This is a genomic window from Pseudaeromonas pectinilytica (assembly GCF_054780855.1).
This window is the reverse complement of sequence record NZ_BAAGVN010000351.1, coordinates 1-46,779: the sequence shown is the minus strand read 5'-3', so window position 1 is coordinate 46,779 and position 46,779 is coordinate 1. Positions and strand designations below refer to the sequence as shown.

Genomic DNA, 46,779 nt, shown 5'->3' with positions numbered 1-46,779 from the left:
GCATATCAATTTTTTTGACATCCAATTCCTGTGAGTGCCCACACAGATTGCTTGATTTGATTGTTAAAGAGCGTGACAGCCTCGCTGTCGTGGGATGCGTAGTCTACGCAACCCGCGTTGTCAGTCAAGCATTTTTTGCTTTGCTTTCAACGCTGCCGGACATCTCGTCCGTCGATGAGGGCGCATTATAGGGAGCTCGTTTCGCCTGACAAGGGCTTTTTGCAAAAATGGCACTGTTCGCGCAAATATCCGCCACAACGCGGTGAATATAAACAAAACTACTCGGTAACTGGCGCTGAAGCACTGAGGAAGTGCTTGGCAAAGCCATCGACGCGTTGCCAATCGGTGAATTCGATGTCCTGAGTTTTGTCCGTACTGCCGCCGGTGAGCAGCATAATGAACTGGATAATCAGGCTTTGCCACCAACGGTAACGTGAATAGCGCAAGGCACCCGCAAAAACAGCACAGTACTTCGGTTGCCATGGCGATCTGGCCAGCCACTTACGGACATACAGATTAGTATGCGGTTCACTCTTCTCCGGTTTCCGTGCAGTAAGACAGACACCGATAAATGCCGCATGGCATGCCGCCAACTCTGCGGCATGCCGTTTCACCTGCTGATCCAGCACCTTGGGAAAATGACCATAACGAATGGATGCGCCCACCAGCACCTTGTCATACATCGACAAGGCCACGCTAGGCTCTGCGTCCAGACGGCACCATTCGACGTCATAACCCGGGTACGAAGAGACCATCCTCTCCAGTATCTTTCGCGTCTGCCCTTCGTGAGTCGCATACCACACCAATAACTTAGCCATTCGCCCCTCTATATATAAGTAGTTTTCAACGCCACTGCATGATCACGCGGCCATGACTGCGGTTGGTTAGTGCGGTATCCATCTCTCGACAGTGAGCGAGCGGGCAATTCCCAGTGATCTGGATTACGGTACCATATTCGCATTGCACATTTTCACAGGAGAATTGTGCTATGAGCCGTTGACTCACCGCCAAGTCGTCATAGCCACATTCTAGTAAAAATGCGGCACTAGAGACCACGAGCCGGGTCGGAACCCTCTTCAATAGCTCAGTTACGCCACTGCTGTACGCCCGAACTAGACCGCCAGTACCTAATTTGATACCACCATAGTAACGAACAACGATGACTCCCACCTCGCCCAAGCCACTACCCAACAAGAGGTTGAGCAAGGGCTTTCCCGCGGTTCCTGACGGCTCACCGTCATCACTGAAGCCATACTGTTGCCCATCCCATGGCGCTCCTGCAACACAAGCCCAGCAGTGGTGCCGCGCTGAACTATGTTGTTGCCGAAGAGTAAGTAACCACTCCCGCATTTGTTCCTTACCAGTAATCGGAGCGAGAAATGTCAGAAAGCGGCTCTTTTTGATCTCTTCACTGACATCGAGGATCTCAGTTGGCGTCCGATAATTATCCATCCCCATCATGGCGCGTCTCAGCAGCGAGCAGGAACCCTGTCCTGCAGGCGATAAATGTTAAACAAATGTTTAAAATGAGCGTTGAAAAAATCAGCAGCTGTTTCCATAGTTTCTATCACAAGGTGGTCCATTCGCTAGTCGAGATCTGGGAGACAGACATGCTGTATGAAGCGAGTTCTCTGGCGGTAAAAAAAATTAGCAATGGTTTTGCTGAACTCCACTTCTGTTCTCCTGGCGCGGTCAACAAACTCGATCGAGTGACATTGCTCGCGTTGGAGGAGGCGATCACCCAGCTCGAACAACAGCATGAGCTGCGTGGTTTACTCATCACCTCCGCCAAACCGCACTTCATCGTGGGAGCCGATATTACGGAGTTTTTAACCCTATTTTCACTCCCTGAAGCGCAATTGACTGCGTGGCTGACCCAGATCAACCACCTATTTTGCCGTATCGAACGGCTCCCCTATCCTACTTTAGTGGCGTTACAGGGACATGCTCTGGGTGGCGGCTGTGAACTGGCTTTAGCGGTTGACTACCGGATTGCTGACCAGACCTTACGCATCGGGTTACCGGAAACCAAGCTCGGCATTATGCCCGGTTGGGGTGGAACAGTGCGCTTACCTCGGCTGATTGGCAGTGCCCCGGCGGCGACACTGATTGCCACCGGCAAAGAGCAAACCGGCGCCGAAGCGCTGCAGCTGGGGCTAATTGACGCAATCACAAGCACCGAAAAGTTACGCGACATTGGCTTGCGCATGCTAGAAATGGCGGCCAACAAGGAACTAGATTGGCAAGCCAGACGCCGGCAAAAGCAAGAACCCTTAGCGCTTGGCAGTATTGAAGCCCGCCTCGGTGAGCAAACAATTCTAGCCAGAGTTTTTCAGCAGGTCGGGCCTCACTATCCGGCACCGATCCAGGCTGTTCGCACCCTATTTTCCTCCCGCCAGATGTCACAAGACGCCGCCTTGGTGCAAGAGCGGCAAGATTTCATTCGTCTCACCCGGACTCCAGAGGCTAACGCCCTGGTCGGTAACTTCCTGAATGAACAGTTCATCAAGAACAAAGCCAAGTCTCTGGCGGGCCAGCATAAAACCAGTGCCGTAGCGGTACTCGGCGCGGGCATCATGGGTGCAGGCATCGCCTATCAATCCGCCAGCCGGGGTATTCCAGTGTGGCTCAAAGATATTCGCCGTAGTGCGCTGCAACTTGGGATGGCAGAAGTCACCGCGATACTGACCAAGGCACTGGCTCGAGAAGCAATCACCGTTCATGAGCTGACCCAGACCTTACAGATAATCACCCCGACACAGAGCAATGAGCATATTGCACAGCCTGATCTGGTTGTAGAAGCCGTCGTGGAAAATAAGGCCATCAAGCAACAGGTACTGACTGAAACTGAACAAAAGCTAGCTGCCCACGGCATCCTGACCAGTAATACCTCCACCATTCCCATCTCTGAATTGGCGTCGGTGCTGCGATGCCCGGAATCATTCTGCGGCCTGCATTTCTTTAATCCAGTCCCCAAGATGCCACTGGTCGAGGTCATTCGCGGCGCACAGACTAGCAGCGACACCATAGAACGGGTTGTTGCCTATGCCCTCGCGCTGGGGAAATTACCGATTGTCGTCAACGATGGTCCTGGATTTTTCGTCAATCGCGTACTGTTTGCCTATCTCAGTGGTTTCCGTCTGCTGCTGGCAGAGGGACAGGATCCCTATCGCATCGATCAGATTATGGAACAGCGCTTCGGTTGGCCGATGGGACCGGCCCGACTGTTGGATACCATAGGGCTAGATACGGCTCATCATGCCGCTCAGGTCATGGCGCAAGGATTCCCCGAGCGCATGGCCCTTCACGGCGTAGACCCTGTCGCCCTGCTATATGCAGCCGGGCGTCTGGGGCAGAAAAGCCAACAAGGTTTCTACCGCTATCGTCTCGACTCCCGCGGCAAACCGAGGGAAGAGCCAGACACGGAGCTAGCGCACCTGTGGTATCCGCCCACACAGCCGGTACCATGTTGCAGCGATGACGCCATAGAGGCGCGGATGATGATCCCCTTGTTGACCGAGGTGGTTCGCTGCCTGGAGGAGGAGATTATTGCCACCCCGGCAGAAGCGGATATGGCCCTGCTCGCGGGTCTGGGTTTTCCTGCCTTCCGCGGTGGGCCCTGCCGTTATCTGGATCAATTTGGCCTCTCCCGCTTTATCGATCTGCTCGACGACTACGCCGCGTTAGGTCCCTTGTACTCGGCAACCCCCAGGCTCAGCGCCATGGCGAACCAGGGAGAGCATTTTTATTCCGGAGGTTCTCATGCATGAGGTGGTGATTATCGACGCCGTCCGTACGGCCATGGGTAAATCCAAAGCCGGAGGATTTCGCCATGTCCGAGCGGAAACCCTCTCGGCTGAATTGATGAAGGCACTATTACGCCGCAATCCGGCACTCGCCGCTACCGACATTGATGACGTTTATTGGGGCTGCGTCCAGCAAACGCTGGAGCAAGGCTTCAATATCGCGCGTAATGCCCTGCTATTGGCCGGATTACCCGTCACTACGGCTGGCGTTACCGTCAACCGCCTGTGTGGATCCTCCATGCAGGCGCTGCACGATGCCGCCCGAGCGATCATGGTTGGCGATGCCACCGTCTGTCTGGTTGGCGGTGTCGAGCATATGGGACATATCCCCATGACTCAGGGTGTTGATTTCCATCCTGGCCTCAGCCATCAGATTGCCCAAGCGTCGACCATGATGGGGCTGACCGGCGAGTTACTCGGCCGACGATACGCCATTAGTCGTGAACAGCAGGATGTGTTTGCTCTACGCTCCCATCAACGAGCCGCCGCCGCAGCGCAGCGCGGTGCTTTCGCCCAGCAACTGGTGCCCGTGCTCGGGCACGATGCCGATGGGGCTCTGCTCCCCATCAGCCAGGATGAGGTCATCCGCGTCGATGCCACCCTAGCAGGGCTGTCCCAGCTCAAGCCGGCATTTGATCCAGTGCATGGCACCCTCACAGCGGGCAACTCTTCCGCGCTGTCCGATGGTGCCGCTGCCTTGCTCATCATGTCGGCTGAACATGCACACCATTTGGGATTGCAACCCATGGCGCGGATCCGCGCCATGGCGGTAGCGGGCTGCGAAGCCGCGCTCATGGGCTACGGGCCGGTACCGGCTAGTCGCAAAGCCTTGCAGCGAGCCGGGTTACAGATGACGGATATTGACCTGGTTGAACTCAATGAGGCATTTGCCGCCCAAAGCCTGCCCTGCCTGCGCGACTTGCAACTGGAAGATGTTATCGAACAGAAAGTAAATCTGAATGGTGGCGCCATAGCGCTAGGGCATCCCCTGGGGTGCTCAGGTGCCCGTATCCTGACCAGCTTGGTCTATTTGATGGCAGAACGTCAGGCCAGCCTCGGCCTGGCAACCATGTGTATCGGCCTGGGACAAGGTATCACCACCATTTTGGAGAAATACTGAGACAGGACTCGTTCTGGCTTGCCAGGAACAGCAACTCCAGAGCGGTTACCTCCACGGCAATGGCTTTTTGATGGTTTAGTGGCGAATATGGAGCTCGCACGGCCTATCCCTGTCCCTGTAGGCTCACATCTTGTCGGCCATTTTCTTGCATTTTCATCAACAAATGTGTTCAATCTGCGCACTTGTTGCGGGAGCTCGGGAAAGATGGCGAAAGGTAAGCAAATCCTCATCGTGGATGACGACCAGGAGATCCGTGAGCTGCTCAAGGAGTACCTCACTCGCTCGGGCTTCGATGTGCTGGCCGCTGCAGAGGGCGGCGAGATGTATCAGCACCTGAGCAATAACACGCCCGACCTGATTATTCTCGACATCATGATGCCGGGAGATGATGGTTTCAGCCTGTGTCAGCAGATCCGCCGCACATCCCAAGTCCCCATTATCATGCTGACGGCGGCCTCTGACGAGGCGGATCGTGTCATTGGTCTCGAACTGGGAGCCGATGACTATATCGCCAAGCCCTTCAGTCCACGGGAATTGATGGCCCGCATCAAGGCCCTGCTGCGTCGCGCCGAATTCCGGCAACCGGAAAAAGAGAGTGGTCGCCGTATTCGCTTTGCCGATTGGGTGCTCGACACCCTGAGTCAGCATCTGATCAACGATGATGGTAACGAAATGGATCTGACCGGCAGTGACTTCCTGCTACTGTCGCTATTTCTGCAACATCCCGGCCAGGTGATGGATCGTGACAGCATCAGCGATGCCACCCGCGGACGGGAAACCCTGCCGATGGAACGCGGGATCGATGTACAAATCAGCCGCCTGCGTCAGAAGCTGGGCGATAACGGCAAAAGCCCTCGCATCATCAAGACTATCCGCGGCAGTGGCTACATGCTGATTGCCGAAGTCAGCCATGAAGATTAGAAGACTATTTCTCAAACTGGTTCCGCGTTCCCTGCTCTCCCGCATGCTCTGGTTACTGCTGTTGGCTATCGTCCTGGCGCAGAGTCTGATCTCCGGCCTGTGGATGCAGCAACTACAAAAACATGAGTTGGACGGCATGATGAGTGCCACCCGCAATCTGGCCAACTCCGCCGCCTCGACCATTACCTTCTTTCAGTCTTTGCCACTGCAATATCGTCAGATTGCACTCGACCAGCTACGCAACATGGGCGGCAGCCGCTTTTTCGTGTCGCTGAACAAGGCAGAGATCCAGCTCGATGCCCTGCCGGACTCCAATCGCAAGAATCTGGTCATCAATGAGGTGCGAAATGTGCTGCACCACAAGCTGGGTTATGGTCTGACCCTGCATGTGGATTTTTCCTATCCGGGCGAGCTGCATGTCTTCGACAACCAGACCCTGTTAGCGGATATCCCCCCCTCCTGGGCCCGTCACTCCCTGCTGATGGAGCCGCTGAATCCGCCGATCTTGGTGACCCAAATCGAGCTAGCCAAAGGGGAATGGCTCTATCTGGCCGCGCTGCTGCCCGCCCCCTACATGACGTTGGAAGAGGCCACCTTACCTCCCCATCAGTTCCGCTTCATCGTGCTGCTCAGTGCCATTTTGTTCCTGTTCACCTTCCTGCTGGTCCGCTGGCAGACCCGGCCATTACGCCGCCTGGCCTCAGCCGCCGTCACCCTAGGTAAGGACATCGATCAAGCGGCTCTACCCGAGGAAGGAGCCAGCGAAATTGTCGCTGTGACCCGCGCCATCAATGTGATGCAGCACCGTATCCGTCGCTATATTGATGATCGGGAGCGGTTGTTCAGCTCCATTTCCCACGACTTAAAAACCCCGATCACCCGTTTGCGGCTGCGGGTCGAACTACTGGATGATGAAGAGCAAATCGTCAAGTTCAGCAAGGATCTCAATGATTTGGAGATGATGGTCAAGGGCGCACTGCAGACGGTGAAAGATACCGACATTCACGAGAATGTTGAGCTCATCGATATCAATCTGCTGTTGGAACACACGGCGGAAGACTACAACCTTGGCGGCAAAGCGCTGATGAGGATTGAAGGTCGCTGCAAGAAACCCTATCGCGGTAAGCCGCTGGCCCTGAAACGCTGCATCGGCAACCTGGCGGATAATGCCATCAAATATGGTCAACGGGTGCGGATCATCGTCATGGACGATATCGAGGAGCAAGACGAAGCCGAAGTAGTGATTCTCTACTTCATCGATGAAGGCCCAGGTCTGCCACCGGATCAGTTGGAGAAAATCTTCGAGCCCTACTACCGACTCAGTCACGACACACCGGGCACCGGCCTGGGACTGGGGATTGCGCGCAGCATAGCCCATGCCCATGGTGGCGATCTGGTGCTGGAAAATCGCCCCCAGGGCGGACTCCAGGCCGTACTGTCGTTACCGAGACACTAGCCATGCGCCTGGCCGTGGCTCTGCTCATCGCGCTGCTTGGCACACCGGCAACCGCCAGTGATATCGAGGTTTTGCACTGGTGGACCGCCGGTGGCGAGGCTCGCGCCGCCGATGTGTTGCGTCAGCGCTGGCAAGCGCTGGGTCACCACTGGGTGGATGCCGCCATTGTCGGTGGCGGTGGTAACTCGGCCATGCTGGTACTCCGCAGCCGCGCCCTGAATCACAACCCTCCCCAAGCCGCGCATCTGAAAGGGGTCGAGTTACATGAATGGGCCAAGCGTGGTTTTTTGCGCAATCTGGATGATGTCGCCCGCCGCGGACAATGGCAGCTGAGACTCTACCCCTTTGTCAGCTCGACCCTGAATCATCAGGGCCACTTTGTGGCGGTGCCCGTCGGCCTGCATCGCGTCAACTGGTTGTGGATCAATCAATCCCTGTTCCAGCGCCTTGAATTGAACCCGCCCAGGAATTGGGAAGAGATGATCCAAGTCGCTCGCCGCTTCAAACAGGCCGGTATTACTCCGCTGGCAATGGGGGATGACCCTTGGCAGCTGGCGATCCTGTTCGAGGCCATCGCCCTCGGTGAAGGTGGCAGTGATTTTTTCCGCCGCGCCTTCGTCAATCTGGAGCCCGAGGTGTTGTCAGGAACCCAGATGCAACAGGTGCTACGGCGCTTTCATAGCCTACGCTCCTTCCTGCCCGCAAATCATATCGGCTTAAAATGGAATCAGGCTAGCCAGATGCTGGTCAATGGACAGGCCGCCATGCAACTGATGGGTGATTGGGTCAAAGGGGAGCTCACAGAGCCGGGAAACCAAGCCATTCGATGTCTGCCAGCTCCAGGGACGGCGGGTAAGTTTAGCTATAACCTGGACTCTTTGGCGCTATTCCAGCAGCAGGATGCGGAGCACGACCAAGCTCAGCAGCAGTTTGCTGAACTGTTGATGAGTGCCGACTTTCAGCAACAGTTCAACCGGGTGAAGGGCTCGATCCCTCCCCTGGCCGATGCGGACTTGAGCCAGTTTGACCCCTGTGGCCAGGCGTCAGCCAAAGCATTGCAACATGCCACCCAGCATGGCGATCTGGTGCCCAGCATGGCAGAAGGCATGGCCATTCCATCCAACGTGCAACAAGCCATTTTTGATCTGCTAGCCAGCTATTTCAGTGATCCCCAGGGCGATGCGGTGGCCACAGCGCGGCAACTGGCGCGCGCTGTCAGCGCGGTGAGTGCCGAACAATAAACAGTGGCGACTACTCGGCATCCGGGTAGTCACTCAACTCCCACCACAATGCTATGCCACAGAGCACTATTGCCGTCAGCCAGATGCCACTGCTGCCAATCGGGCTCTCCAGCACCAACAACGCGAATGCCAAAGCTGCCATGGCCGCATACACCTTGATTCGTCCCCAATACCCCAACATACGACCTCCCTGGCCTGCGTAATACCGCCCCGGCATCCTGTCGGAGCGCTTATTTCTTTGTAACGCGAGCCACCTCCTCATTGCAATGTGATTCACATTGCAGGTAAAACGACATGGTAGACTCGGAGACTCGCGAATCAACGAACATGAGAGGTGGAAATGACAGGACAAGGCTCTGCAGGCAACGTGATTGCCGCACTGTGCAGTTTTTTTATTCCAGGGCTGGGACAACTGGTTCAAGGACGCCTGCTGATGGCAGCCATACACATTGTGTTCGCGGCCGTGCTGTGGATCATCCTGCTCGGCTGGATCATTCATCTGTGGTCCATTATTGATGCCGCGCTGTGGAAGCCCAAAACCACGGGCTAACCAGAGGTCAAATCCTTGCTTCATGACCATCAGCGGGTATTATCCGCAGCTCGCCCGCGGAGGATTGCCCATGAATGAATTGTTCACCCAAGCACAACACCAGCTTGATGCGTTAGGCCTACGTTGCCCGGAGCCCGTGATGATGATCCGCAAGACGGTGCGCGGCATGGAGATGGGCGAAACCTTGCTGATCCTGGCCGATGATCCCGCCACCACCCGCGACATCCCCAGCTTCTGCCTGCATATGGACCATACCCTGCTGGCCAGTGACACCGAGCAGAAGCCCTATCGCTATCTGATCCGCAAAGGGCTCTGATTCATCAGGGTGCTTACAACCAACGGTGCAAGCGTAACCAGATTGCCAATCCGGTAATCAAGCTGGCCAGGATCGACACAAACACCAAGAAGCCAATCGCCGAATTTCCGCCCGGAATACCGCCCAGATTGACGCCGAACAAACCGGTCAAGAAGGTAGCGGGTAAGAACACCATGGCCATGATCGACATGATGTAGGTGCGCCGCGTCATCGCCTCGGTCAGACGGGCGTTGATCTCATCGGCCAGCAGCGAGGTGCGAGCGATACTGGAGTCCAGATCTTCCAGCCAGCGTCCCAACCGGTCGGCAATCTCCTGCAAGCGCCGCAGATCATCGGCCTCCAGCCAGCCTATTTTTTCATTCGCCAGACGACTGAACAGATCCCGCTGCGGAGCCAGATAACGGCGGGAGACGATCAGCTGGCGCCGGATATCCGCCAGATCCACCCGATCGATGGTGCGTTCGTTGAGCAGATGCTCCTCCAGCAGGGCAATTTTCTCCTGTAACTCGTCGATGAAATCCCCCGCCTGCTCGGTGATGTGCTCGCACAGATCGACCAACCAGTCGGCGGTATTCAAGGGCCCCATACGCTTGGCCAGATCTTGGACGATTTCTTCCACCGCATGCACCCGGCGCCGCCGGGTCGAGACGATGATGCGATCATTGATGTAAAAGCGCACCGCAACCATATGGTCCGGCCGCTGCCCCTCGTTGGCATTGATGCAGCGCAGGGTCAGTAACATGCCACCATTGGCTTTGACCAGCTTGGGACGACTACTGTCCCCTTGCAACGACTCCCGCACTCCATCCGGTAACAGGGTGGAGGTTTTTATCCATTCGTAGGCATGGGGTGAAGAGTAGTCCAGATGCATCCAGACATCCTGCTCCGGTAATTCGGCACCCGGCAGCAGGGGATCGGCCCCGCCCTCACCATCGAGCCGCAGAGCCAGGACCGCAGCCAAAGGAACATGATGGCTCATGCGCGACCTCGCTCACGGGCCAGATGCACACATTCGGCATGGCAAGGACATCCGATCTCATGGTCATTCACCATGCCGACCGCTTGCATGAAGGCATAACAGATGGTGGAGCCAACAAAGTTAAACCCGCGCTTCTTCAACGCCTTGGACATGGCATCCGACTCAGGGGTACTGGTAGGCGCATCGCGCATGCTTTGCCAGTGATTGATCTGACTCTTGCCGCCAACAAATGCCCACAAAAATTCGGCAAAATCGACGCCTTCAGCCTGCAGAGCCAGATAAGCACGGGCATTTTTGATGATCGACTGCACCTTGAGACGATTGCGGATGATGCCGGTATCCTGTAGCAGGCGCTCGACATCGGCGTCGCTGAACGCCGCAATCCGCACCGGATCAAAGTCCGCAAACGCTCGCCGGTAACTGGCGGTCCGCTTGAGAATAGTGATCCAGGAAAGCCCGGCCTGCTGGCCATCGAGACACAACTTCTCAAACAACTCCAAGCTGTCATTAACCGGACGCCCCCACTGCTGATCATGGTAGGCGATATACTCTGCATCCTGTGTCACCCAGGGACAACGACCTTGCATCTTGCTCTCCTTTTGGATTACCACTGCCCGGGAAACCACTAAACCCTACGAAAACTCACGCTTTTCCCTAGCGATATAGTCACAAAGCCAATTCAGCCTATATTCCCGACAGTGCAGACGGTATACTCTTGCGGTTTATTTCCGCTCAGTATGCACTGAACTAATCGCGCGAACAAAATCATGCAAAAATTCGATATCAAGACCTTTCAGGGACTGATCCTGACCCTCCAAGATTATTGGGCCAGGCAAGGTTGCGTTATCGTGCAGCCCCTCGATATGGAGGTGGGTGCCGGTACTTCTCATCCAATGACATTCTTGCGCGCCATCGGCCCCGAGCCGATGAACTGCGCCTATGTTCAACCCTCTCGTCGCCCGACCGATGGTCGTTATGGCGAGAACCCGAATCGCCTGCAGCATTACTACCAGTTCCAGGTCATTCTCAAACCATCACCGTCCAATATTCAGGAGCTGTATCTCGGCTCGCTGCGTGAGCTGGGCTTCGACACCCAAGTGCACGATATTCGCTTCGTCGAAGACAACTGGGAAAACCCGACGCTGGGCGCCTGGGGTCTGGGCTGGGAAGTCTGGTTGAATGGTATGGAAGTCACCCAGTTCACCTACTTCCAGCAAGTGGGTGGTCTGGAGTGCTCACCGGTCACGGGTGAAATCACCTACGGGCTCGAGCGTCTGGCCATGTACATCCAGGGCGTCAATAGCCTGTATGATCTGGTCTGGGCCGATGGTCCGCTGGGCAAGATCACCTATCGCGACGTGTTCCATCAGAACGAAGTGGAGCAATCCACTTACAACTTCGAACACGCCGATGTTCCCTTTCTGTTCCAGATGTTCGATCAGTGCGAGAAAGAGTGCCAGCACCTGCTGACACTGGAAACTCCGCTGCCACTACCGGCCTACGAACGCATCCTGAAGGCCGCACACGCCTTCAATATGCTCGATGCCCGACACGCCATCTCCGTCACCGAACGCCAGCGCTACATTTTGCGCATTCGTACCCTCTCCAAGGCGGTGGCCGAAGCCTACTACGCAGCCCGCGAAGCGCTGGGCTTCCCGATGTGTAAGGAAAAGGTGTGAGCATGGTAACTGAGAACCTGTTGATTGAACTCGGCACCGAAGAGCTGCCACCGAAGGCACTTCGCAAGCTGGCGGAAGCCTTTGCCGAGAACTTTACCCAAGAATTGACCAAGGCCGAACTGGCCTTCGAGCGCGTCGAATGGTTTGCAGCGCCACGCCGTCTGGCACTCAAGGTGCATAAGCTAGCTGCAACCCAGCAAGACAAGCAGGTCGAAAAACGTGGTCCGGCCGTCAGTGCTGCCTTTGTTGATGGCAAGCCAACCCAGGCGGCTGTCGGCTGGGCCCGCTCCAATGGTATCGAAGTCGAGCAAGCCGATCGCCTGGTCACCGACAAGGGCGAGTGGCTGGTATTCCGTGCTACCGTGACCGGTCAACCGACGACCAGTCTGATCGCCACCATGACTGCCACCGCTTTGGCTGGTCTGCCAATTCCGAAACTGATGCGCTGGGGAGCCTCGCGCACCCAATTTGTCCGTCCGGTTCACACCCTGTGTCTGCTCTTCGGTGGCGATTTGGTGCCCGGTGAAGTCCTCGGCTTGCAATCGGCACGCATCATCCGGGGCCATCGTTTCATGGGCGAAGCCGAGTTCGAGATCGAGCATGCGGCTCAATATCCGGGCCTGCTAGAGACTCGCGGCAAGGTGATTGCCGATTTCGAGCGCCGCAAGGCGCTGATCAAGGCGGGAGCCGAGCAGGCGGCCGCCTCTCTGGGTGGTGTCGCTGATCTGGAAGAATCCTTGCTGGAGGAAGTGACCTCCCTAGTCGAATGGCCCGTGGTGCTGACCGCAGCCTTCGAAGAGAAATTCTTGGAAGTCCCTGCCGAAGCTCTGGTCTACACCATGAAGGGCGATCAGAAGTACTTCCCGGTCTATGACGCGGCCGGCAAACTGATGCCGAACTTCATTTTCGTCACCAATATCGAGTCCAAGGATCCGAGCCAAATCATCGGCGGTAACGAACGCGTGGTTCGCCCTCGTCTGTCTGATGCGGAATTCTTCTTCAAGACCGACAAGAAGCAACCACTAGCCGCTCGTCTGGAAAGTCTGGCTACTGTGCTGTTCCAGCAACAGCTCGGTACCCTGAAAGACAAGTCAGTACGCATCGCGGAACTGGCGGCTTTCATCGCCCCCCGGATTGGTGCGGATGTAGAACACGCAACCCGTGCGGGTCTGCTTTCCAAGTGCGATCTGATGACCAACATGGTGATGGAGTTTACCGACACCCAGGGCGTCATGGGCATGCACTATGCTCGCCACGATGGAGAAGCCGAAGACGTAGCCGTGGCACTGAATGAGCAATACATGCCGCGCTTCGCCGGTGATGCTCTGCCGGGTGGTCTGGTGGCCTGTGCCGTAGCCATTGCCGATAAGCTCGATTCTCTGGTCGGGATTTTTGGGATCGGTCAGGCACCCAAGGGCGATAAGGATCCGTTTGCCTTGCGTCGCGCGGCGATTGGTACCCTGCGTATTGCCGTTGAAAAGCAGCTGGATCTGGATCTGGCTGACTTGGTCGCCAAGGCCGCCGCGCTGTATGGCGACAAGCTGTCTAACGCCAAGGTCACCGACGAAGTCATCGACTTCATGCTGGCTCGCTTCCGCGCCGCCTATCAGGAAGAAGGGATTGACGTGGATGTGGTGCAAGCCGTCCTGGCTCGCCGTCCAACCCGTCCTGCCGATTTTGATCAACGGGTGAAGGCCGTGAGCCACTTCCGGACTCTGGATGCCGCCGATGCGCTGGCTGCCGCCAACAAGCGGGTTTCCAACATTCTGGCCAAGTTCGATGGCACGCTCAATCCAGCCGTCAATGAGGCCTTGTTGCAAGACGCGGCCGAGCAAGCGTTGGCTCGCCAGGTTGCCGAACTGGAACAGCAACTTGCGCCCGTCTTTGCCGCCGGTAATTACCAGCAGGCTCTGACTCGCCTGGCTAGCTTGCGTGAAGTGGTGGATACCTTCTTCAATGATGTGATGGTCATGGCTGACGATGAGGCGTTGAAGCTCAATCGTCTGACCCTGCTCTCTCGTCTGCGCAACCTGTTTCTCGAAGTGGCGGATATCTCTGTACTACAGAAGTAATCACCACCACAGCCACGCCAAAAGCCCGGATATTCCGGGCTTTTTTCTTGGTACTGATTCAACATTCCAGTCAACGCGCATTCACCAGACAAATCGACTATTCACACTCAATCGCTACGTTTCACGTGAAACAGCTTATTTGCCAAGGCAGGCTTGACTAATCACCCCAGCGCGTTAAAACAGATCCCCTCTTCTGGAATGATTAGGCAACTGCCCCTTTTTGCTGTTTGGATACCACCATGGACTTCTCGTTGTTTGGCCGTAAATTTACTCGTCACGCCGGTATCACCCAATTAATGGATGATTTGAATCAGGGCTTACTGGATCCGCAGGCCATCATGCTCGGTGGTGGCAATCCAGCCGCTATTCCAGCGATGCTGCAAGCCTTTCATGACGAAGCCAGCCAACAGCTAAACTCCGGCGAGCTGCTGAAATCGATGATCAATTACGATGGGCCGCAGGGCAAAGATAAATTCACCGCCGCATTGGCTGCATTGCTGCGCCAGGAATATGGCTGGGACATCAGCGCCAAAAATATTGCACTGACCAACGGTAGCCAGAATGCATTTTTTTATTTGTTCAACCTGCTGGCGGGTGAGTTCAGTGACGGCCGCAAGAAAAAAGTGCTATTCCCGCTGGCGCCCGAATATATCGGCTACGCCGACTCTGCATTAAGCGAGGAGATGTTCGTCGCCTGCAAACCGGCCATTACATTACTGGATAATGGTCTGTTCAAGTACAACGTCAATTTTGAAGCCCTAGAGATTGGCGATGACATCGGTCTAATCTGTGTGTCACGGCCGACCAACCCGACGGGAAATGTGCTGACCGATGAAGAGATCCGCCATCTGGATGAGCTGGCTCGCGCCAACGGGATACCGCTGCTCATCGACAACGCCTATGGCACGCCCTTTCCGAACATCATCTTCACCGAGGTCAAACCCTTCTGGAACAGCAACACCATACTCTGTATGAGCCTGTCCAAGTTGGGGTTGCCAGGAACTCGCTGTGGCATCGTCATCGGTCCCGAGACCTTAATCCAGGCCATCGGAAATTTGTCCGGCATTATCAATCTGGCACCCGGTGGTGTCGGCCCGACCATGGTGCAACGCTGGGTTGAGAACGGCGATATCATTCGCTTGAGTGAACAACACATCCGTCCCTTCTACGAGGCGAAAGCCCAGCAGGCGGTACAGTGGCTTCAGGAAGCGATTCCCCATCCCAAGCTGCGTATCCACAAGCCAGAGGGCGCACTCTTTCTCTGGCTGTGGTTTGAGGGGCTTCCTATTCATAGTCAGGAGCTGTATCAACGCCTGAAACAGCGTGGCTTGATCGTCGTTCCGGGTCACTACTTCTTTCCTGGCATTACCGATGCTACTTGGCAGCATCAATATGAATGTCTGCGACTGAACTATGCCCAGGATGCCGACAAGGTACAGAGCGGGATCGCTATTCTGGCCGAGGTATTAGCTGAAATTTGCTGAAATTAATGCTGAAGACCGCCTGACGCGAGCTGAACCAGTATGGTTTAGCGACTTGGTACGCAATTTGAATTGTCGCTCGAGCCGTTGCGTTGTAAAACTGAACAGGCGTGACACAATGGACTTTGTCATAACCGGATTGCCAAAACCTCATGTCGTATTCAGTCATTGTCTGTGATGATTCCCGCTTCGCCCGCCAGCAGCTGATCCGCGGTCTTCCCGCAGGGCTGGCGCGGGAAGTATTAAGCGCCTGCCAAGGCGAGGAAGCGTTGCAACTACTGCGTGCCGGTAAGGGCGAATTACTATTTCTAGATCTGAATATGCCAGGGCTGGATGGTTATCAGGTTCTGGAGGCCATCCGTGACGAAGGGTTGAACGTGCTGGTCATTGTGGTTTCCGGGGACATTCAGGCTCAGGCCCATCAGCGCATTCTCGAACTTGGGGCGCTGGCGTTCCTGCAGAAACCGCTAAATAACAGCCAACTGCTGCATTTGTTAGAACAGTTTGGACTGATGCCGGCCATCACGGATGCTCTCATCGCCCCACCACTGACGTCACCCCATGACTTTGCACCGGTCAGCTATCAGGAAAGCCTGCAAGAGATCGTCAATATCGCCATGGGACAGGCCGCACGCCAACTGGCTGACCTGCTGAACTTATTTATCCACTTACCCATCCCCAAGGTACAACTCTGCACCAGTCACCGCCTACACCGTCAAGTCGAAGAGTGGTTGGAGATGCCGGGGAACATGGTGGTGAGTCAGGGCTTTGTCGGCTCCAGCATCGCGGGTGAGTGTCTGATCCACTTCGCAGAGCAGGACATCAGCCGAATTGCCCCACTCCTCGGCTTCAATGAGCAAGATGAACTGGATCGCAAATCGCTGCTGATCGAACTCTCCAGTATGTTGGCGGGTACGCTGTTGTTGGGCTTGTCGGACTTGCTTGGCTTACGTTTCAGTCGCAGCCACCCGGCACTCATCAGCTTGGGCAGCGATAGCATACTGGCCCAGCAGGAACAGGCGCAGAAAATTCTCAGCGTGAGCCTGACCTATACCATACCGGCGCAACAAATCAGTTGTACCCTGTTGCTGCTGTTAACCGATACCTCCTTGTCGGCGCTTGAGCGTCGACTCAGCCTGATTGCCGAGTAATGTATGGATCTAATCGAACTAGATGACTTTCATTGGTTGATGGATATTCTACAGACCATAGATGTCGGCCTGGTGGTGATCGATCGCCAATATCAGGTGCAACTGTGGAACGGCTTTATGGAGAACCACAGTGGTCAACTCGCCAGCCATATCCGTGGCAATAATCTGCTGACCCAATTTCCAGACCTGCCCATCGCTTGGTTGCAACGCAAAGTCGAAGAGGTCTTTGCCCTGCATAGCCCTGTGTTCAGCTCTTGGGAACAACGGCCACGACTGTTTGATTTTGCCAGCACACGCCCCTTCACCAGTAACAGTGCGCTGATGTATCAGAATATCACCCTGATGCCGCTGGTTTCGCGTCATGGCCTCTGCAACCATATCTGTATCATCATTTATGACGTCACCGATGCAGCCATGGGGAAACAAGGGCTACAAGACGCCAATCAACAACTCAAGGCGCTCTCCATCACCGATCGATTAACCGGGCTCTACAACCGCGGTCATTGGGAAGAGTGCATGCGGCAGGAGTATCAGCGCCACTTCCGCAGTGGTTCGCCTGTGACCTTGTTGATGTTTGATATCGATTTTTTTAAGAAGATTAACGATGGCTATGGCCACCCGGCTGGCGATACGGTACTGCGGGATGTCGCTTCTATTCTGCGCCAACAACTGCGCGCTACCGATGTAGCAGGACGTTATGGTGGCGAGGAATTTGGGATCCTGCTATTGGACGCAGACAGTCAAACCGCTTGGCTGATCGCCGAACGTCTGCGGCAAGCAATTGCTCAGCATATTGTTCACCATGATAATCGGATGATCGAATTCACCATCAGTATTGGACTCGCCGTTCTCGATGCAACGACCACGACTCCAGCACAGTGGTTGGTACGGGCCGATGAGGCGCTCTATCACTCCAAGCGCACAGGCCGCAACCGTGTCACGATAGCAAATGGCCAGCAACATCCTATATTGCCCTCGGCTTTGGTGGATAGCCAAGCCGCCACTGCGGTTATAGCAGAATGATGCAACGATAACGTTTCATGTGAAACAAAAAAGCCAGTCATCGCTGACTGGCTTTTTTATTACTGATGACAAACCGCTATTAGTAATCCAGGTTAGCCACTCGCAGCGCGTTGGTTTCAATAAACTCACGCCGCGGCTCTACCACATCGCCCATCAGAGTGGCAAAGAGTTGATCGGCAGAGATAGCATCATCAATGGTGACACGCAACATGCGACGCGTAGATGGATCCATGGTGGTTTCCCACAACTGATCCGGGTTCATCTCGCCCAACCCTTTGTAGCGCTGGATATAGACGCCACGCTTACCCTCATCAACGAGCCAGCTGATGGCTTCATCAAAGCTAGCGACAGGTTTCACCTTCTCGCCACGCTTCACATAACCGCCCTCTTCCATCAGGTTAGCGATCTGGGAGCCCAGAGTGATGATCTGCTTGTACTCATTGGAATTGAGGAAATCGTAGCTCAGCAGGTATTTATGATCGATCCCGTGCTGACGCAGACTAACAACCGGTAAATACAACTGGCGCTCGACATTGTGCTCAACCGCGATGTTGAACTGGGAACCGTTGGTGCCCTGATCCAGCAACACCTGATGCAATTTGGTAACCCAAGCCTGGACCTGAGCTTCATCCTGTAGCAACTCAGGAGTGAGTGTCGGCTGATAGATCAGCTGGGTCAGAACGGCTTCTGGCAGGCGGCGAGATAAACGACCGATCAGGCTTTGTACCGCACGATACTGCAGCACCAAGCGCTCCAGCTGCTCACCGCCAATACCAGGAGCAGACTCATTGACGTGGATGGCGGCACCGTCCAACGCCAGCGTAGTCTGATACTGCACCAGTACATCTTCATCCTTGATGTACTGTTCCTGTTTACCCTTCTTAACCTTAAAGAGCGGAGGTTGGGCAATATAGATATAGCCACGCTCGATCAGTTCCGGCATCTGACGGTAAAAGAAGGTGAGCAGCAGGGTGCGAATGTGGGCACCATCCACGTCAGCATCCGTCATGATGATGATATTGTGGTAACGCGTTTTATCTGGATTGTACTCATCGCGTCCGATACCACAACCCAGGGCCGTGATCAGCGTAGCCACTTCCTGGGAGGAGAGCATCTTGTCAAACCGTGCTTTTTCCACGTTCAGGATCTTACCCTTCAGCGGCAGTATGGCCTGATTCTTACGGTTGCGCCCCTGTTTGGCGGAGCCACCCGCCGAGTCACCTTCCACGATATAGAGTTCAGAGAGTGCCGGGTCCCGCTCCTGGCAGTCAGCCAGTTTGCCAGGCAGGCCCGCCAGATCCAGGGCACCCTTACGGCGAGTCATTTCCCGCGCCTTACGCGCAGCTTCCCGTGCTCGTGCCGCATCGATGATCTTGCTGACCACCACCTTGGCATCACCCGGGTTTTCCAGCAGGTACTCGTCCAGCTTTTCGCCCATGCACTGCTCAACCGCGGTCTTCACTTCGGAGGAGACCAGCTTGTCCTTAGTCTGGGAGGAGAACTTGGGATCCGGAACTTTCACCGAGACGATAGCCGTCAGACCTTCACGAGCATCATCCCCGGAGGTCGCCGTCTTGGCCTTCTTGCTATACCCTTCCTTGTCCATGTAGTTGTTCAGGGTTCGGGTCAGCGCCGCACGGAAACCCGCCAGGTGGGTACCACCATCCCGCTGCGGGATGTTATTGGTAAAGCAGTAGACGTTCTCCTGATAGGCATCATTCCACTGCATCGCGACTTCAACGGAGATACCATCGTCACGCTCTTGGGTGAAGTAGAACACCTTAGGGTGGATCGGCGTCTTGTTCTGGTTCAAGTATTCCACGAACGCGCGGATACCGCCTTCATAGTGAAAGTGCTGCTCACGGTTATCCCGCTCATCCTCGAGGCGAATCGAAACACCCGAGTTGAGGAACGAGAGCTCACGCAGGCGCTTCGCCAGGATCTCGTAGTGGTATTCGATGTTGGTGAAGATGGTCGGGCTCGGCCAAAAGCGAATCTCAGTCCCGGTCTGATCCGAATCACCAATCTGCTTCAAAGGCGCTTCAGGGTCACCCAGATGGTAAGTCTGCTCATAGACATGGCCACCCCGTCGAATCGTCAGCAGCAGCTTATCCGAGAGCGCATTGACCACGGAGACACCTACACCATGCAGGCCACCGGAGACCTTATAGGAGTTATCATCAAACTTACCGCCGGCATGCAATACCGTCATGATAACTTCAGCCGCAGATATCCCCTCTTCTTCATGGATATCGACCGGTATGCCCCGCCCGTTATCGCGGACCGATACTGAGTTATCGGCATGGATTTTAACCAGGATATCACTGCAATAGCCGGCCAAGGCTTCATCGATGGAGTTATCGACCACCTCGAACACCATGTGGTGCAGGCCTGAGCCGTCATCGGTATCGCCGATGTACATGCCGGGACGCTTACGAACCGCATCCAACCCCTTCAATACCTTGATATTCGAAGAGTCGTAAGTGTTGTGTTCACTCATGTCTTACTCTCGCTCTCGTGCTTGATATTCGGTGATAGCGCCCTGTTCCACATGAAACAGATGGCACTCGAGTTCCGACATCATGTCGGCCAATGGCGCCTCATCAATCGCGGTGATGAAGACCTGGCTGGCGCACTGCTTTAACCGCTGTGCCAGCCGACGCCGTTTCTCCGAGTCGAGCTCGGAGGCAAAATCGTCGATCAAAAAGATACATTGCCGCTCACCCTGGCGATTCAGAAACAGTCCCTGAGCGAGCCGCATGGCGCAGACCAGCAACTTGAGCTGACCGCGTGACAACATATCTTGAACCGGCACACCATTAGCCTTCAGCCGCAGGTCTGCCTTATGGGGTCCGATGGCGGTATGACCCATCAGCCGGTCGCGCTCAAACCCCTCCTGTAACAATTCATCCAGTGGTCGCTGTCGATCCCAACCGGGATAAAACACAATCTTGAACTCGAATTCGGGTAAAAAATCTGCCGTAATTTCCTGCAGCAACGGCAGAATGGCCGCACAATAGCTGGCTCGATATTCCGCTAATTCCAACCCCAGACGCGCCAGTTCCTGATCCCAAAATGCCAGCGGTGCATAGCTCTGACTCTGGCGCAGCAGAGCGTTGCGTTGTTTCAACAAGCGCCGCACCCGAGCCCAGAGCGGGAAAAATCCCTGCTCCACGTGAAACACACCCCAGTCAATAAAAGACCGCCGCTGCTGCGGACCGCCCGTCAACAGACTAAAGCCTTCCGGGTGAATCAACTGTAATGGCACTATCTCGGCCAGTTGCGCCAGACGCTCGGCTGGCCGCCCAGCTAAGCGCAATTGGGTTTCCCCTGTCCGGCTTTTGGATAAGCCAATCGGAACCGCGGCATAGGGCTCTGACTCGACCTGAGCAAACAGGGTGAATGCTTTCTCGCCATGACCAATCACGCGACCGGCCAGATGGGTACGAAAAGAACGGCCAAGACCAAGATAGTGGATCGCTTCCAGCACGCTGGTTTTGCCGCTACCGTTACACCCCAACAAGACGTTGAGCCCCTTACCGGGGCTCAACTCTGCCTGTTGGATGTTCCGAAAATCCCGGATCTGTAACTTGAGCAATGCCATGGTTACAGCCGCATCGGCATCACCACATATAAGGCCGCATCGCTGCTGGCATCTTCCAGCAGAGCACTGCTGTTGGCATCGGTGAGACTGATTTTGATCTGTTCACATTTTAACGTATTCAGCACGTCCAGCACATAGGAGACATTGAATCCAATCTCCAATTCGGGACCTGGATAGGAGACATCCAGCAGCTCTTCCGCTTCTTCCTGCTCCGGATTGTTCGCCGTGATGCGTAACAGATTCGGTTGCAGGTTTAGACGAACGCCGCGCAACTTGTCGTTGGAGAGGATTGCCGCCCGAGCAAATGCCTGACGTAACCCTTCCCGATCCGCCAGCACGTACTTATCACTGTTGCGTGGCATCACACGGCGATAATCGGGGAAGCGCCCATCCACTAGTTTGGAGGTAAAAACAAAACCCTCCGACACGGCGCGCAGATTATTCCGCCCCATCTGCAAGCGGATTGGCTTATCTTCGTTCTCCAGCAAACGCACCAATTCCAGCACGCCTTTACGCGGCAGTATCAGTTGCTGCTCGGGTAATTCCTGAGTCACCACATCACGGCGACAAGTGGCCAAGCGGTGGCCATCAGTTGCCACGGTACGCAAGCTGCGGCCCGTGGCCTCAAACAACATGCCGTTCAGGTAGTAACGCACATCCTGACTGGCCATGGAAAACAGCGTCGATTCAATCAGACGCTTCAATTCCAGCTGGCTGATATCGAATTCCAGCAGGGACTCCCAATCTTCAATATTGGGAAACTCTTCGGCAGGTAGCGTCGACAAGGAGAAACGACTGCGACCGGAACGCAGGATCAGGCGATCGCCTTCCAGCACAAAATTGATAGGTGCCGATTCAGGCAAGCCGCGGCAGATATCGAGCAACTTGCGAGCCGGGACCGTGGTTTTACCCGGCTGGACTGTGCCTTCCAAGGCAACCCGTCCGATCATTTCAACCTCCAGATCGGTACCCGTCATCGATAACCGATCATCTTCAACAATCAATAACACGTTGGAGAGGATCGGCAGCGTTGGACGCCCGCCCAGGGAGCCAGACACTAGTTGAAGTGGACGCAATAGAGTCTCGCGACTGATAGCAAACTGCATCGAAGCTCTCCGTTATCTCAGGATGATAGGGTGCGGATCAGGTTGGAATAATCTTCTTTGATATCGTGACTCTCTTCCCGCAGCTCGGCGATTTTGCGACAGGCATGCAATACAGTCGTGTGGTCTCGACCGCCAAAGGCATCGCCAATCTCCGGCAAGCTATGGTTGGTCAACTCTTTGGCCAACGCCATGGCCAATTGCCGTGGCCGTGCCACCGAACGGGAGCGGCGCTTGGAGAGCAGATCAGCCACCTTGATTTTGTAATACTCGGCCACTGTCTTCTGGATATTGTCGATGGTTACCAGCTTCTCTTGCAACGCCAACAAATCACGCAGTGCTTCGCGCACGAAATCGATGTTAATGGCTCGTCCGGTAAAGTTGGCATTGGCGATGACCCGATTCAGGGCCCCTTCCAGCTCACGAACGTTTGAACGTAGACGTTTGGCAATAAAGAAGGCCACTTCATCCGGCAGATGGATCTTGCTCTCTTCCGCCTTGCGCATCAGGATCGCCACCCGGGTTTCCAGCTCCGGCGGCTCGATTGCCACCGTCAGGCCCCAGCCAAAGCGCGACTTCAGTCGATCCTCGACGCCATCGATCTCTTTGGGATAACGATCCGAGGTCAGAATGATCTGCTGATTGCCTTCCAGCAGCGCGTTGAAGGTATGAAAGAACTCCTCCTGCGAGCGCTCTTTATTGGCAAAGAACTGAATATCATCGATCAGCAGCGCATCGACACTGCGGTAATAGCGTTTGAATTCTTCGATGGCATTGGTCTGCAGCGCCTTGACCATGTCCTGCACAAAACGTTCGGAATGCATATAGACCACTTTGGCATCCGGATTGCGCTCCTTGATGGCATTGCCAACCGCATGCAGCAAGTGGGTCTTACCCAGACCAGTGCCGCCATACAAAAACAGCGGGTTGTAGGCGGTTCCCGGATTGTCGGCCACCTGACTGGCGGCAGCACGCGCCAACTGGTTGGACTTACCCTCGACAAAGTTCTCGAAGGTATAGGTCACGTTGACGTTGCTCTTGTGATTGATCTCGGGCTTGTTCTCGGAGGACTGCCCCCAGCTCGGACCACTCACAGCCGCGACGCGACCCTGTACCGGTTTATTCACAAGGGGAGCAGCCGCATGATTCCGACTGCCAATATCAAAACGCAAGACAGGTGCGTCGGATCCGCAAAATTCGGAGATCAAGCTGTTGATCCGGATCAGATACTTGTCGCGCACCCAATCCAGAATAAAGCGATTCGGGGCATAGAGAGTGAGCATCCTGTCGCTCAACTCCGCTTGTAACGGCCGGATCCACATGCTGAATTCTCCCGAAGGCAACTCATCTTGCAGCCGGTTCAGGCATTGCTGCCATAGCGAAGCTGTCACAGTACACTCCAAATAAAATAGGACGAACGAAGATCCGATATTCTACGTTTTTGGCCTCCGGATCGCTAGATCGAGCAACAGGATCTTGCCAAATTTGCGGCTTGACTTTTAGATCTCGTGTGAATAAAGAGGCGGGGTTCATGAACATTACCCACAACTTATCAACAGATTTAATCCACAAAAGCAAGAAATAGCACCACTTCCTGAACTAAAGAGTCTCTTTGGAATCCTAATGCCGTACAAATCATTGATTCGACGCTTTAGGGTGAAGAATCAAGCACCATCAACCGGATCCTGCACCTCGGTGCAGGCTGCAGATCTTGGTGTGACTGGCGGTTACCACGCCAACTTGCTATGCCACGCAGACACTCGGCACGCTGGCATGGATCCTATCGCTAGCAGCAACGGAAAAGAGAGCCGGATCCTGCGATCCTTGGCTTGTCTCTGCACCGCGACTGGGTATAATGCGTCACCCCGATCCGGGAGGATCCTTGGGGATGGGGTTCTTGCCTGCTCTGTTCGGGCAGATAAGGATGAACTCCCCGCCCCCGCAGATTGACGCAACCCTCGAATCTGTTTAGAATTCGGCCTCTTTTTATGGGGTCGCCCTACTCAGCATCGACTACGTCCATGTGTGGGACTATCCAAACTGTATAGTTAAATCAACGGATAATGCTATGAAACGTACTTTCAATCCTTCAGTACTGAAGCGCGCTCGTAACCACGGTTTCCGCAGCCGTATGGCCACCAAGAATGGCCGTCTGGTTCTGGCTCGCCGTCGCGCCAAGGGTCGTGCACGCCTGACCACTGTGAATGGCTAATCACACCTTCCCTCGGGAGTTACGTCTGTTAACTCCCGAACATTTCAAAAATGTCTTCAATGAGCCTGTACGGGCTGCCTCTCCTCATCTGACACTTCTTGCTAAAGCTAACACTCTCGGCCATCCGCGCCTGGGCCTTACTGTGCCCAAAAAAGCGTTGAAACGAGCGGTCTGGCGAAATCGCATCAAGCGTTTGACTCGGGAAAGTTTCCGTCACAAGCAGCATGAACTGCCTGCCATCGATATTGTCGTGATTGCCAAAGCCGGTATCGGCCAATTGAGCAATGCCGAAATTAGCCACCTGCTGGATAAGTTATGGCGCACCCTGTCACGCCGTTGCAATGGCTAGCCATTAAACTCATACGACTCTATCAGTGGTTCATCAGCCCGCTGTTGGGACCGCGTTGTCGCTTCCATCCCAGCTGTTCGCACTACACCATTGAAGCAATCTGCCTGCACGGTCTCATAAAAGGCATTTGGTTAGGCATCAAACGTCTATTAAAATGTCACCCCTTACACGCAGGGGGCTATGACCCGGTCCCGCAACCCAAGCCGAAGAAGCGAAGAAACTAACTATGGAATCTCAACGTAACCTACTTGTCATTGGATTGCTGGTTGTCAGCTTCCTGCTGTGGCAACAGTGGAATGCCGATAAGGCGCCCAAGCCGCAGACCGTGGCCGTGACTCAAACCGATTCGTCCGTGCCTGCAGCCTCGAACGCAACCGATGTCCCTGGCGAAAAAGCCCAGACCAGCACCCGTCAACTGATCAAGTTGAGCTCCGATCAACTGGAACTGCTGGTGGATACCCAGGGCGGTGATATCGTGGACGCCAAGTTGCTGCAACATACCGTGGCGCAAGACTCCAACGACCCATTCCCGCTGCTGATGGATAAGCCGGGTCGTCTGTATGTCGCTCAAAGTGGCCTGATTGGCCGTGATGGTCCGGACAGCCGTCCTGAAGGTCGCCCCAGCTACACCAGCGCACAAACCGAATACAAACTGGTTGAAGGCCAGGACAAACTGGTTGTTCCTCTGACTTGGACTAGTCCGGAAGGCGTGACCTTCACCAAGGAATTCGTGCTGACCCGTGGCAAATACACCATTGGTGTGGACTACCAGGTAACCAACAGCAGCACCAAGCCGCTGGAGTTGCAATTCTATGGTCAACTGAAACAGACCATTGCCGCCCCTGAAGATCAGCAGAGCCATGCTCTGATGGCCAGCGCCTACCGGGGTGCCGCCTACTCGACCACTGATATCCGCTATCAGAAAGAAACCTTCGACAACATGAAGGAAACCAGCCTGAACACCAGCACCACAGGTGGCTGGGTTGGTATGCTGCAGCACTATTTTGTGACGGCCTGGACTGGCGATACCGCCGGTCAAAATCAGCTCTATAGTCGTGTAGTGGCCAATGGCCAGGAAGCGATCATTGGTCTGAAAGAACCAGTCACCAATGTTGCACCGGGCGCAGCTGTCACCTTGGGCTCCACCCTGTGGATCGGCCCGAAACTGCAAGATGAAATGGCAACCGTCGCCAAGCACCTCGATCTGACGGTTGACTACGGCTATCTCTGGTTCATCGCCCAACCGCTGTTCCAACTGCTGCAGTTCCTGCATGGTCTGGTTAGCAACTGGGGCGTGGCCATTATCCTGATCACCCTGATTGTGCGCGGCGGTATGTACCCGCTGACCAAGGCGCAGTACACCTCGATGGCCAAGATGCGCATGCTGCAGCCCAAGCTGACGGCACTGCGTGAGCGCTTCGGTGACGATCGCCAGAAGATGTCCCAGGCGATGATGGAGCTGTACAAGCAGGAGAAGGTCAACCCGCTCGGTGGCTGCTTCCCGATCCTGATCCAGATGCCGATCTTCATCGCCCTGTACTGGACGCTGATGGAGTCCGTCGAACTGCGTCATGCACCGTTTGCCCTGTGGCTGACTGACTTGTCGGTCAAGGACCCCTACTATGTGCTGCCGCTGCTGATGGGCGCCACCATGTGGTGGATCCAGAAGATGAGCCCGACCACGGTCACCGACCCGATGCAGCAGAAGGTGATGCAGTTCATGCCGATCATCTTCACCTTCATGTTCCTCTGGTTCCCGTCCGGTCTGACTCTGTACTGGTTGGTTTCCAACATTGTCACCATCATCCAGCAGACCATGATTTACCGTCAGCTGGAGAAGAAGGGTCTGCACAGTCGCGAGAAGAAATAAGTTCCGACCTTCAGATAAAGAATAAGGCGACCTACGGGTCGCCTTTTTTATTACAATGAGCCCAATCCCCGAGTACGAGAAGCACAGCCTCATGTTCAACACTGACACTATTGTGGCGCAAGCCACCCCTCCTGGCCGCGGTGGCGTAGGCATACTACGGGTTTCCGGACCACTGTGTGACACAGTGGCGACCGCCGTACTCGGTAAACTGCCCCGTGTTCGTTATGCGGAATACCTGCCGTTTCTGGATGACCATGGCCGGGTGCTGGATCAGGGCATAGCCCTGTTGTTCAAGGCCCCCAACAGCTTCACTGGCGAAGATGTGCTGGAGTTGCAAGGCCATGGTGGCCCGGTCGTGATGGACATGCTGCTGCGACGGATCCTACAGCTTCCCGGTGTCAGAACCGCCCGTCCGGGGGAGTTCTCCGAGCGCGCCTTCTTGAACGACAAGCTGGACTTGGCACAAGCCGAAGCCATCGCCGATCTGATTGAAGCCACCAGCGAGCAGGCCGCCCGTTCAGCCCTGCACTCGCTGCAAGGGGAATTCTCCCGGCGCATTACCGCACTGGTCGAGGATGTGACGCGATTGCGCATCTATGTCGAGGCGGCCATCGACTTTCCCGAGGAGGAGATCGATTTCCTCTCCGATGGCAAGGTGGCGCGCGATCTCTATGCCATCATTGACGATCTGGCCGCCGTACAGAACGAGGCGAAACAGGGAGCCATACTGCGCGAGGGGATGAAGGTGGTGATTGCCGGGCGCCCCAATGCCGGTAAATCCAGCCTGCTCAACGCCCTGGCAGGCCGCGAATCGGCCATCGTCACCGAAATCGCCGGTACCACCCGGGATGTGCTGCGTGAACATATCCATATCGATGGTATGCCGTTGCATATCATCGACACCGCCGGTCTGCGCGAGACCGAAGACGCCGTCGAAAAAATTGGTATCGAGCGCGCCTGGGCCGAGATTATCCAGGCGGATCGGGTGCTGTTTATGGTCGATGGCACCACCACATCCGCCGTTGATCCCCACGAAATCTGGCCCGACTTTATCGACCGCTTACCACCGCAACTCGGGCTGACCGTGATCCGTAACAAAGCGGATCTGACCGGCGAGATGCTAACCACCACCGAAGAGCAGGGCCACCCGGTTTTTCGTATCTCGGCCAAGAATAACCTCGGCCTCGAGGCGCTCCGTGAACACCTCAAACAGTGCATGGGCTATCAGAGCAATGTGGAAGGTGGCTTCATGGCCCGCCGCCGCCATCTGGAGGCCATTGCCCAGGCCGAGGAACACCTGCAATTGGCCAAGGTTCAGCTGGAGGTTTACGCCGCAGGCGAGCTGGTAGCTGAGGAGCTCCGACTGGTGCAAGAATATCTGAGCGAAATTACCGGCGCCTTCAGCTCCGATGATCTGTTAGGCCGGATTTTCAGCTCGTTCTGCATCGGCAAATAAGGTTGTTCCCTCCGCGACACTCATACTCTCTCGGCAATCTGACTCTGAAGTAGGGCTAAGCCGGATTACGGTCATCGACCAACGAATGTTGGTGGGATCGCAATCCGGCTGTCGCGGCATGCCGAATTTCACGCCCTTGGAAAACTCTGTTCTACGCTATAAGAGGCATGGCACGGGAGATTTCTATGACACACCAATCCACACATGACTCGCATTTGCTGCACATCCGCCTGGATGCCCAGCGTCGAGCGCTACAGATGGCCAGTCTCAGTCAGGATGATTACCGCCGCATTCTGCGTCTGCTGCAACTGCTCAGTGATGCCGAATGCGCCTGGATCAGCCTGTTGAGCGAAGATCAGGATCAATTACTGGAAGGGCTGGATATTCCGGCTGGCTTTCCACCTTCCATTGCGCAACGAGTGATTGCCGGTGAGGGCCTGTTCGAATGCAGCTCGGCGGACTGCGATCCCCAGCTTCGCAGCCATCTGTGGTGCAGCGAACATGAACTGGGATGGCTGGCGGCGTATCCTCTGCACAGCCCCGAGGGACATGCCATGGGCATGGTAGCCGTGGCTGCGCGCGAGCCTCGTAGCCTGGATATCCGACAACGACTGGCGCTGGTCGATCTGGTCAATTTATTGGAAGTCGAAATGCGGCTGCGCTTTCTACTGGCCAGCCAACCCCAAGCGCTGCGCAAACAAATGAATTCCATCTCGCTAGCCAACCAGCAGGGGGGCGGCAAGCTGCTGGATCCCGCCGAAATCGCTGATCTGCTGCACTGCAGTTATACCCGCTGCCGGTTGGAAGGCCGAGCCTATGCCTTGGCGCTGGTGGAGCTGGATCCCCTTGCCACACAGACGCTAACTCCTCAGCAGATTGAAGAATTACAACTGGCTGCCGCCAGCCGACTACAACGCAACCTGCGCCTAGGCGATCTACTCGGGCTGTGGCATCAGGGTCGGTTATTGGTGCTGCTGCCCGGCGTCGAGAGTGAAGAGCTGTTTGGTGTGGGTGACAAGCTGGTGCATTCACTGGACGATGTGGTGGATCTGGAGTCGCGCAGCCTGTCGTTAACGGCCTCCATCGGCGTGGTCGGCATCCAACTGCTCAAGGAGCGCCTGGATCTGGAGCTGGTACTGCACGCCGCAGGGGAAGCATTAGGCCAGGCCATTTTGGCAGGTCGCAATCGGGTACGGATCCAACAACTGACCCAAGACTCACGCTAGCTTGCGAAGGGATAGCGGCAGACTAATCCGCTATCCCTTCGCCGTTCTGCAGTGGCCGAGTTTGCTGCCGCCATTCGCCCGGGGTGCCCGTTCTGTGTCGATGCCAGACCCGCCGCAACTGATGGGCATCCCCCAGCCCCACCCGCTCGGCAACCTGATCCAACGTCATCCCCTGCTGCTGTAGCAGCGAACTGGCCAGCGCCAGGCGCAGCTCATTCTGATAGTGCGTCAGGGTAATGCCAGTCTGCTCGCGAAAAACTCGGGTCAGATGGCGCGCAGTGACACAGGCAATCGCCGCCAATTGATCCAGGGTCCATCCCAGTTCGGGCTCCTGACTGATGGCATCCTGTACCCGATGCACCGCTGGATGCAGGTGATTGCGCCAGGCCAGCCAGGGCGAAAACTGGCTTTCAGCACCATTGCGCCGCACAAACACCACCATATTTCGCGCGACCTGGGCGGCACACTGCGCCGAGGTCAATCGCTCGAGCAGGCTTAAGGCCAGATCGATGCCTGAAGTGACACCCGCACTACTCCAAAGCCTCCCATCCTGCACAAACAAACGGTTCTCCAGCACCCGTGACGAAGGGGATAACTCCGCCAGTTGGCCACTGTGACTATGATGGGTGGTACAGCTATGTCCGGCCAATAATCCGGCTTTCGCGGCGATCAGACTGCCGGCACAGATAGTCACCAGCAGCTCCGGCTGTTGACCAATCCGGCTGAGCCAAGCTAAAAGTTGCTGCATGGCTGGATTTTGCCAATCCGGCTCATGACCGGCGATGCCCGGGATCAGCAGCAGCGAGTCCGGCGGCAAGGTCTCCGGCAGCGTCGAGGCCAGCAGTGGTAAACCAATGGCGCTGGTCACCGGGCTTTGCGCCGCCACAAAGTGCAATTCGAAGCGCCGTTGTTGTTGATAACGATTGGCGAAGTAGAACACTTCGGCAGGCCCGGTGGCATCCAGCAGCAAGAGATCGGGCGGCAGCAGGATATAGACAGGGCTCAACCGAGCGGAATCAGCCATGGCGGTGCACCCACAAGCGCCAGCGCGGCCAGAACAGATTAACCAGCAGGCCCGCCAGTACCAGTGCTATCCCGCACCATTGTACCCCTTGCAAGCGCTCATCCAGCAGCACTCGAGCAGCGAGCAAGCCAACTACCGGGACCAGAAGCGTTAGCGGCGCCACCTCGGCGACCGGATAACGTTGCAGTAGTCGCCCCCAAATCACATAACCGACTATGGTGGCGATCAGTGCCAGATAGCCAATCGCCAATACACTCGAGGTCGAAAGATGCTGCAGGCTGCCGACTACCCGGCTCGGCCCCTCCAACCAGAGCGAAGCGGCCAGAAACGGCAACGGCGGCACCAGAGCCCCCCAGACCACCAGCCCGAGCAGATCGACGGGGCCAGATTGGCTGATCCGGCGAGTGACAATATTGCCCAGCCCCCAGCAGGCTGCGGCCCCCAGCGTCAGCACAAACCCCAGCAACGTCATGCCACCAGCCTGCTGTTGCGTGGCCAGCACCAGTAATCCGATCCCGGCCAATCCCAGCGCAGCCGGTTGATGTCGCTGCCAACGCTCCCCCAACAACACAGCACCGAAGAGTAGGGTGAAAATCATCTGGGATTGCAGAACCAGGGAGGCCACACCGGCCGGCATCCCCACTCGCATGGCACTAAAGAGCAGCGCAAACTGGCCAAAACTGATGGTCAAACCATAGGCCAACAACCAGCGTAACGGGATGCGCGGACGAGGCACAAAGAATACGGCGGGCAAGGCCACCAGCAAAAAGCGCAGCGCACCAAGCAGCAGAGGGGGGACGTCCACCAAGCCGACATGGATGACGACGAAATTCACGCCCCAGACCAGGACTACCAGCAGAGCCCATCCCCAATCGACAACACGCATCAACACGCCTCCGGCTTATCCGCCAAAAATTCGGGGACCGAACGGATACGGGCAAAACGCCAGGCCAGCACCAGCTCGGTCCGCTCCTTGATCTGCGCGGCAGTATATGAAATACCACTGTGTGGATGAGTCATGGCAAAGGTCAAGGTTGCATCACTGAAAAAATCGATACTAAAACCAAGATCCGAACCGTGGCGAGCCGTGGTTTCACAGCATTGCTCGGTACGCAGCCCGGATATCAGTAATTGTTGAATATTCTGACCGATCAACCAATCCAGCAGCGGAGTACCCGCCAAAGCACTGTGTCTGTGCTTGTGGATCACCAGATCCGGGGAAATATCAATCTCGTCCAACGTGGTCACCAGCCCCTGACGCGGATCGAACGGACCATCATCTGTAGTCTGGTGAAACACCTGCACCACCGGAATGCCTCGCGCCACACAACCATCGATTAACTGTTGCTGTGCCTGCTGCCAACTGGCGACATCCAGATCACTCCAGAATGGACGGGCTTTGAAGGACTTCTGAATATCAATAACAAGCAGGGCGCATTTCATGGGGCATCTCCATTATTCGTTGGTATACAGAGGATGTTATGCCAAGGTTCACCCCTGAGGCAGAGCAGTAACAGTCAGATAGCCGTACAAAAAAGGACATCGATTATCACGAAAACAGGAACCCGTTACTGTCTATTCCAGGCTACTCTCACGAGCTGATGCGGGAATCGGGGCATAGTGGATCAGATCGTGAAAACAGGCTGGCTGATCTCCCAAATTTCGATAGCCGTGAGCTTGATCGGCACGAAAGCGCAACACATCGCCGCACGCCAGAGGCTGCCAGGCCTCCTGCAGCCACACGGCCATCTGGCCACTGAGCAGGATCACCAGCTCTATTGATCCCTCTTCATGAGGTACCGAGTGATATTCACAGCCCACCGGCAACTCCACCCGCAATAACTCGTAACCCAGCGCCGGTTCGAACGGTAGCAGAGTGGTAACCCGGATCCCCTCGGCCATGACCCGGGATTGTTCCGGCTGCGGACCGCGATAGAACCCGGGCAATGCCGCAGCCGGGGAGGATAGATCGGCCATAAAGTAGGAAAAGGGTACGTGGAAACCGCCAGCAATCCTCCACAGCGTCACCACCGTCGGACTGGATTCGCCCCGTTCGATCTGGCCGAGCATGGCTTTACTCACACCACAGGCCTGTGCCGCCTGATCCAGACTCCAACCACGTTGTTGGCGTAGCTGCTTGAGTGCCAGCCCGACTTGTTGATTGATCTGCTCCATGTCCACTCCCCAATACTGCACCTTGTACGTTATAGCGCACACTGCTAGCATGCCATTGTGCGCTATAACGCACAACCCACACCAGCAGTTCCCACCGGCATCGACAGGAGTCAGCCCATGTCCCTTCTTGCATCCCTGCAGTCGTCCCTGCGTTTGCTGCGCCCACACCATCTGAGCAGTGGTCTGATTGCCGTGCTGGTTGGCTACACCAGTTCGGCGGTGATCATCTTCCAGGCCGCTGCCAGTGCCGGTGCCACGGCGGCACAACTCGGCTCCTGGCTGACCGTGTTGGGGCTCGGTATGGGAGTGACCACACTGGGACTGTCACTCTATTACCGGATCCCGATCCTCACCGCCTGGTCGACACCGGGTGCCGCACTACTGATATCCAGTCTAGCGGGCGTACCCATGGCCGAGGCGATCGGGGCTTTTCTTTGCTCCTCACTGCTGCTGCTGATCTGTGGCTTCAGCGGCCTATTTGCCCGCATCATGCATCGACTGCCCTTGCATCTGGCCAATGCCATGCTGGCTGGCGTGCTACTGCGATTTGGCCTCGACTTGTTTCATGCTTTCCAGCTCCAGCCTCTGCTGGTAGGCATCATGGGCATGAGCTTCTTGTGTCTCAAACCCCTGATGCCGCGCTATACGTTGGCGCTCACCTTGCTGTTCGGTATGGTCGTCGCCTGGCAACTGGATCTGCTGCATCTGAATAGTATTGAGCCGACCGCAGTACAGCTGGTCTGGACCACGCCCCAGTTCTCGCTACACAGTCTGTTGGGCATAGCTCTGCCGCTATTTCTGGTCACCATGAGTTCGCAAAATCTGCCCGGAGTCGCGGTGCTGCGAGCCCACGATTATCACCCACCCGTATCCCCACTGGTGGGCTGGACCGGCCTGACCGGTGCCTTGCTGGCTCCCTTTGGCTGCTACGCACTGAATCTAGCCGCCATCACAGCCGCGTTGTGTATGAGCAAGGAGGCCGATCCACAGCCCGAGCGCCGCTATCTGGCCGCCTGTTGTGCCGGTTTTTTATATCTGCTGACCGGATTACTCGGCGCGACCGTGGCTAGCCTATTTGCCGCCCTACCCCAGGCGCTCATCATGGCCATCGCCGGTTTGGCTCTGCTGGGGACCCTGGGCCACAGCTTGCATCAAGCACTGCAACCCGATCTGGATCGGGAAGCCGCCATCATCACTTTTCTGGTCACCGCGTCGGGCGTCACTGGCTTTGGCATTGGCTCGGCGTTCTGGGGCTTACTGGCTGGAGGTCTGGCGTTGACGTTGCGGGCCGATCGTCTGCAACGCTGGTTGCGGCGGGCACAAGGCAGAGCATAGAAGGTCTACATCAGGAACCGGGTGGTACTCGGAAAAGCAACATGGGCCCGTAGGCCCATGTGCTGATTACTTCGCGGTGAGAGTAGGTTGAAGCTCCTGCGCCAACTGCTTTACTTCGGTTTGCCAGCCCTCGCGCAAGGCCCGCACCAGAGCCGGGTAACCATCCTCGCCCAGCGGTATCTGTCTTTGGAAGGATTGGCTGTAAATCAGCTCATCACGCCGTAAAATCCAGCGGCCAGCGACTATGGCCTGACCGTCGAAACGCCCCTGAAAGGCGGTCATATTCACCGCCAGATGCCAGCTATTGGCATTAGCTCTCTCACCCTCCAGCACCTGAACCTGCTGCAACTGCCGGGATAGGCTCTGCACCAGACTGCGAGTCAGCTGTTTGTCCAACGCCTCGGCCCAGCGCGCCTGGTTGGCGGTCACGATTTGGACGTCATCCTGTTGAAAGGCGATACCCAAATCATTCAGATATTCCGGCAACTGCACCCGATCGACAACCAGCATAGGACCGGTCGTCACTTGTCGGGATGGGGCCTGATCGCCAGGCAGGCTCAGCACGTAATAGGCAGGAGCAACCGTGCTTGAGCAAGCCGTCAGCAACCATAACCCGAGAGAACAACACAGAAGACGAATCAATTGGCACTCCTTGGTACAGGATCATCCGCCGGGATCTGATTGAAAATCAGCGAATTGGGTTTTTCATTAACCTTACGGGCCGCAGGCTTCAATTCCCGCAACAGACTATTCAGCGATTCCACCGAGCGATTCAGATCGCCATACACAGGCGAATCACTGGAGAACGAACGTAGCGTCTTCTGCAATTCCTGCATCGCCTTGGTCAGCTCGGCAGGTAACTGCTGGGCACCGGGCTGCGCCGCCAACTTGTTCATATTACTGCTGAGTTCCCGCATGGCGGCAAAGCTCTGTTTGCTCTCCTTGAGCATGGCATCCAGGTTGCTCAGGGTCTGCTCGAGTGGCAGTTCGTTAAACTTGGTCAGCAGACGGTTGGCCTGCTGCTCCATCCGAGCCAGACCTCCGGCCACTGTCGGTATAGTGTGATACGAGCCGAAACGGCCATACCCCGCCGAGGCCGGACTATCGGGAACGGAATTGAAATCAACATACAGGGCACCAGTCAGCAGGCTTCCCGTCTTCAAGGTCGCCCGCAAACCCTTGCGGATCTGCTGCTCGATATCTCGCGACAGCTGACTCAAAGCCCGATCGCCACCCTCTTCATCAAAGCGATCCTGTTCGATGCGGATCAGCACCGGGATCAGGCCAGAATTGCGCCCCAGCAACTCCACATCGCCGAGTTGAAATGGTACTTCCATCACGGTGCCGATGCGGATCCCACGGTATTCAACCGGCGCACCACTGCTCAAGCCACGCACCGAGTCATTGAACAGCAGCACATAATCCAGATAGCGCTCATAGTAGCGATTGCGACTGCTGCTTTCGTCGGCATACAGGGTGAATTGCTGACCACTGGCCGCTGACTTGCCAAGCCCCCAACCCTTCGGCACATCGAAGCTGACCCCGCCCTTGATCAGGTTTTCCAGCGAGCCGGTTTCGAATTTCATGCCTTCGGCCGAGGCCTCGAATCGCACGCCGCCATTCATCCAGAAACGGACATTACTGGTGACCAGGCCATCATAGGGTGCGGTGATGAACAGTTGATATTCCATCTGCCGACTGCCGGTCGAAAAGTGACTCTGCTCCACCCGCCCTACGGTAAATCCGCGATACATGACCGGATCCCCGATATTCAGGCCCCGACTCTGCTCGCTGGTCAAACGGATCCGCAATCCTTTCTCATCGGGTTGGGCCACCGGCGCCGTATCCTGGACTACAAATTTTTCCCGGTATTTATTGCTCTTGCCGGGCAGCAGCTCGATATAGGACCCTGAGAGCAGAGTCCCCAAGCCAGAGATCCCCTGGCGTTCAATACGTGGCTTCACCACCCACCACTGGCTATCCTGCCGCAACAACTCTTCGGTATCGACCGCCATACGAGCCGTGATGATGACATGGGTCAAATCCTCACTGAGTTTCACCGTCTGCACCATGCCAACCTCGACGCTGCGCGCCTTGATCATGGTCTTACCCGCGACAATGCCCTCCGCGTTGCTCATGGTGAGAACCACCAGCGGTCCCTGATTGGAGAAGGATACGTATACCAGCCACAGACCGATCAGGGCCGCAGTGATAGGAACCATCCAGATAGGTGAGATGTAACGCAAGTTACGGATCCGGGCTTTGGCCGGGGAGAGAGCATCGGTCACGTCTATGCATCCTTGTTCGCTAACGATCGGCTCACTGGAATCAAGCAGCCAGATAAGCAAGGCCACCATGATCCGTTATCTATCGCCTGCTCACAAGTCCAACAACCGCATCAGTTTCAATTTCCTGAACAGTCATTTTTCGGTATATATGGCGTGATTTTTATCACACACAGGTAGTTTTGATGAAGCAACCAACCATTTTGCTCACCGCGCTTTGTATCGCTATCGGTGGCAGCGCCTGCACCACCATCAACCCTTACAGCGGTGAAGAACAGACCTCCAATGCCGTCAAAGGCGGCGCCATGGGGGCCGCCGCCGGAGCTCTGGTCGGCGTGCTCTCTTCGTCGAAAAAAGATCGCGGCAAAGGAGCCTTAATCGGCGCGGCATCCGGCGCCGCACTAGGCGGCGGTATCGGCTACTACATGGATGTCCAGGAAGCCAAACTACGGCAGAAGATGAAAGGAACCGGCGTATCAGTTACCCGCAGTGGTGATCAGATCATCCTGAATATGCCGAATAACGTGACCTTCGATAGCAATGCCAGTCAGTTGAAACCTGCAGGCGCCACGACCCTGCAGGGTGTGGCCATGGTGCTTAAAGAGTATGAAAACACCCATATCAATGTGCTGGGTCATACCGATAGCAGCGGTAGCCGCGATCTCAATATGCGCTTGTCACAGCAGCGCGCCGAGAGCGTCGGCACCGCACTGATCACCATGGGCGTGGATGGCAGTCGCCTGAATATGAGTGGCGTCGGCCCGGATCAACCGGTAGCCAGCAACAGCACCGCTGAGGGTAAGGCCCAGAATCGTCGCGTCACATTGACACTGACCCCAACCCAGAGTTAACCGCGCAGTGGATTTTCATTAAAGAAAAACGGCCCATTCAGGGCCGTTTCTATCGATCTCATGCCATGGATTAGCAGCTCGGACCCTCGATACTCACGCTCTTCGCCTCGGCATCCGCACCAGACAGCACCTCAGGTTTATTCACCCAGTTACGCAGCAAGGTATAGAACAACGACAAGAGTGTTGGCCCGAGGAATACCCCAAGCATGCCGAAGGCAATGGCCCCGCCAATGACCCCGAACAGGATCAAGGACAAGGGAAGCGGACTGTTCCGGCCAATGACCAACGACTTGACCACATTATCAATCGTGCCGACAACAAACATAAACCAGGCCACTAGGAAACCGGCCCAGACCATCTCGCCCTGCTTGAACAACCAATAGGCGGCAATAAAGCCAATCAAGGGCGGGCCACCAGGAATCACTGAGACCAGGCAAACCAACAGACCCAGGCTCAGGGCATTCGGCACACCCGCAATGGCTAGCCCAAACCAGGCCAGAGCACCTTGTGCCACAGCGGCGCCGATGAAACCATAGACCACACCGCGGATCGTGCTATTGCTGATCCGCAGTAGATTTTCGCCCGCAGGTCCTGCCACCTTGTGGCTAAACGCTATAACCCAGCGGTGCAGGGTCTCACCCTCGGCATACAGCACCCCGGCAATGACAATACTCAGCAGCAACATCAGCAATCCGCCGCCGAGTGCGCCCGCCATGCTCAACATGATCTTGGCCGCAGGCCCCACCATGCCCTTGAGCTGAGCCAGGATCTGATAATCCTGATTTTGCAGGGCCAGCCACTGCTCGGCAGCCCACTCGCCGATCAGCGGCAGTCCCGAGATCCAGTTCGGCAATTCGGGAAGTCCCGCCTGCACCTGCTCGGGAATGGTGCGCGCCAGATGGGTCAGTTGCTGGGCAAAATCAACCGATGCAACCAGCAGAGGCACCAGCACGAACAGCAATAGCGCCGACACAATCAGGGTTGCCGCCAGGGTATCGCGCCCCCCCAGTCGCAGGGAGAGCCACTGAAATGGCCCCCAGGTCGCTGAGACCAGAATGACCGCCCAGATGATGGCGGCCAGAAAGGGGGCCATGATGGCCAGCACGGCCAGAATGATGGCGATCAGCAGCGCCAATCCCAGCAGAGGTTGCACTATGGTACTCAGACGCATCGTTCTATCCCTTGATGATGAAATTAGACACCTGAAATTCCCTATGAAGGAAGCAACTCAGGTTCCTGCTTATTCCTGTCCGGCCAACGGACTTGCGAAAGCAACATCCCCGCCAACATCAGACCACACCCGAACCAGGCCCGCAGTGTCAGCGTCTCGTCTAGCAACCAGACGCCACCGAGCACGGCAAACACCGATTCCAGGCTCAGTATAATGGCAGCATGGGCCGGATTGGCACTCTTTTGTCCCACCACTTGCAACGTATAAGCCACGCCAACACTCACCAGGCCGGCATAGAGAATCGGCTGCCAGCCTGCCAATATGGCTGGCAGGGTCGGAGTTTCAATCAGCAAGGAGACACCCAGACTCAAGAGACCGCAGACCATAAATTGGACTGCCGAAAGCTTGAGAGGGCTCACGCGACCACTGAAGTGATCGATCAACAGAATATGGATGGCCCAGAACAGAGCACCAATGAATTGCAGCATATCGCCAAATGACATGCTGAAGTCATCGTTAATACTGAGCAGATAGAGACCGATGACGGCCAAGATGGCCCCCAGCCAGGTCGTGATACCCGTGGTGTGCTTCAGCAGCAATCCGAAAATAGGCACCAGGATCAGATACAGGCCGGTGATAAATCCAGCCTTGGCCGCCGTCGTATACAGCAAACCGACCTGCTGCAAGCTTGCCGCGATGAACAGCACAGCCCCGGCGAGCACACCCGCCAGCGGAAGTGAGCTCTCACCATAAAGCTGTGACGTGCGGCGACGCGAAAACCACCAGATCAACGGCAGCAAAGAACAGCTACCCAGTAAAAACCGAACCCCGTTAAACGCAAAAGGTTCGAGAAAATTCATTCCCAGACGCTGAGCAACAAAGCCGAAACCCCAAATCGCGGCGGCAGCTAATAACATGATATTGGCTTGCATAATAGAAAACTCGTGATGGCAATCGATAGCCCGATGGGCGAGCCATTATAGCCGATAAAACAGGCATCCCTATATCCATCAGATGCTGGTCAGCCGAATCGGGATCTTGTATAACCAGCGCCATCCCAGAGACCCGAAATGGAGCCAAACATGTCAGCCAATCCCAAACGATGGGACATTTTTTGTAACGTGGTCGATAACTATGGCGACATCGGAGTGACCTGGCGTCTAGCCCGGCAACTGGTCGACGAGTTTGGCCAGCGAGTCTGCTTATGGGTCGATGATCTGGCCAGTTTTGCCCGGATCTGTCCACAATTGCGACTCGATCAGGCTCGTCAGCAGTGTCAGGGGGTCGATATCGCCCATTGGGATGCCGATTTTTCAGCATCGTGGCAACCCGGCGATCGGGTCATCGAGGCATTTGCCTGCGAACTACCAGAGTTAGCGAAACAGCGCATGGCCCAATGTCAACCAGCCCCGTTGTGGCTGAATCTGGAATATCTGAGTGCCGAATCCTGGATCGACGAATGTCATGGTCTGCCCTCGCTCCAGTTAAATGGCCTGCAGAAGTATTTCTACTTTCCCGGGTTCACCCAGCGCAGCGGTGGCGTGATTTGTGAGCATTCACTCGCGGATCAACGTCAGCAATGGCAGAGGGATCCTCAATCTCGACATCAGCTGTTTGCCAGTTTTGGACTTCCACCCCAAGAGGAACAGACGCAGTATATCAGCCTGTTTACCTATGAAAGTGCAGCGCTACCGGCTCTGCTTACCCATTGGCGGGATAGCAATAAACCGATCTGCTGCCTGATCCCGCAGGGGCGGATCTTGAATTCAGTCGCCTCTTGGTTGGATCAACCCCTTGAAGCAATTACTCCCGGTTATTACCGGCAACAAGGATCCCTGGCGATCCTGATCCTGCCGATGACCGATCAGGCGGGATACGATCGTCTGCTCTGGAGTTGTGATGTCAACTGGGTGCGGGGCGAAGATTCCTTCCTGAGAGCCCAATGGGCGGCCCGCCCCTTCCTGTGGCATATTTATCCCCAGGCCGATGAAGCCCATCTGGAAAAACTGACTGCCTTTTTACGGCTATATGGCCAGAATTTGTCGGCAGACTGCTATAACGCATTGATTTCTCTTAGTGTCGCCTATGACAAAGGCCAAGGAAATGCCGCTGTGAGCGCCTGGCAAACGCTGGAGCAGCACGCAACCGAACTGCAAGCTCACGCACAAAGCTGGCCACAACAGGCCTTGGCTGGAGGAGATTTAGCCAGCCGACTGGTGCAATTCAGTGAAAAACGGCTAAAATAACGCGTTTTTTACAAAATCACTGTTCAATACAGGAAACGATCCAATGAAAACCGCCCAGGAAATCCGCGCAGGTAACGTCATCATGTTCGGTAACGACCCTATGGTCGTACTGAAAACCGAATTCAACAAATCCGGTCGTAATTCTGCCGTAGTCAAAATGAAGCTTAAGAACCTGCTCTCCGGCGCTGGTACCGAAACTGTGTTCAAGGCTGATGACAAGCTGGAAGTCGTACAACTGGAACGCAAAGAGTGCACCTACTCTTACTTCGCCGATCCTATGTATGTCTTCATGGATACCGAATACAACCAGTATGACATCGAGAAAGAAAACCTCGGTGACACCCTGAACTATATGGTTGACGGCATGGAAGATGTCTGTGAAGTGACCTTCTACAACGGCAAGGCCATCTCCGTTGAACTGCCGATCGCTGTAGTTCGTGAAGTCGAATACACTGAGCCAGCCGTTCGTGGCGACACCTCTGGCAAGGTTACCAAGCCAGCCAAGCTGGTAGGCACCGACTTCACCATCTCTGTTGCTGACTTCGTCAAGATCGGTGACAAGATCGAAATCGATACCCGTACCGGTGAATTCAAGCGCCGCGTCTAGTTCGTCCCCGCTTGACTATGAAAAGGAGCCCATCGCGGCTCCTTTTTTACTTTCTGCATCCCCTGTTACACTGCTTCTCTCATTTGTGAAGGAGCGCTTTATATGGCCATGATCCACCTGCTCGTTGGATCCACCCTGGGTGCCGCTGAATATGTGGCAGAACATGTTGCCGAGAAACTGCATGCCGCCGGGCATCAGACGGTCAACCACAATCCGGCAACCCTGGCGGCCCTGAACGGGCAACCGGGAGACATACTGCTGGTCGTCACCTCAACCCATGGCGCGGGGGATATTCCGGATAATCTCAAGCCATTTGCCGACGAGCTGGCATTGCACAGACCAGACCTGAGTCGCTACCACTTTGCCGTGATCGGTCTCGGCGACAGCAACTACGACACCTTCTGTGAGGGGGGCAAACGCATGGAACAACTACTGGATGCTTGTCGGGCCATGCCTCTCGGGGAGCGCTGTGATATCGATGTGACGCAGCATGATATACCGGAAGATGCCGCTGACAGCTGGCTATCCTGGTGGATCCCGCTACTCACAGCCAGATGAGCACCGCAAAAACTATTTCTGATACGAAGAGGGCCAACAGGCCCTTTTTTGTTATCCACAATATGTACGTGCAATAAGGCCTTTTCACTACATTAATCCACAGATTTCGATAAAATAAAAAAGTTATGTGTATAACAGCAGTGAAAACCTCTTATTAACCGTTAGTTATCCCATGTATAAGATCTAGACCCAATTGGGTTTGTGCATAAGATCCGATCTTGTCACAAGGCTCACGGTCGGTTGATCGACGATAGATCACAGGATTGGATCGTCGATAAGATCATGATCCTCTTGATCAAAAATGGCTTATCAACAAGATCGTTGGATCCTAATAGTAGATCCAATAAGAGATAGATCTAAAGATCTCAAGATCCTATTAATCAAGATCCTCGCGCCAGGATATAACCAAGACGTCATTTTACTGAGACGCCGAACCAGATAGAATGATCCGCCTTTTGGCTATTGATCCAGATGTTCGTTTTCGAGGTGATCCTATGCAATATCATGAGCAGTTCGACGTGATCGTCGTTGGTGGTGGCCATGCGGGTACCGAAGCTGCTACCGCTGCCGCACGTATGGGAATGAAAACCATGCTGCTGACCCATAACATCGATACCTTGGGTCATATGTCCTGTAATCCAGCGATCGGTGGCATAGGCAAAGGGCATCTGGTCAAAGAAGTTGATGCGTTAGGCGGTATCATGGCCCAAGCGATCGATCATGCCGGGATCCAGTTTCGTACCCTGAACTCTTCCAAAGGCCCGGCCGTTCGCGCAACACGAGCCCAGGCGGATCGACTGCTATACAAACAAGTGATCCGGTCACGACTGGAGAATTACCCGAATCTGACGCTGTTCCAGCAATCCTGTGACGATCTGATCCTGGAAGGTGAAAGGGTCTGTGGTGTGGTCACTCAGGCCGGGATCCGCATTTTGAGCAAAACCGTGGTACTGACGGCTGGAACATTCCTCAACGGCTTGATCCACATCGGCATGGAAAATTACCGCGGTGGCAGAGCTGGGGATCCTGCATCGATCTCCTTAGCCCAGCGCTTACGTGAGTTACCGTTACGGATCGGCCGCCTGAAAACTGGAACACCACCACGAATCGATGGCCGATCAGTCAATTTCTCACTCTTGCAACAGCAACCGGGTGATACACCGGTTCCGGTTTTCTCGTTTCTGGGCAAGGCTGAGCAGCATCCTCGTCAGGTGCCCTGTTTTATTACCCACACCAATGAACAGACCCACGAGGTTATTCGCCAGAACCTACACCGCAGCCCCATGTATGCCGGGGTCATCGAGGGGATAGGCCCTCGCTACTGCCCATCGATTGAAGACAAGGTCATGCGCTTTGCCGACAAGAATGCGCACCAGATTTTTATCGAGCCGGAGAGCCTCAGCTCCCACGAGCTCTACCCGAATGGTGTCTCGACCAGCTTGCCATTTGACGTCCAGGTGCAGATCATTCGCTCCATGGTCGGTTTTGAACATGCTCATATCGTGCGGCCTGGTTATGCCATTGAATACGATTACTTCGATCCTCGGGATCTGAAATCGAATATGGAAAATAAACACCTGCAGAACCTGTTTTTTGCTGGCCAGATCAACGGCACCACCGGTTACGAAGAGGCCGCAGCACAAGGCTTATTGGCCGGGATCAATGCCGCATTGCGGGCTCAGGAGAAGGATCCATGGTCTCCCCGGCGTGATCAGGCTTACATCGGGGTGATGATGGATGATCTTTCCACTCTGGGGACCAAAGAGCCCTACCGGATGTTCACCAGTCGTGCCGAATACCGCTTGTTGCTGCGGGAAGACAATGCCGATCTACGGTTGACAGCCATTGGCCGCGAACTCGGCTTGGTCGACGATGAACGCTGGAGCTTCTTCAACGACAAAATCGAGCTGATGGCCCAGGAACAGCAGCGTTTACGCAGCACCTGGGTGAATCAACTATCGCCTGCTGCAGCCGGGATCAATGCCATCATGAATGCGCCTCTGGCGCGTGAACACAGCCTGGAAGAGCTATTACGCCGCCCCGAGGTGACCTACGATGCCCTGATGTCGATCCCGGAGTTAGGGCCGAGGATCCCGAACGATCAGGCCGCTGAGCAGGTGGAGATCCAGGTGAAATATGCGGGCTACATCGATCGCCAGCAGGACGAGATCGACAAACAGCTGCGTAACGAGAACGCCTTATTGCCAGCGGATCTGGATTATGCCGATGTTTCCGGTCTTTCCAACGAGGTAAAGATCAAGCTCAATGACGCCAAACCAGAAACGATTGGCCAAGCCAGCCGGATCTCTGGGATCACTCCGGCGGCAATTTCTATCTTGCTGGTTCACCTGAAAAAGCGCGGGTTACTGCGCAAGAGCGCCTGAGGTTCGGATGCTGGAACAACGTTTAAATCAGTTACTGGCGCAGACCAACCTTGCGCTGTCCGATCAGCAGAAACAGCAACTGCTGGCCCTGGTCGGGTTGCTGCACAAGTGGAACAAGGCTTACAATCTGACGTCAGTGCGTGATCCTGAAGCCATGCTGGTCAAACACATCATGGATAGCGTGGTGGTTAGCCCCTGGTTACAAGGCTCGCGTTTTATCGATGTCGGCACCGGTCCCGGCTTACCAGGGCTGCCCCTGGCCATCATCAATCCGGACAAACAGTTCGTGTTGCTGGATAGTCTGGGCAAGCGTATTCGTTTCATCCGTCAGGTTATTCTTGAACTGGGCTTGAAAAATGTCACCCCAGTGCAGTCACGCGTGGAGGACTTCCATGATGACAGTGGCTTTGACGGTGTATTGAGTCGTGCGTTCGCCTCCTTGAATGATATGTTGAGCTGGTGTGGTCATTTACCAGCCGCTCACGGCTGTTTTCTGGCTTTGAAGGGTCTTTATCCGACGGAGGAGCTGGAACAGCTTCCAACCGGTTTTGTGGTGGTGGGGGCGCACCCTCTAGCCGTTCCAGAACTGGATGGCGAACGTCATCTCATCATTCTTAAAAAACAATAGCGTTAGCAGGGGAGCTCAGTGGGTAAAATTATCGCCATTGCGAACCAGAAAGGTGGGGTCGGTAAGACCACCACATGCGTAAACCTCGCAGCCTCAATGGCTGCAACGAGACGCAAGGTTCTGGTGGTCGATCTGGATCCTCAGGGCAATGCCACTATGGCCAGCGGTATTGATAAATACCAGGTCGAACGCACCGCCTATGAATTACTGGTCGATGAATTGCCGGCCAAAGAAGTGCTGATCGCCGAAACGGCGGGTGGGTATCACCTGATCGCCGCCAACTCCGATGTGACCGCCGCTGAAATTCGCCTTCTGGAGTTTTTTGCTCGTGAAATTCGCCTCCGCAATGCCTTGAATGCGGTTCGCGATCAGTACGATTACATCTTCATCGATTGCCCGCCGTCACTGAATCTGCTGACGGTGAACGCTATGTCGGCCGCCGATTCGGTGCTGGTGCCGATGCAGTGCGAGTATTTCGCGTTGGAAGGCTTAACGGCGCTGGTGGACACTATCAGTAAACTGGTGGCTGTGGTGAACCCCAATCTCAAGATTGAGGGCATATTGCGCACCATGTTCGATCATCGAAATCGCCTGTCGAATGATGTGTCCGATCAGCTAAAACAGCACTTTGGCGATAAGGTGTACCGCACCGTCATCCCGCGCAATGTCCGCTTGGCTGAGGCGCCGAGCTTCGGTACTCCCGCCATGTATTACGATAAAACGTCAGTTGGAGCCAAGGCCTATCTGGCATTGGCCGGCGAGATGTTGCGCCGGGAAGAACAAGCCAGCCTCGAATCAGCCTGAGCCAGAGAATGAACATGACACCGAAGAAACGTGGTTTGGGTAAGGGGCTGGAAGCTCTGTTGGGTACGAGCACAGCCGCGCGCCAGAAGCAGATCCTGGACGACATCAAATCGGATGAGGCGCGTTCCCGCAGTGACGAATTGCAAGGCGAGTTACGCCGGCTCCCGCTGTCATGGTTGCGGCCGGGTAAGTATCAGCCGCGCAAGGATATGTCCCAGGAGGCACTGGAGGAGTTGGCTAACTCGATCCGGGCGCAAGGCGTGATCCAGCCGATTGTGGTGCGTCAACTGGAAGAGCAAAGCTTCGAAATTATCGCCGGCGAGCGTCGCTGGCGAGCTTGCCAGCTGGTTCGTCTAGAAACAGTCCCCTGCATCATCAAGAATGTGGCGGATAACGCCGCCGTCGCAATTGCACTGATCGAGAATATTCAGCGGGAAGATCTGAACGCCATTGAAGAGGCGGCCGCTTTGTTACGCCTGATGCAGGAGTTTGAACTTACCCATCAGGAAGTGGCGGAGGCGGTGGGCAAATCCCGTAGTGCGGTATCCAATCTGTTACGGCTCAATCAGCTGAATGATGATGTCAAACGGCTAGTGGAGCATGGCGATCTGGATATGGGGCACGCTCGAGCATTGCTGGGTCTGGAAGGTGCTCTGCAAACCGAGTTGGCACGTCAGGTCGCGCAGAAGGGGATGACGGTACGAGATACCGAGAAAATGGTGCAGCGTTTGCTCGCCCCCCGGGAGGAACGACCCGCCGTTGAACCGCCACCCTTGCTGGCCAGTTGGGAAAGCCGGGTGAGCGAACGCTTGGGGATACCGGCAAAGTTTGTCTCCTCCGGTAAAGAAAAAGGAAAACTGGTGATCAGTTTTCAGAATCAGGCCGATCTGGACAAAATTCTACGGTACTTCGAATTATCGTGATGTAAGAAATAGGGAATTTATATTCCCTATTTTTATTATGGTTACTTAGGTTTTTGAATTTGGTTATAACCGTGACAGTTATTTTAGACCTGATTACCACCATGATTCAGCCCTTCAGGACTACACTTAAATGGTTCTGTTCTGGAGGGTTAAATCATGGCCAGAAACAAGGT

45 protein-coding genes are annotated in these 46,779 nt (G+C 55.5%); 28 read left to right on the top strand and 17 right to left on the bottom strand.

Annotated elements, in window-relative coordinates; genetic code table 11:
* Window positions 1-191 (top strand): hypothetical protein (locus tag ACYVG7_RS17880; RefSeq protein ID WP_460884446.1); only part of this gene is annotated, 191 nt, incomplete at its 5' end.
* Between the two features lie 87 nt (window positions 192-278).
* Here the strand turns inward: ACYVG7_RS17880 and hemG are convergent.
* Both hemG and ACYVG7_RS17870 read right to left on the bottom strand, forming a co-directional pair.
* A complete protein-coding gene (hemG, locus tag ACYVG7_RS17875) occupies window positions 279-818 on the bottom strand; it encodes a menaquinone-dependent protoporphyrinogen IX dehydrogenase (protein ID WP_460884445.1) in 540 nt (179 codons plus the stop codon).
* Window positions 819-843: 25 nt separating this feature from the next.
* Window positions 844-1,461 (bottom strand): YigZ family protein, encoded by a 618-nt coding sequence (locus ACYVG7_RS17870; RefSeq protein ID WP_460884444.1) that lies wholly within the window; start codon window positions 1,459-1,461, stop codon window positions 844-846.
* Between the two features lie 149 nt (window positions 1,462-1,610).
* Between ACYVG7_RS17870 and fadB the strand changes: the two genes are divergently transcribed.
* The 5 genes from fadB to ACYVG7_RS17845 all read left to right on the top strand — a co-directional run bounded on the left by fadB (window position 1,611) and on the right by ACYVG7_RS17845 (window position 8,544).
* Window positions 1,611-3,770: a fatty acid oxidation complex subunit alpha FadB gene (fadB, locus tag ACYVG7_RS17865; RefSeq protein WP_460884443.1), complete on the top strand. Its 2,160-nt coding sequence runs from the start codon at window positions 1,611-1,613 to the stop codon at window positions 3,768-3,770.
* Window positions 3,763-4,926 (top strand): acetyl-CoA C-acyltransferase FadA, encoded by a 1,164-nt coding sequence (gene fadA, locus ACYVG7_RS17860; RefSeq protein WP_460884442.1) that lies wholly within the window; start codon window positions 3,763-3,765, stop codon window positions 4,924-4,926. Before fadB ends, fadA begins: the two co-directional genes overlap by 8 nt.
* A 204-nt stretch (window positions 4,927-5,130) precedes the next feature.
* Window positions 5,131-5,847 (top strand): response regulator, encoded by a 717-nt coding sequence (locus ACYVG7_RS17855; RefSeq protein WP_460884441.1) that lies wholly within the window; start codon window positions 5,131-5,133, stop codon window positions 5,845-5,847.
* Window positions 5,837-7,303: an ATP-binding protein gene (locus tag ACYVG7_RS17850; protein WP_460884440.1), complete on the top strand. Its 1,467-nt coding sequence runs from the start codon at window positions 5,837-5,839 to the stop codon at window positions 7,301-7,303. The genes ACYVG7_RS17855 and ACYVG7_RS17850 overlap by 11 nt, the downstream gene beginning before the upstream one ends.
* A 2-nt stretch (window positions 7,304-7,305) precedes the next feature.
* Window positions 7,306-8,544 (top strand): ABC transporter substrate-binding protein, encoded by a 1,239-nt coding sequence (locus ACYVG7_RS17845; protein WP_460884439.1) that lies wholly within the window; start codon window positions 7,306-7,308, stop codon window positions 8,542-8,544.
* Between the two features lie 10 nt (window positions 8,545-8,554).
* Here ACYVG7_RS17845 and ACYVG7_RS17840 read toward each other — a convergent pair whose 3' ends face one another.
* A complete protein-coding gene (locus ACYVG7_RS17840; protein WP_460884438.1) occupies window positions 8,555-8,725 on the bottom strand; it encodes a hypothetical protein in 171 nt (56 codons plus the stop codon).
* Window positions 8,726-8,911: 186 nt separating this feature from the next.
* Between ACYVG7_RS17840 and ACYVG7_RS17835 the strand changes: the two genes are divergently transcribed.
* Together ACYVG7_RS17835 and tusA are read left to right on the top strand one after the other, a co-directional pair.
* Window positions 8,912-9,094, top strand: a complete 183-nt coding sequence (locus tag ACYVG7_RS17835; protein WP_460884437.1) for a hypothetical protein — start codon at window positions 8,912-8,914, stop codon at window positions 9,092-9,094.
* A gap of 70 nt (window positions 9,095-9,164) precedes the next feature.
* Entirely contained in the window at window positions 9,165-9,410 is a 246-nt protein-coding gene (gene tusA, locus ACYVG7_RS17830) for a sulfurtransferase TusA (protein ID WP_460884436.1), read from the top strand.
* A gap of 13 nt (window positions 9,411-9,423) precedes the next feature.
* On the opposite strand, the gene zntB is transcribed toward tusA, so the two are convergent.
* Window positions 9,424-10,389: a zinc transporter ZntB gene (gene zntB / locus ACYVG7_RS17825; RefSeq protein WP_460884435.1), complete on the bottom strand. Its 966-nt coding sequence runs from the start codon at window positions 10,387-10,389 to the stop codon at window positions 9,424-9,426.
* Window positions 10,386-10,976 (bottom strand): DNA-3-methyladenine glycosylase I, encoded by a 591-nt coding sequence (locus ACYVG7_RS17820; protein WP_460884434.1) that lies wholly within the window; start codon window positions 10,974-10,976, stop codon window positions 10,386-10,388. Before ACYVG7_RS17820 ends, zntB begins: the two co-directional genes overlap by 4 nt.
* A gap of 180 nt (window positions 10,977-11,156) precedes the next feature.
* On the opposite strand from ACYVG7_RS17820, the gene glyQ reads away from it, so the two are divergent.
* From glyQ to ACYVG7_RS17795, 5 genes are all read left to right on the top strand, one after another.
* On the top strand, window positions 11,157-12,068 hold the full coding sequence (gene glyQ / locus ACYVG7_RS17815) for a glycine--tRNA ligase subunit alpha (protein ID WP_460884433.1): 912 nt from the start codon (window positions 11,157-11,159) through the stop codon (window positions 12,066-12,068).
* Window positions 12,069-12,070: 2 nt separating this feature from the next.
* Window positions 12,071-14,140: a glycine--tRNA ligase subunit beta gene (gene glyS, locus ACYVG7_RS17810; protein ID WP_460884448.1), complete on the top strand. Its 2,070-nt coding sequence runs from the start codon at window positions 12,071-12,073 to the stop codon at window positions 14,138-14,140.
* Between the two features lie 239 nt (window positions 14,141-14,379).
* Window positions 14,380-15,624 carry a valine--pyruvate transaminase gene (locus ACYVG7_RS17805; RefSeq protein WP_460884432.1) on the top strand — a complete coding sequence of 415 codons (1,245 nt, stop codon included), beginning with the start codon at window positions 14,380-14,382 and terminating at the stop codon, window positions 15,622-15,624.
* Between the two features lie 149 nt (window positions 15,625-15,773).
* Window positions 15,774-16,772, top strand: a complete 999-nt coding sequence (locus tag ACYVG7_RS17800; protein ID WP_460884431.1) for a response regulator — start codon at window positions 15,774-15,776, stop codon at window positions 16,770-16,772.
* Window positions 16,773-16,775: 3 nt separating this feature from the next.
* A complete protein-coding gene (locus tag ACYVG7_RS17795) occupies window positions 16,776-17,795 on the top strand; it encodes a sensor domain-containing diguanylate cyclase (protein ID WP_460884430.1) in 1,020 nt (339 codons plus the stop codon).
* A 79-nt stretch (window positions 17,796-17,874) separates the two neighbouring features.
* On the opposite strand, the gene gyrB is transcribed toward ACYVG7_RS17795, so the two are convergent.
* The 4 genes from gyrB to dnaA are packed head-to-tail and all read right to left on the bottom strand — an operon-like array spanning window position 17,875 to window position 23,893.
* Window positions 17,875-20,295 (bottom strand): DNA topoisomerase (ATP-hydrolyzing) subunit B, encoded by a 2,421-nt coding sequence (gene gyrB, locus ACYVG7_RS17790; RefSeq protein WP_460884429.1) that lies wholly within the window; start codon window positions 20,293-20,295, stop codon window positions 17,875-17,877.
* A gap of 3 nt (window positions 20,296-20,298) precedes the next feature.
* On the bottom strand, window positions 20,299-21,399 hold the full coding sequence (gene recF / locus ACYVG7_RS17785) for a DNA replication/repair protein RecF (protein WP_460884428.1): 1,101 nt from the start codon (window positions 21,397-21,399) through the stop codon (window positions 20,299-20,301).
* Between the two features lie 2 nt (window positions 21,400-21,401).
* Window positions 21,402-22,505: a DNA polymerase III subunit beta gene (gene dnaN / locus ACYVG7_RS17780; protein ID WP_460884427.1), complete on the bottom strand. Its 1,104-nt coding sequence runs from the start codon at window positions 22,503-22,505 to the stop codon at window positions 21,402-21,404.
* Between the two features lie 17 nt (window positions 22,506-22,522).
* Entirely contained in the window at window positions 22,523-23,893 is a 1,371-nt protein-coding gene (gene dnaA, locus ACYVG7_RS17775; RefSeq protein ID WP_460884426.1) for a chromosomal replication initiator protein DnaA, read from the bottom strand.
* Window positions 23,894-24,570: 677 nt separating this feature from the next.
* On the opposite strand from dnaA, the gene rpmH reads away from it, so the two are divergent.
* The 6 genes from rpmH to ACYVG7_RS17745 all read left to right on the top strand — a co-directional run bounded on the left by rpmH (window position 24,571) and on the right by ACYVG7_RS17745 (window position 29,615).
* Complete coding sequence (gene rpmH, locus ACYVG7_RS17770) at window positions 24,571-24,714, top strand: 50S ribosomal protein L34 (protein WP_460884425.1); 144 nt, start codon at window positions 24,571-24,573, stop codon at window positions 24,712-24,714.
* Window positions 24,707-25,063, top strand: coding sequence for a ribonuclease P protein component (rnpA, locus tag ACYVG7_RS17765; protein ID WP_460884424.1), 357 nt, complete (start codon window positions 24,707-24,709; stop codon window positions 25,061-25,063). The genes rpmH and rnpA overlap by 8 nt, the downstream gene beginning before the upstream one ends.
* Entirely contained in the window at window positions 25,030-25,287 is a 258-nt protein-coding gene (gene yidD, locus ACYVG7_RS17760) for a membrane protein insertion efficiency factor YidD (RefSeq protein ID WP_460884423.1), read from the top strand. Before rnpA ends, yidD begins: the two co-directional genes overlap by 34 nt.
* Window positions 25,288-25,289: 2 nt before the next feature.
* Complete coding sequence (yidC, locus tag ACYVG7_RS17755) at window positions 25,290-26,933, top strand: membrane protein insertase YidC (protein ID WP_460884422.1); 1,644 nt, start codon at window positions 25,290-25,292, stop codon at window positions 26,931-26,933.
* Window positions 26,934-27,024: 91 nt separating this feature from the next.
* Entirely contained in the window at window positions 27,025-28,389 is a 1,365-nt protein-coding gene (mnmE, locus tag ACYVG7_RS17750) for a tRNA uridine-5-carboxymethylaminomethyl(34) synthesis GTPase MnmE (protein ID WP_460884421.1), read from the top strand.
* A 185-nt stretch (window positions 28,390-28,574) separates the two neighbouring features.
* The gene (locus tag ACYVG7_RS17745) at window positions 28,575-29,615 is read left to right on the top strand and encodes a diguanylate cyclase domain-containing protein (RefSeq protein ID WP_460884420.1); all 1,041 of its coding nucleotides are present in this window, start codon (window positions 28,575-28,577) and stop codon (window positions 29,613-29,615) included.
* Window positions 29,616-29,637: 22 nt separating this feature from the next.
* Here the strand turns inward: ACYVG7_RS17745 and ACYVG7_RS17740 are convergent, their stop codons facing one another.
* The 4 genes from ACYVG7_RS17740 to ACYVG7_RS17725 all read right to left on the bottom strand — a co-directional run bounded on the left by ACYVG7_RS17740 (window position 29,638) and on the right by ACYVG7_RS17725 (window position 32,814).
* Window positions 29,638-30,639: a GlxA family transcriptional regulator gene (locus tag ACYVG7_RS17740; RefSeq protein ID WP_460884419.1), complete on the bottom strand. Its 1,002-nt coding sequence runs from the start codon at window positions 30,637-30,639 to the stop codon at window positions 29,638-29,640.
* Complete coding sequence (locus ACYVG7_RS17735) at window positions 30,632-31,525, bottom strand: EamA family transporter (RefSeq protein ID WP_460884418.1); 894 nt, start codon at window positions 31,523-31,525, stop codon at window positions 30,632-30,634. The genes ACYVG7_RS17740 and ACYVG7_RS17735 overlap by 8 nt, the downstream gene beginning before the upstream one ends.
* Window positions 31,525-32,082, bottom strand: coding sequence for an isochorismatase family protein (locus ACYVG7_RS17730; protein ID WP_460884417.1), 558 nt, complete (start codon window positions 32,080-32,082; stop codon window positions 31,525-31,527). Before ACYVG7_RS17730 ends, ACYVG7_RS17735 begins: the two co-directional genes overlap by 1 nt.
* Before the next feature lie 132 nt (window positions 32,083-32,214).
* Entirely contained in the window at window positions 32,215-32,814 is a 600-nt protein-coding gene (locus ACYVG7_RS17725) for a helix-turn-helix domain-containing protein (protein WP_460884416.1), read from the bottom strand.
* Between the two features lie 117 nt (window positions 32,815-32,931).
* On the opposite strand from ACYVG7_RS17725, the gene ACYVG7_RS17720 reads away from it, so the two are divergent.
* Window positions 32,932-34,149, top strand: coding sequence for a benzoate/H(+) symporter BenE family transporter (locus ACYVG7_RS17720; protein ID WP_460884415.1), 1,218 nt, complete (start codon window positions 32,932-32,934; stop codon window positions 34,147-34,149).
* Between the two features lie 66 nt (window positions 34,150-34,215).
* Here ACYVG7_RS17720 and ACYVG7_RS17715 read toward each other — a convergent pair whose 3' ends face one another.
* Together ACYVG7_RS17715 and pqiB are read right to left on the bottom strand one after the other, a co-directional pair.
* The gene (locus tag ACYVG7_RS17715) at window positions 34,216-34,791 is read right to left on the bottom strand and encodes a PqiC family protein (protein WP_460884414.1); all 576 of its coding nucleotides are present in this window, start codon (window positions 34,789-34,791) and stop codon (window positions 34,216-34,218) included.
* Window positions 34,788-36,437, bottom strand: coding sequence for an intermembrane transport protein PqiB (pqiB, locus tag ACYVG7_RS17710; protein ID WP_460884413.1), 1,650 nt, complete (start codon window positions 36,435-36,437; stop codon window positions 34,788-34,790). Before pqiB ends, ACYVG7_RS17715 begins: the two co-directional genes overlap by 4 nt.
* 182 nt (window positions 36,438-36,619) lie before the next feature.
* Between pqiB and ACYVG7_RS17705 the strand changes: the two genes are divergently transcribed.
* Window positions 36,620-37,285 (top strand): OmpA family lipoprotein, encoded by a 666-nt coding sequence (locus tag ACYVG7_RS17705; RefSeq protein ID WP_460884412.1) that lies wholly within the window; start codon window positions 36,620-36,622, stop codon window positions 37,283-37,285.
* Window positions 37,286-37,355: 70 nt separating this feature from the next.
* On the opposite strand, the gene ACYVG7_RS17700 is transcribed toward ACYVG7_RS17705, so the two are convergent.
* Together ACYVG7_RS17700 and ACYVG7_RS17695 are read right to left on the bottom strand one after the other, a co-directional pair.
* Complete coding sequence (locus ACYVG7_RS17700) at window positions 37,356-38,456, bottom strand: AI-2E family transporter (protein WP_460884411.1); 1,101 nt, start codon at window positions 38,454-38,456, stop codon at window positions 37,356-37,358.
* A gap of 41 nt (window positions 38,457-38,497) precedes the next feature.
* Window positions 38,498-39,388: a DMT family transporter gene (locus ACYVG7_RS17695; RefSeq protein ID WP_460884410.1), complete on the bottom strand. Its 891-nt coding sequence runs from the start codon at window positions 39,386-39,388 to the stop codon at window positions 38,498-38,500.
* A 150-nt stretch (window positions 39,389-39,538) separates the two neighbouring features.
* Here ACYVG7_RS17695 and earP point away from each other — a divergent pair, with 150 nt between their 5' ends.
* The 7 genes from earP (at window position 39,539) to ACYVG7_RS17660 (ending at window position 46,606) form a co-directional block, all read left to right on the top strand.
* Window positions 39,539-40,702 (top strand): elongation factor P maturation arginine rhamnosyltransferase EarP, encoded by a 1,164-nt coding sequence (gene earP / locus ACYVG7_RS17690; RefSeq protein ID WP_460884409.1) that lies wholly within the window; start codon window positions 39,539-39,541, stop codon window positions 40,700-40,702.
* Between the two features lie 43 nt (window positions 40,703-40,745).
* Window positions 40,746-41,309, top strand: a complete 564-nt coding sequence (gene efp, locus ACYVG7_RS17685; protein ID WP_460884408.1) for an elongation factor P — start codon at window positions 40,746-40,748, stop codon at window positions 41,307-41,309.
* A gap of 102 nt (window positions 41,310-41,411) precedes the next feature.
* Complete coding sequence (gene mioC, locus ACYVG7_RS17680) at window positions 41,412-41,867, top strand: FMN-binding protein MioC (protein ID WP_460884407.1); 456 nt, start codon at window positions 41,412-41,414, stop codon at window positions 41,865-41,867.
* Between the two features lie 494 nt (window positions 41,868-42,361).
* Complete coding sequence (mnmG, locus tag ACYVG7_RS17675; protein ID WP_460884406.1) at window positions 42,362-44,251, top strand: tRNA uridine-5-carboxymethylaminomethyl(34) synthesis enzyme MnmG; 1,890 nt, start codon at window positions 42,362-42,364, stop codon at window positions 44,249-44,251.
* A gap of 10 nt (window positions 44,252-44,261) precedes the next feature.
* The gene (rsmG, locus tag ACYVG7_RS17670) at window positions 44,262-44,879 is read left to right on the top strand and encodes a 16S rRNA (guanine(527)-N(7))-methyltransferase RsmG (RefSeq protein ID WP_460884447.1); all 618 of its coding nucleotides are present in this window, start codon (window positions 44,262-44,264) and stop codon (window positions 44,877-44,879) included.
* Window positions 44,880-44,897: 18 nt separating this feature from the next.
* Window positions 44,898-45,683 (top strand): ParA family protein, encoded by a 786-nt coding sequence (locus tag ACYVG7_RS17665; protein WP_460884405.1) that lies wholly within the window; start codon window positions 44,898-44,900, stop codon window positions 45,681-45,683.
* A 14-nt stretch (window positions 45,684-45,697) separates the two neighbouring features.
* On the top strand, window positions 45,698-46,606 hold the full coding sequence (locus ACYVG7_RS17660; protein WP_460884404.1) for a ParB/RepB/Spo0J family partition protein: 909 nt from the start codon (window positions 45,698-45,700) through the stop codon (window positions 46,604-46,606).
* Window positions 46,607-46,779 lie beyond the last annotated feature (173 nt).

Excerpts from the sequence above, each read along its gene's own strand:
- hemG (WP_460884445.1), bottom strand. The coding sequence starts at position 818 with ATGGCTAAGTTATTGGTGTGGTATGCGACTCACGAAGGGCAGACGCGA.
- ACYVG7_RS17870 (WP_460884444.1), bottom strand. The coding sequence starts at position 1,461 with ATGATGGGGATGGATAATTATCGGACGCCAACTGAGATCCTCGATGTC.
- fadB (WP_460884443.1), top strand. The coding sequence starts at position 1,611 with ATGCTGTATGAAGCGAGTTCTCTGGCGGTAAAAAAAATTAGCAATGGT.
- fadA (WP_460884442.1), top strand. The coding sequence starts at position 3,763 with ATGCATGAGGTGGTGATTATCGACGCCGTCCGTACGGCCATGGGTAAA.
- ACYVG7_RS17855 (WP_460884441.1), top strand. The coding sequence starts at position 5,131 with ATGGCGAAAGGTAAGCAAATCCTCATCGTGGATGACGACCAGGAGATC.
- ACYVG7_RS17850 (WP_460884440.1), top strand. The coding sequence starts at position 5,837 with ATGAAGATTAGAAGACTATTTCTCAAACTGGTTCCGCGTTCCCTGCTC.
- ACYVG7_RS17845 (WP_460884439.1), top strand. The coding sequence starts at position 7,306 with ATGCGCCTGGCCGTGGCTCTGCTCATCGCGCTGCTTGGCACACCGGCA.
- ACYVG7_RS17840 (WP_460884438.1), bottom strand. The coding sequence starts at position 8,725 with ATGTTGGGGTATTGGGGACGAATCAAGGTGTATGCGGCCATGGCAGCT.
- tusA (WP_460884436.1), top strand. The coding sequence starts at position 9,165 with ATGAATGAATTGTTCACCCAAGCACAACACCAGCTTGATGCGTTAGGC.
- zntB (WP_460884435.1), bottom strand. The coding sequence starts at position 10,389 with ATGAGCCATCATGTTCCTTTGGCTGCGGTCCTGGCTCTGCGGCTCGAT.
- ACYVG7_RS17820 (WP_460884434.1), bottom strand. The coding sequence starts at position 10,976 with ATGCAAGGTCGTTGTCCCTGGGTGACACAGGATGCAGAGTATATCGCC.
- glyQ (WP_460884433.1), top strand. The coding sequence starts at position 11,157 with ATGCAAAAATTCGATATCAAGACCTTTCAGGGACTGATCCTGACCCTC.
- glyS (WP_460884448.1), top strand. The coding sequence starts at position 12,071 with ATGGTAACTGAGAACCTGTTGATTGAACTCGGCACCGAAGAGCTGCCA.
- ACYVG7_RS17805 (WP_460884432.1), top strand. The coding sequence starts at position 14,380 with ATGGACTTCTCGTTGTTTGGCCGTAAATTTACTCGTCACGCCGGTATC.
- ACYVG7_RS17800 (WP_460884431.1), top strand. The coding sequence starts at position 15,774 with ATGTCGTATTCAGTCATTGTCTGTGATGATTCCCGCTTCGCCCGCCAG.
- ACYVG7_RS17795 (WP_460884430.1), top strand. The coding sequence starts at position 16,776 with ATGGATCTAATCGAACTAGATGACTTTCATTGGTTGATGGATATTCTA.
- gyrB (WP_460884429.1), bottom strand. The coding sequence starts at position 20,295 with ATGAGTGAACACAACACTTACGACTCTTCGAATATCAAGGTATTGAAG.
- recF (WP_460884428.1), bottom strand. The coding sequence starts at position 21,399 with ATGGCATTGCTCAAGTTACAGATCCGGGATTTTCGGAACATCCAACAG.
- dnaN (WP_460884427.1), bottom strand. The coding sequence starts at position 22,505 with ATGCAGTTTGCTATCAGTCGCGAGACTCTATTGCGTCCACTTCAACTA.
- rpmH (WP_460884425.1), top strand. The coding sequence starts at position 24,571 with ATGAAACGTACTTTCAATCCTTCAGTACTGAAGCGCGCTCGTAACCAC.
- rnpA (WP_460884424.1), top strand. The coding sequence starts at position 24,707 with ATGGCTAATCACACCTTCCCTCGGGAGTTACGTCTGTTAACTCCCGAA.
- yidD (WP_460884423.1), top strand. The coding sequence starts at position 25,030 with ATGGCGCACCCTGTCACGCCGTTGCAATGGCTAGCCATTAAACTCATA.
- yidC (WP_460884422.1), top strand. The coding sequence starts at position 25,290 with ATGGAATCTCAACGTAACCTACTTGTCATTGGATTGCTGGTTGTCAGC.
- mnmE (WP_460884421.1), top strand. The coding sequence starts at position 27,025 with ATGTTCAACACTGACACTATTGTGGCGCAAGCCACCCCTCCTGGCCGC.
- ACYVG7_RS17745 (WP_460884420.1), top strand. The coding sequence starts at position 28,575 with ATGACACACCAATCCACACATGACTCGCATTTGCTGCACATCCGCCTG.
- ACYVG7_RS17740 (WP_460884419.1), bottom strand. The coding sequence starts at position 30,639 with ATGGCTGATTCCGCTCGGTTGAGCCCTGTCTATATCCTGCTGCCGCCC.
- ACYVG7_RS17735 (WP_460884418.1), bottom strand. The coding sequence starts at position 31,525 with ATGCGTGTTGTCGATTGGGGATGGGCTCTGCTGGTAGTCCTGGTCTGG.
- ACYVG7_RS17730 (WP_460884417.1), bottom strand. The coding sequence starts at position 32,082 with ATGAAATGCGCCCTGCTTGTTATTGATATTCAGAAGTCCTTCAAAGCC.
- ACYVG7_RS17725 (WP_460884416.1), bottom strand. The coding sequence starts at position 32,814 with ATGGAGCAGATCAATCAACAAGTCGGGCTGGCACTCAAGCAGCTACGC.
- ACYVG7_RS17720 (WP_460884415.1), top strand. The coding sequence starts at position 32,932 with ATGTCCCTTCTTGCATCCCTGCAGTCGTCCCTGCGTTTGCTGCGCCCA.
- ACYVG7_RS17705 (WP_460884412.1), top strand. The coding sequence starts at position 36,620 with ATGAAGCAACCAACCATTTTGCTCACCGCGCTTTGTATCGCTATCGGT.
- ACYVG7_RS17700 (WP_460884411.1), bottom strand. The coding sequence starts at position 38,456 with ATGCGTCTGAGTACCATAGTGCAACCTCTGCTGGGATTGGCGCTGCTG.
- ACYVG7_RS17695 (WP_460884410.1), bottom strand. The coding sequence starts at position 39,388 with ATGCAAGCCAATATCATGTTATTAGCTGCCGCCGCGATTTGGGGTTTC.
- earP (WP_460884409.1), top strand. The coding sequence starts at position 39,539 with ATGTCAGCCAATCCCAAACGATGGGACATTTTTTGTAACGTGGTCGAT.
- efp (WP_460884408.1), top strand. The coding sequence starts at position 40,746 with ATGAAAACCGCCCAGGAAATCCGCGCAGGTAACGTCATCATGTTCGGT.
- mioC (WP_460884407.1), top strand. The coding sequence starts at position 41,412 with ATGGCCATGATCCACCTGCTCGTTGGATCCACCCTGGGTGCCGCTGAA.
- mnmG (WP_460884406.1), top strand. The coding sequence starts at position 42,362 with ATGCAATATCATGAGCAGTTCGACGTGATCGTCGTTGGTGGTGGCCAT.
- ACYVG7_RS17660 (WP_460884404.1), top strand. The coding sequence starts at position 45,698 with ATGACACCGAAGAAACGTGGTTTGGGTAAGGGGCTGGAAGCTCTGTTG.